The sequence below is a fragment of the Pectobacterium jejuense genome (assembly GCF_026800125.1).
In the GTDB taxonomy this organism is placed as follows: Bacteria; Pseudomonadota; Gammaproteobacteria; order Enterobacterales; family Enterobacteriaceae; genus Pectobacterium; species Pectobacterium jejuense.
Map to the genome: position 1 here is coordinate 288,358 of NZ_JAPQKX010000006.1, position 57,671 is coordinate 346,028.

38 protein-coding genes and 1 pseudogene (2 of these 39 only partly in view) are annotated in these 57,671 nt (G+C 54.3%); 13 read left to right on the top strand and 26 right to left on the bottom strand.

Annotation, left to right across the window (positions count from 1 at the left end; translation table 11 throughout):
- The 3 genes from NXT09_RS13435 to NXT09_RS13445 all read left to right on the top strand — a co-directional run.
- Window positions 1-174, top strand: partial view of a hypothetical protein gene (locus NXT09_RS13435; RefSeq protein WP_268580005.1) — the final stretch only. Its footprint begins 405 nt before the window's first position; 174 of the gene's 579 nt are visible here — the last part of the coding sequence; the start codon falls outside the window, past its left edge; the stop codon is at window positions 172-174.
- Between the two features lie 368 nt (window positions 175-542).
- On the top strand, window positions 543-1,325 hold the full coding sequence (locus NXT09_RS13440; RefSeq protein WP_109410796.1) for a transporter substrate-binding domain-containing protein: 783 nt from the start codon (window positions 543-545) through the stop codon (window positions 1,323-1,325).
- 267 nt (window positions 1,326-1,592) lie between these two features.
- The gene (locus tag NXT09_RS13445; RefSeq protein ID WP_268580006.1) at window positions 1,593-2,219 is read left to right on the top strand and encodes a LysE family translocator; all 627 of its coding nucleotides are present in this window, start codon (window positions 1,593-1,595) and stop codon (window positions 2,217-2,219) included.
- 43 nt (window positions 2,220-2,262) lie between these two features.
- On the opposite strand, the gene NXT09_RS13450 is transcribed toward NXT09_RS13445, so the two are convergent.
- Window positions 2,263-2,745, bottom strand: a complete 483-nt coding sequence (locus tag NXT09_RS13450; RefSeq protein WP_205553377.1) for a GNAT family N-acetyltransferase — start codon at window positions 2,743-2,745, stop codon at window positions 2,263-2,265.
- A 137-nt stretch (window positions 2,746-2,882) separates the two neighbouring features.
- On the opposite strand from NXT09_RS13450, the gene NXT09_RS13455 reads away from it, so the two are divergent.
- A complete protein-coding gene (locus NXT09_RS13455) occupies window positions 2,883-3,821 on the top strand; it encodes a LysR substrate-binding domain-containing protein (protein WP_268580048.1) in 939 nt (312 codons plus the stop codon).
- A gap of 81 nt (window positions 3,822-3,902) precedes the next feature.
- Here NXT09_RS13455 and NXT09_RS13460 read toward each other — a convergent pair whose 3' ends face one another.
- Entirely contained in the window at window positions 3,903-4,328 is a 426-nt protein-coding gene (locus tag NXT09_RS13460) for a hypothetical protein (RefSeq protein ID WP_205553379.1), read from the bottom strand.
- A gap of 387 nt (window positions 4,329-4,715) precedes the next feature.
- Between NXT09_RS13460 and nifJ the strand changes: the two genes are divergently transcribed.
- The 4 genes from nifJ (at window position 4,716) to NXT09_RS13480 (ending at window position 11,098) form a co-directional block, all read left to right on the top strand.
- Window positions 4,716-8,249, top strand: coding sequence for a pyruvate:ferredoxin (flavodoxin) oxidoreductase (gene nifJ / locus NXT09_RS13465; protein ID WP_268580007.1), 3,534 nt, complete (start codon window positions 4,716-4,718; stop codon window positions 8,247-8,249).
- Window positions 8,250-8,490: 241 nt separating this feature from the next.
- Entirely contained in the window at window positions 8,491-9,027 is a 537-nt protein-coding gene (cybB, locus tag NXT09_RS13470) for a cytochrome b561 (RefSeq protein WP_039487812.1), read from the top strand.
- A 21-nt stretch (window positions 9,028-9,048) separates the two neighbouring features.
- Window positions 9,049-9,846, top strand: a complete 798-nt coding sequence (locus NXT09_RS13475) for a deaminated glutathione amidase (protein WP_268580008.1) — start codon at window positions 9,049-9,051, stop codon at window positions 9,844-9,846.
- Between the two features lie 184 nt (window positions 9,847-10,030).
- Window positions 10,031-11,098: a L,D-transpeptidase family protein gene (locus tag NXT09_RS13480; protein WP_240584563.1), complete on the top strand. Its 1,068-nt coding sequence runs from the start codon at window positions 10,031-10,033 to the stop codon at window positions 11,096-11,098.
- 63 nt (window positions 11,099-11,161) lie between these two features.
- Here NXT09_RS13480 and NXT09_RS13485 read toward each other — a convergent pair.
- A pseudogene (locus tag NXT09_RS13485) lies at window positions 11,162-12,430 on the bottom strand (O-acetylhomoserine aminocarboxypropyltransferase/cysteine synthase family protein); the annotation flags it as partial.
- 333 nt (window positions 12,431-12,763) lie between these two features.
- Between NXT09_RS13485 and NXT09_RS13490 the strand changes: the two are divergent.
- Window positions 12,764-14,251, top strand: coding sequence for a mannitol dehydrogenase family protein (locus NXT09_RS13490; RefSeq protein ID WP_268580009.1), 1,488 nt, complete (start codon window positions 12,764-12,766; stop codon window positions 14,249-14,251).
- On the opposite strand, the gene NXT09_RS13495 is transcribed toward NXT09_RS13490, so the two are convergent.
- Window positions 14,244-14,618 carry a hypothetical protein gene (locus tag NXT09_RS13495; RefSeq protein WP_205553396.1) on the bottom strand — a complete coding sequence of 125 codons (375 nt, stop codon included), beginning with the start codon at window positions 14,616-14,618 and terminating at the stop codon, window positions 14,244-14,246. The genes NXT09_RS13490 and NXT09_RS13495 overlap by 8 nt on opposite strands.
- Before the next feature lie 384 nt (window positions 14,619-15,002).
- Between NXT09_RS13495 and NXT09_RS13500 the strand changes: the two genes are divergently transcribed.
- On the top strand, window positions 15,003-16,529 hold the full coding sequence (locus NXT09_RS13500) for an MFS transporter (RefSeq protein WP_039274273.1): 1,527 nt from the start codon (window positions 15,003-15,005) through the stop codon (window positions 16,527-16,529).
- Between the two features lie 198 nt (window positions 16,530-16,727).
- Here NXT09_RS13500 and NXT09_RS13505 read toward each other — a convergent pair whose 3' ends face one another.
- The 5 genes from NXT09_RS13505 to NXT09_RS13525 form a co-directional block, all read right to left on the bottom strand.
- Window positions 16,728-17,738: an AI-2E family transporter gene (locus NXT09_RS13505; protein WP_205553407.1), complete on the bottom strand. Its 1,011-nt coding sequence runs from the start codon at window positions 17,736-17,738 to the stop codon at window positions 16,728-16,730.
- Between the two features lie 170 nt (window positions 17,739-17,908).
- Window positions 17,909-18,856: a FecR domain-containing protein gene (locus tag NXT09_RS13510; protein ID WP_268580010.1), complete on the bottom strand. Its 948-nt coding sequence runs from the start codon at window positions 18,854-18,856 to the stop codon at window positions 17,909-17,911.
- Window positions 18,853-19,377: a sigma-70 family RNA polymerase sigma factor gene (locus NXT09_RS13515; protein ID WP_240584559.1), complete on the bottom strand. Its 525-nt coding sequence runs from the start codon at window positions 19,375-19,377 to the stop codon at window positions 18,853-18,855. The genes NXT09_RS13510 and NXT09_RS13515 overlap by 4 nt, the downstream gene beginning before the upstream one ends.
- Window positions 19,378-19,547: 170 nt before the next feature.
- A complete protein-coding gene (locus NXT09_RS13520) occupies window positions 19,548-21,911 on the bottom strand; it encodes a TonB-dependent siderophore receptor (RefSeq protein WP_205553412.1) in 2,364 nt (787 codons plus the stop codon).
- A gap of 725 nt (window positions 21,912-22,636) precedes the next feature.
- Window positions 22,637-23,029 (bottom strand): hypothetical protein, encoded by a 393-nt coding sequence (locus tag NXT09_RS13525; protein WP_010282300.1) that lies wholly within the window; start codon window positions 23,027-23,029, stop codon window positions 22,637-22,639.
- A 900-nt stretch (window positions 23,030-23,929) separates the two neighbouring features.
- Here NXT09_RS13525 and acs point away from each other — a divergent pair.
- The 3 genes from acs to actP all read left to right on the top strand — a co-directional run bounded on the left by acs (window position 23,930) and on the right by actP (window position 27,983).
- On the top strand, window positions 23,930-25,891 hold the full coding sequence (acs, locus tag NXT09_RS13530; RefSeq protein ID WP_205553414.1) for an acetate--CoA ligase: 1,962 nt from the start codon (window positions 23,930-23,932) through the stop codon (window positions 25,889-25,891).
- A 125-nt stretch (window positions 25,892-26,016) separates the two neighbouring features.
- Entirely contained in the window at window positions 26,017-26,328 is a 312-nt protein-coding gene (locus NXT09_RS13535; protein WP_011092414.1) for a DUF485 domain-containing protein, read from the top strand.
- Window positions 26,325-27,983 carry a cation/acetate symporter ActP gene (gene actP / locus NXT09_RS13540; RefSeq protein WP_010295745.1) on the top strand — a complete coding sequence of 553 codons (1,659 nt, stop codon included), beginning with the start codon at window positions 26,325-26,327 and terminating at the stop codon, window positions 27,981-27,983. Before NXT09_RS13535 ends, actP begins: the two co-directional genes overlap by 4 nt.
- A gap of 76 nt (window positions 27,984-28,059) precedes the next feature.
- On the opposite strand, the gene NXT09_RS13545 is transcribed toward actP, so the two are convergent.
- From NXT09_RS13545 to cpaB, 17 genes are all read right to left on the bottom strand, one after another.
- The gene (locus NXT09_RS13545; protein ID WP_268580011.1) at window positions 28,060-29,790 is read right to left on the bottom strand and encodes a polysaccharide lyase family protein; all 1,731 of its coding nucleotides are present in this window, start codon (window positions 29,788-29,790) and stop codon (window positions 28,060-28,062) included.
- Between the two features lie 310 nt (window positions 29,791-30,100).
- Window positions 30,101-32,230, bottom strand: coding sequence for an HlyD family efflux transporter periplasmic adaptor subunit (locus NXT09_RS13550; RefSeq protein WP_268580012.1), 2,130 nt, complete (start codon window positions 32,228-32,230; stop codon window positions 30,101-30,103).
- 2 nt (window positions 32,231-32,232) lie between these two features.
- Window positions 32,233-33,588, bottom strand: a complete 1,356-nt coding sequence (locus tag NXT09_RS13555) for an efflux RND transporter periplasmic adaptor subunit (RefSeq protein ID WP_268580013.1) — start codon at window positions 33,586-33,588, stop codon at window positions 32,233-32,235.
- The gene (locus NXT09_RS13560) at window positions 33,585-34,340 is read right to left on the bottom strand and encodes an efflux RND transporter periplasmic adaptor subunit (RefSeq protein ID WP_010282272.1); all 756 of its coding nucleotides are present in this window, start codon (window positions 34,338-34,340) and stop codon (window positions 33,585-33,587) included. The genes NXT09_RS13555 and NXT09_RS13560 overlap by 4 nt, the downstream gene beginning before the upstream one ends.
- Window positions 34,340-36,118, bottom strand: a complete 1,779-nt coding sequence (locus NXT09_RS13565; RefSeq protein ID WP_268580014.1) for a TolC family protein — start codon at window positions 36,116-36,118, stop codon at window positions 34,340-34,342. Before NXT09_RS13565 ends, NXT09_RS13560 begins: the two co-directional genes overlap by 1 nt.
- Window positions 36,119-36,372: 254 nt before the next feature.
- Entirely contained in the window at window positions 36,373-46,074 is a 9,702-nt protein-coding gene (locus NXT09_RS13570) for a beta-propeller fold lactonase family protein (RefSeq protein ID WP_268580015.1), read from the bottom strand.
- 57 nt (window positions 46,075-46,131) lie between these two features.
- Window positions 46,132-47,751: a Tad domain-containing protein gene (locus NXT09_RS13575; RefSeq protein ID WP_268580016.1), complete on the bottom strand. Its 1,620-nt coding sequence runs from the start codon at window positions 47,749-47,751 to the stop codon at window positions 46,132-46,134.
- 179 nt (window positions 47,752-47,930) lie between these two features.
- Window positions 47,931-48,545, bottom strand: coding sequence for a TadE/TadG family type IV pilus assembly protein (locus NXT09_RS13580; RefSeq protein WP_268580017.1), 615 nt, complete (start codon window positions 48,543-48,545; stop codon window positions 47,931-47,933).
- Window positions 48,538-49,098, bottom strand: a complete 561-nt coding sequence (locus NXT09_RS13585) for a hypothetical protein (protein WP_174868614.1) — start codon at window positions 49,096-49,098, stop codon at window positions 48,538-48,540. Before NXT09_RS13585 ends, NXT09_RS13580 begins: the two co-directional genes overlap by 8 nt.
- Entirely contained in the window at window positions 49,098-49,949 is an 852-nt protein-coding gene (locus NXT09_RS13590; RefSeq protein ID WP_268580049.1) for a tetratricopeptide repeat protein, read from the bottom strand. Before NXT09_RS13590 ends, NXT09_RS13585 begins: the two co-directional genes overlap by 1 nt.
- Window positions 49,950-50,051: 102 nt before the next feature.
- Entirely contained in the window at window positions 50,052-51,011 is a 960-nt protein-coding gene (locus NXT09_RS13595; protein WP_268580018.1) for a type II secretion system F family protein, read from the bottom strand.
- Between the two features lie 14 nt (window positions 51,012-51,025).
- A complete protein-coding gene (locus NXT09_RS13600; protein ID WP_205553448.1) occupies window positions 51,026-52,006 on the bottom strand; it encodes a type II secretion system F family protein in 981 nt (326 codons plus the stop codon).
- Between the two features lie 18 nt (window positions 52,007-52,024).
- On the bottom strand, window positions 52,025-53,428 hold the full coding sequence (locus NXT09_RS13605) for a TadA family conjugal transfer-associated ATPase (protein WP_039496969.1): 1,404 nt from the start codon (window positions 53,426-53,428) through the stop codon (window positions 52,025-52,027).
- A 58-nt stretch (window positions 53,429-53,486) separates the two neighbouring features.
- The gene (locus NXT09_RS13610; RefSeq protein ID WP_268580019.1) at window positions 53,487-54,686 is read right to left on the bottom strand and encodes a CpaE/TadZ family protein; all 1,200 of its coding nucleotides are present in this window, start codon (window positions 54,684-54,686) and stop codon (window positions 53,487-53,489) included.
- A 14-nt stretch (window positions 54,687-54,700) separates the two neighbouring features.
- Window positions 54,701-55,387, bottom strand: a complete 687-nt coding sequence (locus NXT09_RS13615) for a CpaD family pilus assembly protein (protein ID WP_205553450.1) — start codon at window positions 55,385-55,387, stop codon at window positions 54,701-54,703.
- A 21-nt stretch (window positions 55,388-55,408) separates the two neighbouring features.
- Window positions 55,409-56,848: a type II and III secretion system protein family protein gene (locus tag NXT09_RS13620; RefSeq protein ID WP_268580020.1), complete on the bottom strand. Its 1,440-nt coding sequence runs from the start codon at window positions 56,846-56,848 to the stop codon at window positions 55,409-55,411.
- Between the two features lie 80 nt (window positions 56,849-56,928).
- Window positions 56,929-57,671, bottom strand: the 3' portion of a protein-coding gene (gene cpaB / locus NXT09_RS13625) for a Flp pilus assembly protein CpaB (protein WP_268580021.1). It continues 202 nt past the right edge of the window; only the last 743 of its 945 coding nucleotides appear in the window; its start codon lies off the right edge, out of view; the stop codon is at window positions 56,929-56,931.

Genomic DNA, 57,671 nt, shown 5'->3' on the forward strand with positions numbered 1-57,671 from the left:
TGCGAAGCTGGCATATGGGTTAAAGATGTCCATACTGGGCAATTTAAACAGCTATGTACCAACAGAGAAATGCTGTTTAAAAAAAGAAGGCAAGGAATGGATACGTTATGGATCACCGCGCGAGTCAATGAACTCGGCACGTATATTGTCGATTATCGGTTTACCTACAAGTAGCGCTCACCTTCAAGGTTGCCAACTCCACCGTATTATTGGCACATTTAGTAAGGTTAATAGATTAAAATACCGAAAACTCGCTCAGGTCGGTTTTCGGTATGCAATGAACATCAGCACCCCGCCAAAATGAAATCATCCACTGGGATGTATTTCCTGTTTACACGTTTGGACATCACCGATAGCGCAATTTTACATCACGAAAGCAAATAATAACAATTTGTTATAATTTCAAGTGTAAATTAACGTCAGTTTTTCAAACGTGAACTGGATGACAATGTGCGTTCCAATTTACGTCCAATCACTGGTGATAATACGAATACCGGAATGTTGATATTCATTTTATACGACTAAAAAGAGGTGTTACTGCTATGTTCAGAAAATTATCTCTCCTGAAGATCGTTGTCATTTTTGCTATTTCTCCCTTTGCATTTGCCAAATCAGACATACTGCGTATCGGCGTCGATTTAACGTATCCCCCTTTTCAGAGCATGGATAAAAATGGTAATCCATCGGGGTTTGAAATCGAGGTAACTGATGCTATCTGTAAATCGGTAAATGCAAAGTGTGACTATATCGTGAACACGTTCGATTCCCAGATTCCCGCCCTTCTCGCCAAAAAAATAGACGTCATTGCGCCACTTGGCGTGACACGTAAGCGAAAGGAATCGATAGATTTCAGTGACTACGTTTTCCACGTTCCCACCAAGCTGGTCGCAAGGAAAGACTCCAATCTTCTTCCCCAAGCTGAACTGCTGCGCGGGAAAAATATCGCAGTACAGCAAGGCACCATTCAGGAAGCCTACGCCAATAAATATTGGCTACCCGCCGGGGTGATTGTTAAAAACTATCCCGATCAGGAAGCTATTTATGAGGATTTACAGTCAGGAAGAGTGGAAGGCGCACTGTGTCCGTCGGTTGCCGTCGCGTTTGGATTTTTAAAAACCCCACAGGGTAAAGATTTTGAACTAAAAGGCCCGGAAGTAACCGATGCGGATTTATTTAGCCTCGGTTCTGCATACGGTATACGCAAAGACGATACGGAAACAAAACAGCTCATCAATCAAGGGCTGAAAGATATCGTTCAAAAAGGCATATATGCGAAAATACAGAAACGCTATTTTGGCGATATCGATTTAAGCGTGAAGGAATAATATCAGGCGCAGTTTACTGATTATTTTCATGCTCAACAGTTCTCCCTGACCAATCAGAAGGCGGGGAGATTTCATACAAATGCCCCGTTTATCGTTGTGCTTCGCACCAGCGTCAGCAACAGAATCTTGATAAAGAGGGCGAGCGCTATCGGCCCCTTTTCTGTTACTATCGCGCGTTGGAAAATAGCGATAGGTATGTGAATATATATCGCTTCACATCACCGCTCTCAATGTCGCTTTTACAGTGAACTACACGCAGGAGAAACCATGAGCCTTCACCTCTGGCTGGCTTATACAGGCATCATCATCGCCCTGATTGCCATTCCGGGCCCATCCGCCTTGATAAGCATGTCGCACGGTTTACGCTACGGCGCTTCACGCGCAACCGCAACTGTACTCGGCGGCGTCAGCGCGGCAATGATTTTGATGTCCTGTTCAGCATTGGGGTTAGGTGCCATCCTCGCGGCGTCAACTACCGCCTTCATGGTATTAAAAATTATTGGTGCGGTTTATCTCATCTGGTTGGGCATCGCGTCATGGCGTTCTAAGGATATGAGCACTGCGGAGCAGGACGTGCCGGAAGCCTCGGCTCCGGGCTGGTTTCCACTATTCCGCAAAGGCTTTCTGGTCGGGATCAGTAATCCGAAAGATCTGCTGTTTTTCGCCGCGCTCTTCCCCAATTTTATCGATACCAGCGCTCCGCACGCCTTACAGCTCATTATTCTCGCTGTGACCTGGGCGGTCTTCGATTTCAGCATAATGTTCATCTATGCCTGCACCGGCCGTCGTTTATCGGGCCTTTTCTCCAACCCGCGTCGCATCAAGCTATTTAACCGCTCGACGGGCGGGATCTTTATTCTGGCAGGCACCACGTTGGCGGCGTCAACGCGTTAATTGACGGGCTCCTGCTGCCTTTAGGCTGGCAGGAGCGACACCGTTACGATGCCGTGACAAAATCAGCGATGCCCTTCTCGTCCATCCGATAACGAACCCACTCATCCTGTGGCTTCGCGCCAATGCTCTTATAGAAATCGATCGCGGGTTGGTTCCAGTCCAGCACGCTCCATTCCAGTCGTCCGCACTGCCTTTCCTGAGCAAGACGCGCAACCTGTTTCAGCAGCGCTTTGCCCGCTCCCGCATTACGGTACGCCTGCGCAATGTAGAGATCTTCCAGATAGATGCCATATTTCCCCAACCAGGTTGAATAGCTCATGAAGAAAATCGCATAGCCGACGGGCTTGCCATCAATCTCGCAAATCAGCGTTTCAGCCGTCGCCCCCTCGCCAAATAGCGAGCGCTCAATATCCTCAAGCGAGGCCAGCACTTCGTGGCGCGCTTTCTCATACACGGCAAGCTCGATAATTAAATCCAGAATCACACTCGCATCTGATTTCTGCGCGGGGCGGATGACTATGTTCATAACGGCTGGGTTCATAAGGGCTGGGTTCATAACGTCTCTCTTCTCCGGTGCTAATTTTTCCAATGCTAACCATGACCAAGGCTTGCCATGCTACCGGATTAAAAATACTGTATGAACTGCATTCTCTACAGCGACTGATGAACATTATGCATCTGGATTTACGGCGTATCGATTTAAATTTACTGGTGGTATTTAACAGCGTGTACCAGCATCGATCCGTCGCCGCAGCGGCAAAAGAGCTGGCGATGAGCGCATCGGCGGTCAGCCACGCGCTGACGCGTTTGCGCAATACGTTTTACGACGAGCTATTTTTTCGGGTTGGCAACACCATGCATCCGACCGTAGTGGCGGACGATATTGCAGAGCCGATCGCGGAAAGTCTGGCGCTGTTAACGCAAGGTCTGACGCCGCGCCCACGCTTTAATCCCGCCCGCAGCACGGAAAGTTTCACTTTTTCCATCACCGATTACACCGCGTTCTCGGTGTTTCCAACCCTGATGGCGCACATGGAAAAGCTGGCACCCCATATCAAATTCAATCTGGTTTATTCACCGCAGAAGGTCGCGATTACGGATTTGCTGGCAGGGAAAATCGACTTTGCTTTAGGGTTCACCGATATGACGCAATCGGAGAACAGGGAAATTGAGGAGATAGACTGGATTGAAGACAGCTATGTCATCATCACCGCCGCGGGTTATCCGTCAGGCGAGGCGCTTACGCTGGATGATTACCTCGCCGCCCGGCATCTTGTCGTGACGCCCTGGAATGAGTCACGTGGGGTGATTGACTACGCGCTGGATAAGCTCAACAAGAAACGCCATATCGCACTAAAAACGCCATCCATGATGAGTGCGCCGTTTATCATCGCCGATTCAACGCTGATCATGGCATTACCACGCAACGTCGCGACAATCTTTGCGCAACTCCTACCGCTACGGATTCACGCCTTGCCTTTCACCGTGCCACCCTATCGCGTGAAGATATACAGCCATCGCCGCAATAGCCGTTCGGAAGCCAGCCAGTGGATTAAAAACCTGTTACACAGGCTGGTGACACATCCCATAACGAACGGATAGCGGCGATAGGAAAATCACAAGCTTGGCTGGCTGATTGTCGGTTCTGTTCCGGTAGCAATCCGGTAGCAAAGTGTTCTGATATTAAATGCCGAGAGCGTCAGCAACCTGCTCACTTTCCGCTTTGGAAAAAGTGGCGTAGGTCAGCGCATCAAGCAATGCGGCGCGATCGATCGTCGGATAAATCTCCGGGCTCTGCAAAAGCTGGCCGATTTCATTGGCGGTGAGTTGGGGATAAATGGCGTGTAATGCAGTGGCAATGTCACGGGCGGCGTAACACAGTTTGCGTAGAATAACCGCAATCTGCTGGTGTGTTATCTCATCCTGATACACGGTATACAGCACATCGGCGATTAATGTCGACGTCAAAATCGAAATACGGGACACCTCATTAGCCCGTCCACCCAATGCCTGGAGGATGTGTTCGACGGCCTGTTCTGGCGTTTTTCCCTGCGCCTGTTGTGAAGCCAGTACGGAAACCAATTTATTTTTTATTTCATCATTTGCCATCGTTCGGTTCCTTCATACATTGATTACAGATGTTATTTTAGTATAAGCACGCTACCTGTCATGGCAGTAATGAGCAAACAAAATCATGCGGCGATACCCTTCAATAGGTACAAAAAGACATCAATCCGCTCTGAGGTGTATGATATGCCCAGCTTTAGGAAACGCGGGCTCTCCTTCATACGAACACCGCGCGTAGAAAGATCGCTTGAAGTATGACGGGGATAAAACACAGTTTGATACAACTCCGCATACATCGTTCCACCCTCTTTTTTCCTGAAATGCGATAATCACCCGATAAAAATCGTATTTCGTTTATGCCCAATCATTTTCATCGCCCGAAAAGACCATGTAAAATGAAAGGCTTAGTGAGCAAGAAGGCTATAAGTCATGATCACCACCGACGGTAATAACGCAGTCGCCTCCGTGGCCTGGCGAACCAATGAAGTCATCGCCATTTATCCCATCACCCCCAGCTCCAGCATGGCTGAACACGCAGCCGCCTGGTCGAGCGACGGCGGGCTGAATATATGGGGAGATACGCCCCGCGTTGTTGAAATGCAATCGGAAGGCGGCGCGATCGCTACCGTCCACGGCGCATTGCAGACGGGCACACTCGCCACCACGTTCACCTCATCGCAGGGTCTGCTGCTGATGATCCCCACGCTGTATAAGCTGGCCGGTGAACTAACGCCATTCGTCCTGCACGTCGCTGCCCGTACGGTTGCGACGCATGCGCTTTCTATCTTCTGCGATCACTCGGACGTCATGGCCGTGCGCCAGACGGGTTGTGCCATGCTGTGCGCCAGCAATGTGCAGGAAGCGCAGGATTTTGCGCTGATTTCGCAAATCGCCAGCCTGAACAGCCGCCTGCCGTTTATCCATTTCTTCGACGGTTTCCGTACTTCACACGAAATTAATAAAATTGAGCCGCTGAGCGATGACGTGATCCGCCAGCTTCTGCCACAGGCATCCATTGACGCACACCGTGAGCGAGCGCTCACACCGGAACGTCCTGTGATTCGTGGTACCGCCTCTAACCCGGATACCTTCTTCCAGGCGCGCGAAGCCACTAACCGCTGGTATGACGCGGCTTATGAGCACGTTGAGCAGGCGATGAACGATTTCGCCGCCGCGACAGGTCGCCAGTATCAGCCGTTTGAATACTACGGCCACCCGGAAGCGACCAAAATCGTTGTCCTGATGGGTTCCGGCGTCGGCACCTGCGAAGAAGTGATCGATACGCTGCTAACGCGCGGCGAGAAAGTCGGCGTGGTGAAAATCCGCCTGTATCGTCCGTTCTCCGCCAAACATCTGTTGGCCGTTATTCCGCAAACGGCGAAGAGCATCGCGGTGCTGGACCGTACGAAAGAGCCAGGTGCGCTAGCAGAACCGCTGTATCTCGATGTGATGACCGCGCTGGCAGAGGCGTTCTCCGCAGGTGAGCGTTCACTCATGCCGCGCGTGATTGGTGGCCGTTATGGGTTGTCTTCCAAAGAATTTACCCCGCAGTGCATACAGGCGATCTTTAATGAGTTAGCGCTTGCTAACCCACGACCGCGCTTCACTGTCGGGATTTATGACGACGTCACCAATCTGTCTCTGCCGCTGCCGGAACAGCATTTTCCCAGCGGCGCATCGCTCGAAGCCCTGTTCTACGGTCTGGGCAGTGACGGCACCGTTTCTGCGACCAAGAACGCGATCAAAATCGTCGGTGAAACCACCCCGATGTTTGTACAGGGCTACTTTGTCTATGACTCGAAGAAAGCCGGTAGCCTGACCGTTTCCCACATGCGTGTGGGCCCGCACCCGATCAACTCAGCCTACCTGATCGATCAGGCTGATTTCGTCGCCTGTCATCAGTGGCAGTTTATTGATAAGTACAGTATGGTCGAACGGCTTAAGCCCGGCGGCGTTTTCCTGATCAACTCGCCGTATAGCAGCGACGATCTGTGGCACCGTTTGCCGCAGGAAGTGCAGGCAGGGCTGAATCAGCGCAACGCTCGCGTGTACTGCATCAATGCCGCCAAGATTGCCCGCGAGTGTCATCTGGGCGCGCGCATCAACACCGTCATGCAGATGGCGTTCTTCCACCTGTCACAGATTCTGCCAGCCGATGTCGCGGTGGAAAAACTGCGTACCGCCATCGCCAAGAGCTACGGCAGTAAAGGTCAGGAGCTGGTTGAACGTAACTGGCAGGCGCTGAGCGCCACATTGGAAGCGCTGGCAGAAGTGCCGCGGGAAGCCGTCAATCCAGACAGCCCGCAGCGCCCGCCAGTGGTTTCCGACGCCGCGCCCGATTTCGTCAAGACCGTCACGGCCGCGATGCTGGCTGGCTTGGGTGATACGCTGCCCGTCTCTGCCCTTCCGCCTGATGGCACCTGGCCGACTGGCACCACCAAGTGGGAAAAACGTAATATCGCGGAAGAGATTCCGCTGTGGCAGCCGCAGCTTTGTACGCAGTGTAACCACTGCGTCGCTGCTTGCCCGCATTCGGCTATCCGCGCCAAAGTCGTCCAGCCTGATGCGATGGAAAATGCACCTGCTTCACTGCAATCGCTGGATGTGAAAGCCCGCGACATGCGCGGCCAGAAATACGTGTTGCAGGTCGCCCCGGAAGACTGCACTGGCTGTAACCTGTGTGTGGAAGTGTGTCCGGCCAAAGACCGTCAGAACCCAGAAATCAAAGCCATCAATATGGAATCCCGTCTGGATAATCTGACGGCAGAGAAAGAGAACTACGATTTCTTCCTGCAATTGCCGGAAATCGACAAATCCACGCTGGAACGTATCGATATCCGCACTTCTCAGCTAATTTCGCCGCTGTTCGAGTACTCTGGTGCCTGTTCCGGCTGTGGCGAAACGCCGTACATCAAGCTGCTGACGCAGCTCTATGGCGATCGTCTGCTGGTCGCGAATGCGACGGGCTGTTCCTCTATTTATGGCGGTAACCTGCCCACCACGCCGTGGACGACAGATGCCAACGGCCGCGGCCCGGCCTGGGCTAACTCGCTGTTCGAGGATAACGCCGAATTCGGTCTGGGCTTCCGCCTGAGCGTCGATCAGCACCGCCAACGTGCCGTTCGCCTGCTCAACAAACTGGCACCGCAACTGCCGCCGGATCTGGTTAACGCGTTGCAAGAAGAGTCCATTGTGCCCGATCTGCGCCGTCAGCAGATTGAACAGCTACGTGGGTTGCTGGCAGCTATCAATGATAACGACGCCAAGGTGCTGGCGAGCGAAGCCGACCACTTTGTCGATAAATCTATCTGGCTTATCGGCGGTGACGGCTGGGCGTACGATATCGGCTACGGCGGGCTGGATCACGTCATGAGCCTGAGCGAAAACGTCAACGTGCTAGTGCTGGATACGCAATGCTACTCCAACACCGGCGGACAGCAGTCCAAAGCGACGCCGCTGGGCGCAGTCACCAAGTTTGGCGAGAAAGGCAAACGCAAAGCGCGTAAAGATCTCGGCATCAACGTCATGATGTACGGTCACGTGTATGTCGCGCAGATTTCACTGGGCGCACAGCTGAACCAGACGGTGAAAGCGATTCAGGAAGCCGAAGCCTGGCCGGGCCCATCACTGATTATCGCGTACAGCCCATGCGAAGAACACGGCTACGATCTGGCATTCAGCCACGATCAGATGCGTCAATTGACGGCAACGGGCTTCTGGCCGCTCTACCGCTTCGACCCGCGTCGTGCCGAAGAAGGGAAAGCCGCGCTGGTCACCGATTCTCGTCCGCCATCAAGCAGCCTGAGTGAAACGCTGATGAAAGAGCAACGCTTCCGCCGCCTGAATAACATGATGCCGGAAGAAACCGCACAGCTCTATGAAGAAGCGGAGCTGGATCTGCGTCGTCGCTTTGACTTCCTGACAATGATGGCAGGTAAGGCAGAAAAAAACCCGCAGGAATAATCGTTCCCCCAAACCGGCTTCGGCCGGTTTTTTTATGGCGTGCCATCCTTGGCCGCCACCCTTACGGGCCGTTGCGTTTTCCCCGATCCGAACGAGGTGAATACCGAAGAATCCAGCGCGGATGGCCCAGTTTGTCAGGCATGGTAAAGAGGGGCTGACAAGACGCAAGTTACCTTATACTTTATGAGATTATTCGCTCGTTACGGTGTCAAACCGCTCTCAACGTCGCAGAGGACGAAACATGAAAGGAAAGTTCGCACCATCGCAGATTGCATTGCACTGGCTGGTTTTTCTGTTGCTCGTTGTGACTTATGCCACCATCGAGCTACGCGGATTTGCAGAACGCGGTTCGCTGCTGCGCACCGTGATGATGGTGACGCACTTTAGCTGCGGCGTAGCCATACTGGTTCTCATGCTGGCTCGCCTGTTCTTGCGCCATCGGCACACCTCGCCCGCCATTACGCCACAGCCTCCTCGCTGGCAAAGCGCGCTAGGTTCGCTCACCCACGCGGTTATTTACCTGCTGTTTATCACGCTGCCGATATTGGGCGTTGCCTCACGCTATTACAGCGGCCGGGACTGGATGCTTTTTGGTATCGGCATGCCAACAGCCGCAACGCCGAATTTCGATCTGGCTGAAACGCTGATCGGCTGGCATGAAACGCTGGCGCCATTAGGCTACTGGCTCATTGCCGCGCATACCGCCGCTGCCCTGTTCCACCACTATGTTATGAAAGACAACACGCTGCTGCGCATGATGCCAGCCAAGCGCGATTAATCGGGCCACGAAGGAGCAAGCATGAAAGTCGCACTGGGACAATTCGCCGTTGACCGCGAGTGGCAGCAAAACGCCACGACCATCACTGAGTTTATGTCGGCAGCACAGCAAAACGGTTCCGACCTGCTGGTGCTGCCCGAAGGCGTGCTGGCTCGCGATATCACCAATCCCAACATGGTGCTCACTGCGGCTCAACCGCTTGATGGCCCGTTTATCTCGCATCTGCTGGAAGCCAGTAAGGGCAGCAATCTGACAACCATGCTGTGTGTGCATATCCCGAATGGCGAAGGGAAAGTCTGGAACACGCTGCTGGCACTGCGCAACGGCGAGATCGTTGCTCAATACCGGAAGCTGCATCTGTACGATGCATTTTCCGTACAGGAATCGGAAAACGTACTGGCAGGCGAAGAGGTTCCGCCGCTGTTGAGCATCGCCGGGCTGAACGTCGGACTGATGACCTGCTATGACATTCGCTTCCCCGAGCTTGCACGCCGCTTGGTGCTGGACGGCGCAGACGTACTCGTTCTTCCCTCCGCCTGGATTAAGGGGCCGCTGAAAGAAGCGCATTGGGAATTATTGGTGCGCGCCAGAGCACTGGAAAACACGACCTATCTCGTCGCCGTTGGCGAGTGCGGCGTCAAGAATATCGGCAACAGCATGGTGGTCGATCCTTTAGGCGTTGTCGTGGTTCAGGCTCCGGAAACACCGGCTCTCATCTATGCCGACATTGACCTAGAACGGCTGGCGTATGCCCGTCAGATTCTCCCGGTACTGGCTAATCGCCGCTTTCAAAAACCCACGTTAGACGGGAAAAATTGAGTCGCGGTTCACTCTACGCTGCTTACTTTCTCATTCATGCGCCAAAAAGTGTGATTAGTTACACATGTTGTTTCCCTCGGAGGCCATTCTGCACATATAATGCGCATCCGGTCGTCATGGCGACCCTAGCAGACCAGCCTCCTGATTCGGGGGGTGCATTTACCACTCAAATAAAGAAACGAAAATGAGTATTCGCGCGATCTTTACTTTAGTTCTTGCAGCCGCCGCATTCAGCCAGGCCGCTTTTGCCGTTGTTTATCCTCTGCCTGCGGCTAACAGCCGACTGGTAGGCGAGAATATCGAAATCACCGTACCGGAAGATAGCACACAGCCGTTGGAACATTTCGCAGCACAGTTCCAAATGGGCCTGAGCAACATGATGGAAGCCAACCCAGATGCGGACGTTTACCTGCCGATTCCCGGCAGCAAAATGGTCATTCCTCATCAGTTGATTCTGCCAGATGCACCGCGTGAAGGCATTGTCATCAACAGCGCAGAAATGCGTCTGTACTACTATCCGAAAGGCTCCAAGACTGTGGTCGTGCTGCCAATCGGCATTGGTGAGTTAGGTAAAGATACGCCGATTAACTGGACAACGTCTGTTCAGCGCAAGAAAGCGGGCCCAACCTGGACGCCAACCGCGAAGATGCACGCAGAATATGCGGCACGCGGTGAAACCCTGCAAAAAGTTTTCCCAGCAGGCCCAGATAACCCAATGGGGCTGTATGCGCTGTACATCGGTAACCTGTACGCGATCCACGGTACCAACGCCAACTTCGGTATTGGTCTGCGCGTAAGCCACGGCTGCGTTCGTCTGCGCGACGATGATATCAAATATCTGTTCAACAACGTTCCGGTCGGTACGCGCGTTCAGTTCATCAATGAGCCAGTGAAAGCCACCGTTGAGCCAGATGGTTCACGCTATGTTGAAGTTCACAATCCGCTGTCTCGCACGGTAGAAGAATTCCATTCTGATTCTCCGGCACCGATCAGCATGACGCCAAAAGTGAGCAAAGTTCTGGCCGACGCCAGCGTGAACACCAGCGAAGTTGATCAGGCAATCCAGAGACGTTCTGGTATGCCGACCAAAATCAATGGTCTGATCGAACAAGCCACGCCAGCAATTCCGGTTGAATCTGTTGCGGCACCTGTTGCACCAGAAGCACAGCCGCAAGATAGCCTAAATGCCGTGCAAAATGCCGCACCGGTTGAAGCACAGACGACGACCGCAGCTGACGCTAACCGTTCGTAATCACCGATGACGCGTTGGAAACCCATTCAGGTTTCCAACGCGTTTCTCTAATATCCCTACCGTTTACATTTTCTGTGAGGCTTCCAGCGCCTGCGCCACATCAGCGATGATGTCGTCAATGTGCTCAATGCCGACCGAAATTCTGACCAGATCCTCACTCACGCCCGCTTTTGCCAGCTCTTCCGCATTTAACTGCCGATGCGTGGTACTTGCCGGATGGCACGCAAGCGATTTGGCATCGCCAATATTGACCAGTCGTAAAATCATCTTCAGCGCATCAATAAAATGCCCCCCTGATGCTTTCCCGCCTTTAATGCCAAAGCTAATAATCCCAGACGCCTTACCCGAGGTAATTTTGTCGCAGTTTGCTTTATAAGGGCTATCCGGCAACGCGCCGTAGTTCACCCAGGTCACCAGCGGATGCTGATTCAGGTAGCCAGCCAGCGCTTCGGCATTGCTGCAATGGCGTTCGATGCGCAAGCTGAGAGTTTCCAGGCCCTGCAACAGCAAGAACGTGCTATGAGGAGGAAGCGCCGCGCCGGTATTGCGCAGCGGCACCACGCGGCAGCGCCCAATATAGGCCGCCGGACCGAAAGCGTCGGTATACACCACACCGTGGTAAGACGGATCGGGCTCATTCAATAACGGGAAACGCGCTTTGTTCGCGACCCAGTCAAACTTGCCGGAATCGATAATCGCGCCGCCGATTGTGGTGCCATGACCGCCGATGTATTTGGTCAGTGAATGGACGACGATATCTGCACCGTGCTCAAAAGGTCGGCACAGCACGGGCGTCGCCACCGTGTTATCAACAATCACCGGGACGCCGTGACGATGCGCAATCTCCGCGATTTTCGCAATATCGACGATATTTCCCGCCGGATTCCCGATAGATTCACAAAAAACAGCGCGAGTGCGGTCATCAATCAGCGATTCCAGCGTCGTAAAATCATCAAAAGAGGCCATCCGTACTTCAACCCCCTGACGCGGCAGCGTGTGGGCAAACAGGTTATAGGTGCCGCCATACAGCTGGCTGGTACTGACGATATTGTCCCCAACCTGCGTGAGCGCCTGAAGCGAATACGTAATTGCTGCCATACCGGAGGAAAGCACCAACGCGCCGATGCCGCCCTCAATCGCCGCCAGCCGCTGTTCCAGCACCGCATTCGTCGGGTTCATGATACGGCTATAGATATTGCCCGCCACCTTCAGATCAAACAGATCGGCACCGTGCTGCGTGTCATCAAATGTGTAAGAGGTCGTCTGGTAAATCGGCACGGCTGCGGACTTCGTTGTCGCTTCAGATTCATAACCATGATGTAGCGCGAGGGATTAAAGTTTCATCTTACGGGCCTTTTTGTTGATCGTTGAAGTGGGAAAAATATCCAGACAAAATAGCAGACAGCGATCGGGAAAAGCACTTGATGATGTAGAAGAAATGGAGATAAGTTAGTAAAAACAAGACTAAATTTCAGCGTTACATTATTACGCTGAAGCCCCCTCACAAAACCGTGATCCGCCGCTGAACCCAATCTGAAAAAGCGTTAAAATTTGCGCAGAGAAAAAAACGTGCGCACCGTAACCTATCTGCGCGTCACGTATTGCACCGCCTGCAAATCACAGCTACTTTTAACGTTATAAATCCCCCCACCCGAAGCGCAATAAATGACTGATAAAATAAAAAATATCGCTACCTGCGAATTGCCTGCTAGCGTCCAATTCCCCCACTACGATCGTAAGGCGCTGAAGCCACGCATCGTCCATATCGGTTTTGGTGCTTTTCATCGCGCGCATCAGGCACTGCTCACCGATCGCGTGCTGAATATGGTGGGAGGAGACTGGGGAATTTGTGAAGTCGTGCTGTTCAGCGACGACACCATGATCACTGCGCTGCGCCAGCAGGATCATCTGTTTACCGTGTTAGAAAAAGCGGCGACGGACAACCAGCCAATTGTTGTCGGTGCCGTGTGTGAATCGTTACATGCCAAAATAGAAGGCATTGGCGCAATTATTGAGAAACTCGCCGCGCCAGAAACCGCCATCGTTTCCCTGACGATTACCGAAAAAGGCTATTGCATGGATGGGACGAGCGGCAAGTTGGATCGGACCAATAAGCTGATTCAGCAGGATCTCATCGATCCTCGTCATCCCGCTTCGGTACCGGGATTGCTGGCGGAAGCGCTGCGCTTACGTCACGAGCGTGGGATTGCGCCGTTCACCGTCCTCTCATGCGATAACGTGCCGGAAAATGGCAAAACGGCCAAAGCAGCCGTGCTGGAATCTGCGGGGCTCAACGATCAGAGCCTGATCGATTGGATCGAGGCCAAGGTTTCTTTCCCGAATACGATGGTGGATCGCATTGTCCCTGCCGCGACGCCAGAAGCGTTGCAGGAAATTGCCGATCACCTTGGCGTCGCCGATCCCTGTGCAATAGCCTGTGAACCCTTTATTCAATGGGTGATCGAAGATCATTTCACTGCCGGACGTCCTGAGTGGGAAAAAGCGGGCGTGCAGCTGGTGCATGACGTCCTGCCGTTTGAAGAAATGAAACTGCGCATGCTGAATGGTAGCCACTCGTTTTTAGCCTATCTGGGCTATCTTGCCGGTTATGATCACGTCAGCGACTGTATGAATGACGAGAACTATCGCCGCGCCGTGTCTCATCTCATGCTGCTGGAGCAGGCACCAACGCTCAGCGTAGTGGATATCGACCTGAAAGATTATGCCGTTCAGTTGCTTACTCGTTTTTCCAACCCAGCGCTCAAGCATCGAACCTGGCAAATCGCGATGGATGGTTCACAAAAGCTGCCCCAGCGCATGCTGGAATCGCTACGCTGGCATGTGCGTAATGGAGGAGACTATCGCTGTCTGGCATTAGGGATCGCTGGCTGGATGCGTTATGTCAGCGGAAAAGATGATGCAGGCAACCCTATCGAGATCCGCGATCCGCTGGCTGACAAACTCAGACAGGCCGTTGAAGAAACGTCAGATAGCGCCGAGCGAGTCAGCGCGTTTCTCAATATTCGTTCTATTTTCGGCGAAGATCTGTCAACAAACCACGATGTCTTCAACGCTATCGCACAGGCTTATCTGAAGCTGCGCGATCACGGCGCAAAGAACACCGTGGCTGCACTGGTACAAGACTTTAAATAACGATAAATCCTAGCAGCACAAGGTATAACGCACTTTGGACACCCAGCGCCAGAGTGCGGCCTTTCCCCTTCGTTTCATCCAGCCACGGCAGCGATGACCAACTCATTCCACCACCGATGACCGCGATCAACAACATCGCCACGGCAACCAGCCAAACGAGCTTATCCAACAGCGAATTGGGAAACAAAATTTGCAGTGCGGAAACGACGAGAAACAGCGTAACGCAACGTAATACCCCGACCAAAATACCTGCACGATCTCTCAACCCACGCGGTGCGGAAGACGGTAACCAGGCCTGAAAAGCAAACAACCCAACCACGGCAATAAAAATCACATAAATAATGGCATAGACCAGCAAATGACTCACGTTACGGCTCCTGATGAGGGAATACGATAAAGTAAACTGGGCGGGATGATGACGACATTTCCTCTCTGCGGTCAATGCGTTATTTCATACCATGCTATCGATTTGTGGGGCAGCGCCCACTTATCGCCTCGCCGCCAATCTGCACGTACAATGCTTTCCCGTAATAAATTTACATACTTTGTAAGTTAAGAACACAAAGACACGATCAAAGAATTATAAAAAGCAAATTAAAATATCTTATTTCATGATCTGTCTGACAGATCGCCATTAAAAGCGCGCTAAAGCGTGATCGTCAGTTTACTTTCCTTTCAATAGAGCAAATGATAAAGAAATGATAGTTCAATAGAACTGAAATATTGTTTCATCTTTGTAATTAGGCTGATCATGAATAAACCAATCTCTTTTAAACACACGTTCTGCTACGGCAGCGCGAACCTGCTTGGCAGTGGCGCGCTTGCTATCAGCGGCGCATGGCTGATGTACTTTTACACCACATTCTGTGGGTTAACATTGGTTCAGGCTGCTGCTATCTTCTCCGTTGCCAGCATCATCGATGCGATCAGTAACCCTATCATGGGGTACATCAGCGATAACTTCTATAACACCCGAGTGGGTCGCCGATTTGGCCGCCGCCGCTTCTTTATTTTGCTGGGTGTCCCGCTGGTGCTGGTCTACCCCATGCTATGGGTTGAAGGCTTTGGCTTCTGGTACTATCTGGCGACGTACGTGCTGTTCGAGCTGATTTACACCTCGATCATGGTGCCGTATGAGACGCTGGCTACCGAAATGACCTCTGACTTTAAACTGCGCTCTAAGCTGACAGGTTCTAAAGCCATTTTCGGTAAAATCGCCAATTTCCTGGCAGCATTCATTCCAGGGCAGTTTATTGCCATCTACGGTAAAGATTCAGCAACGCCATTCTTCTACACCGGTCTGGTTTACGGTGCCATTATGTGTGCGGCGATGATCGCGCTGTACATGACATCCTGGGAACGTCCGGTCAACGAAATCGTCCGTGAAAGCACGTCCAGCCTGTGGCAAGCGATGAAAAAGCTGAGCGTGGATATGGTTTCCACCTTCCGTCTGCGTATTTTCCGCAAGCATCTGGGGATGTATCTGTTTGGCTTTGGCGCTGAGTGGCTTTTCGCTTCCGCGTTCACCTACTTCATCGTCTTTGGTCTGAAGCAGAACACGGCGCTGGTATCACACCTCAATAGCTTCAGCTCAATTATGCAGCTCATTTCTACCGCTGCCTTCATCGGTATCTGCGTCAAAATGGGCTTTGCGCGACCATTCCGTCTGGCTCTGATGGTGGTGATTGTCAGCGTGATGGCGTATGCCGCGCTCTATTTCGCTAACTGGTCAGAAGACATGACCATCTTTGTTCTGTTCGCGATTACTGCCGTATTTGGCCTGAGCACGGGCGGTATCTACTACATTCCGTGGACGGTTTATACCTTCCTGGCCGATGTGGATGAAGTTCTGACCGGGCGTCGTCGTGAAGGGATTTACGCCGGTGCCATGACGTTTGCCGGTAAAATGGTTCGCTCTGTGATTGTCTTCGCGATGGGCTGGACGCTGAGCCAATTCGGCTTTGTCTCCGGGCAGTCAGTGCAGCCAGAAACTGCCGTACAGGCAATTGTTGGCGTGTTCTCGCTGGGTGTTATCGGTCTTGCTCTGGTTGCGATTTACTACACCACGCAGATGAAGCTGGATCGTAAGAACCACGCCATTCTGTTGGAAGAGATTGCACGTATCAAAGCGGGTGGCGCGATTGCCGATGTTCCGGCTCATGCTCGCGCTGTCGCAGAAGAGCTGACGGGCTGGGAATATGAGAAGTGCTGGGGTAACAACCCGTTAGGCGTTCAGTCGGAAGAGGCTAAACCGCAGGTTGCTACTGCACAGCATTAATTGAAGACGTTCATTTATTGAAAATGCCGTTTACTGAAACAAGCGTCGATTGAAAACAGACATCAATTAGCGGTCATCAACTAAAAACAATCAGCCCAATCTCGTATTGGGCTGATTCATTTAGCGCGTCGTATTTCGATTAACTGAGCGGGTAGGATATGGCAGGCGCTCGCATCAATCACCTGCCAACATGCAGCATTAAATCAACGAGGCTTCTTTCAATTCGCTTTTCAGATAAGCGTAATAAATCGGGGCTGCAATCACACCGGACAAGCCAAACGCCGCTTCAAACACCAACATCGCCAGCAGGATTTCCCACGCGTGCGCTTTGATCCTCGTCCCAACGATTTGTGCATTCAGGAAGTACTCAAACTTGTGAATCAGCATCAAATACACCAGCGCGACCAGCGCAATCGGCAATGAAAGCGATAAGCCAGACAGGAAAACGATCGAATTGGAGATCAGGTTACCAATCACCGGCAGCAAACCGAAAACGAAGGTAAGCACCACCAGCGTTTTGGCAAACGGCAGATGGATACCACACAGCGGCAGAGCGCCAAGAATGAAAATGGCAGACAGCACCGTGTTAACCGCAGAGATTTTCACCTGCGCGAAAACGATGTTGCGGAACGAGGCCGACAGCAGCGAAACCCGGCGCAGTAACTCCGCTTTGAGTAACGGTTTTTCCGTGTCTTTATCAACGTTATAAAGCGAGACAATCGCGCCAAGCACCATACCAATCAGCATCGTCACAAAGCCATGTAGAAAACTTTTCCCCATGTTCTGCAACATCACAATATGTGCCTGAACCCATTGCAGCAGCTCGTGCTGGAGCTCTTCAATACTGACTGGCAGATACCCCGGTAAGTAGTGGACGATCTGCTGCTGAATATCATTGAGGATATAGCCAATGCGCACATTGAAGGCCGCCGTATCCTTCATTTCCTGCATCAACAGCCCGACCAGACTGCCAAACAATAGACTCAACAGACTGACGACCAACGTGCTGATCACGGCGACCACGATCCAGCGGGCGCGCTTACCGCTGATGACCCGTTGAAAATAGGGCGTCAGTAAATTCACAATTTCATACACCAAAAAACCGGCGATAAAGCAGGCCAGCAGGCGTAAAGGCAGCAATAGAAGCAGGCCGCCCATAATAAAGAAAAAGCTCAGCAGGCGAGCTTGTTTCAGATTCAGTAACTGCATGATGACATCCCGTATGAAGAGGCAACGCTGAGGGTACTCTTTGTGGAGTATGTTACGCCTTTTTCGGTACCAACAGATTGATATATATGCGCCAGATTTACGTCTATTCTGCGAGTGATAACAAACGAGGGATATTTTTGGTGTTTTATCAGCGAAATACCAGCCGTGTTTTAGCTCGGACGGATATCCACCCACCAGGAAAAACGCCGGGTCACCTTCACTGGCAGCGTCCGCACAACGGCGTCAAGCAGGCGATCGGTTTCATGTAGCGGAAAAACGCCCGAAATCCGTAGCGTCGTCACCGCAGAATCAACATGAAAATAACCGTGGTGATAGCGGGCAATTTCATTAACGAACTGTCCTAACGGCATGTTATCCGCGACCAGTTGCCCTTTGCGCCAGCTCTGGCGGAAATTCTCAACGGGCGCGGGTTCACTGCTCCTGTCTCGGGTAAAGATAACCTGCTGCCCTGCCGTCACGCGCTGCGCAGCGGGTACAGCCGTTTGTAGCAAGACCTCACCGCTAAAAACGGAGAGAACGCTGTGGGCGGACGTATAGCGCAGCGCTAATTGGCAGGAATGCGCAGAAGCCGCGAGGTCGCCATGAGGCGTGGTCAGCCGGGCGGCGTGAGCCGTTCGGTTATCCAACATCAATTCGCCTTTGAGCAATTGAAACGTCAGCGGCTGAGACAACGCGGGGTTGCCCTGCTGATTCAATGCCGAATCCGTATTGAGCCAGACGGTCATCCCCGTTTCGATGTTGAGCTCAAGCGTTTCGCCCGTTCCCGTGTGGTAATCCGCCGCATAGCTTTCCCACGGCAGACTAAAGCCCACACCTCCGGTAAGGCTGGCAATCGCCAACAGTTTGAGCATGCGCCGACGTTCACCACCTCGCTTGCTCAGCACCGAAGAGGCTAATTGGCTGTCTACCGCGTGGAAGCGGGCGTGAATCTGTTCAACCTGCTGCCAGGCAAGCCGGTGGGTATCATCCTGATGTAACCATCGCTGCCATGCCTGACGCTCGTGTTCGGAGCAGTCTTCGTCATACAGCGTGGCATACCACTCAGCGGCGGCATGAAGAACATCTTTCGGAATAGAAGAAGTAATAGAGGAAATCATAAGTCCTGACACAATAGACAATTCAGCATTGCCTGTGCCATATATTTTTTCACCATCCGCTCGGAAACGGCTAATTGTTCAGCAACCTGCCGATAGGTCAGGCCATCAAGATGCACGAGCAAGAATGCCTGACGCACTTTGCCCGGCAACGTCGCCAGCATTTGGTCGATGGCCATCAGCGCATCCACTACCATAGCCTGCTGTTCCAGTGAGGGAGAAAAAGTAAACTCCTGCTCTGCCAGCACCTGAAGATAAGCATTCTCGATGTCTTTACGTCGCCAGTGATTGACCACCAGCCCGTGGGCGACCGTCGTTAGCCAGGCACGCGGTTCACGGATGCGATCGGCCTGATGCTGGCAGATCAAACGTAGAAACGTATCCTGAGCCAGATCCGCTGCCTGCTGAGAACACCCCAAACGTCGACGCAACCACGCCTGTAACCAAGCATGATGGTCATGATAAATCTGCTGAACGTTTAAGGTTTCAGGCTGATGGGGGCAGGCAGCGGCGGGACTCTTCACGGTATTCGCTCAATGTGACAGCAATGAAATGATTTTCATTATCATTAAAAGCAAAGTCAACGACTATTCGCGTTTATCATGCCGATTACACGAAAAAGGAGGGCGTGTAGGGATTGCATGCAAAAAGAAAGAAGCCCGGGGCTTCTTTCAGTGAGAGTCGAGAAGGAGGATTACCAGCGATAGCTGACATTCGCGCTAACGTTACGGCCTTCACCGTAGTAGCACCAGTAGTTACAGGCGCTGACATACTCGCGGTTTGTCAGGTTGGTTGCATTAACCTGCAACCGCCAGTCTTTGCTGAAATCATAGGCGATCATCGCATCCCACAGCGTATAAGCTGGAACCTTCATGTCTGCTGAATTGGCAATGTCACCGTAAGAGCTGCCAACATAACGCACACCGCTGCCGATACTTAATCCTTCCAGCTTGCCGTTAAAGGCATAAGTCGCCCAGCCAGACACGATCTGTTCAGGCAGTCCCGGTAGGCGTTTACCCACTTCACCGACGGTACCTGATTTGGTCGTTTCCACTTCGTTGTATGTGTAGTTTGCCGTCAGCGTTAGACCGGTATACACCTCACCGCTCAATTCTAATTCAAGGCCGCGTGAACGCGCTTCACCCGCCTGAATAGTCAGACTTGGGTTTTTAGGATCCGTCGTTTTAACGTTTTTCTGTTCCAGATTAAACAGAGCAGCAGAAGCATAGCCGTTAAAGCCTTCTGGCGTATATTTCACGCCAACTTCCGTCTGCTGGCCTTCTTCCGGTACATAAGGACGTTCGTAACCATCACGACCCGACACTGGCAAGAACGATTCCGAGTAGCTGACGTAAGGAGAAATACCGTTATCAAACAGGTACATTACCCCAGCAGTCTTGGTAAATTTGGTATCGTCGGTGCGAGTATCAGCGCCTGATGAAAAATTACGGTCGCGAGACTTCGCCACGTCGTAACGTCCACCCAGCAAGAAGATCAGACGCTCGTCATACTTAATCTGGTTCTGAACATAATACCCGGTCTGATGGCGGCCAGAGCGGTGAGCAAACAGTTGGCTGTCCGGCGACGTATAGTTGCCGTAAACCGGATTAAAGATGTCGATAGGGCTACCAAAGGCGTACAGGTTTCCATCGCGACTTTGCGTATTAGCACGGCGGTAGTCGAACCCAAGCAGCAGGGTATTTTCAATGTCTTCCCACTGCCATTCTCCCACTAAACGGTTGTCCGTAGCCCAGTTTTGCGCAAAGCCGTCACGGTAGGTCAGCCCACGATTAGCCTGACGATCGTTCGCCATACTCAGCGCATAAGCATTGCGCAGATCCAAATTCAGATAGGCGTAATTCACATTCTGGTGGAACGTCCAGGTGTCGTTCAGATGATGCGTGAATTCATAGCCCAGAGTGAACTGCCGGGTATCGTGGCGGTTCATACCCGGTTCGCCCAGCGACGTTTTATAGCCGACTTTGCCAAACGGCGTGCCCTGCAGTGTACCGTACGGCAGCTTAAAGCCGTTGGTCGTGTCGGATTTCGTATCCATGTAGCTGGCTAACACGGTCAATTCCGTGTCTTCTCCGAGGAACGTGACGCTCGGTGCCAGATAAAGGCGCTTGCTCTTCGAGAAGTCCATCTCGCCCGAGGTATCACGCGCTAACGCAACCACTCGATACAGCACCGAGCCGTCATCATTTAGCGGACCTGCGCTATCGACAGCCAGATGGCGATAATCGTTAGAGCCGTATTCCAGCTCGACTTTCCCCTGCGGCAAACGCGTTGGTCGTTTGGAGATGACGTTAACCAGACCGCCCGGCGGGTTTTGCCCGTACAGAACGGAGGCTGGGCCTTTCAGGACTTCGATACGCTCGACGCCGAACGGCTCAATCTGCTGGCCGTAGAATCCATCTTCATTCAGCGTCGCCAGGCCATTTTGAAACCGAGACTGATCGCTAAATCCACGAATAGTCACCCATTCGGCTTTATTGTCCGGCCCGTATGGCGTCGCGAGAATACCGCTGCTATAGCGCAGCGCCTGATCGATCTTTTGCGCGCCGCGCTCTTCGATCTGCTTCTCCGTCACAACCGCCACCGCACGTGGTGTCTCTGAAATCGGCACATCCAGCTTCATTGCTGTATTCGGTGGAGCAGTAACGACGATCCGATCGTTTTTAGCGGTAGCAGGTGCTGATACAGGCTCACTCGCCGTACGCTGCACCAGCGTCACGCTACCATCGGCACTGTACTGTGCACTTAGGCCGCTGTTGCTGAGGATCTGCTGGAAACCCTGCTCAACGCTGTAGTTCCCCTGCAACCCCGCACCGCGCTTACCCGCCACGACAGCCGGATCGTAAGACAGCAATACGCCAGCCTGCTGGGCAAATTGATTGAGCACCTGATTGAGCGGGCCAGACGACACCGCATATTGCTGGACAGGTGCAGCAGACGCAGCATAGGCCGCCGCCATTGGCAACACTGAGGCAAACGATGCCCCAAGTACCCCGGCACGTAAAGTACGCGCCAATAGGTGGGTACGGAATTTAACCATTATTTATCCCCTATCGCATAAGAAACGCTTGTTTTCAGAAGCTATGCCAATTGAGAACGTAAAAAGGGGAACCAGAAATCGAAAAATAATTAAAGTAATCGTTATCAATCAGAAATATTAGGGAAAATACGTTGCCAATATTGGTAAACCGATACGGTGACTAATAAAAACTGACGTCGATTTTATCAAAACGTGCTATATGGCGATAAGCGCTATATAAGCTAAACCACATCCATAATTAGACGATAGTCTATTTATTTATTCGTCATCCTGGCGGATTCAACACGCTAAAAATAAAGAAAATTTACAGAGCTTATTACCAGTGTTTAATAAACCATGATGTCTACAGGAATAATTCACGCGTAATCAGAAGGGAGAGTGAATAGGCAAGAAGCAGGGCTGGATAAGAGCGAAACGTTTCGCTGATTATTTTAAACAGGCATAATATATGCAATAAAATAGTTAACCATCTATTTTTATTAATTTTTCACATCATTGTGACTAATAAAGAACGCTTTTTATTCTCCATCCACAAAAGCTACGTGTTGCTTTATCGTTCTGCTGGCCGTCAGTGAGTATTAGAGAAATCGATTACTTGAGAGAAAACGGGGCTAAGGTAGCTATAGCAACGTTATTAATAGCAATAATTTTTCTTTTGTCGTTATTTTTCACTGAAAAATACACAACCCTACTCTTCCGGCCAGATAATCTACGATTACTCAAGCTCACGACGCCAGATTTGTCGAAGGCTCAACTGCATCCTGGTTTAGGATCAGCAAAGAAAGCACCCGGTTTTCGACGTTCAGTTTCGAAAAAGACAGCGTACTTAGCTGCTTTTTGGTAAAGCCATCAGACAACAAATCCGAGACCACGCGCGTACTCAACATGTTGGAATTCGTCATAAAATCGTGATAGGCAAACTTCACGTTGATAGGTAGTACATCATCAATTGAGACGGGCGTATTCATTTCAGCACGCAATCCAAAATGGGCGTTGAAGGCAGAATTCGCACAGACGACCTTACATTTCTCGTCAATCACCGCCACTGCACGTCTATCATTCTGAACTGGTTGAGAAAGCATGCCTAAAATCTCATTCCGGCCAAATATCAGACTCATTGTTTCCTCTGCATCATGCTATGTAAAAAGATATCTCACAGCGCGCTATGACGCCACGGCGCACCATTGATAAGCAATCAACCTACCGGAATTTAAAAGGTTTCCGGACTAATAGTGTTCTTCCCCACCCCAGAAAATCACCTAATCAAAATAGTGAATTTCACTAACCGGAACCGTTTACACGTTCTCAGGCTACCGGGGCTCAAACATCTGCCGCCTTACTCAGCGTCAGTGATGTTGGGTATATCTATGTTATTTATTTTTGGAAACCGAATATTTCTGAATCAGATACAAAAAATAACACTTCATTTTTCTTTTTTCAGCGGCTAGCACACGGCATCTTTACGCTTTTAAGAAGGTCGACATCTGTGCTGTGGAACCCACCTAAAGTGTAGATTATTCACACTTATCTGCCCGTTGATAATCAGATAAATCTATTTCATTAATAGTCTACATATAATTAACAACTGGAACAAAATTTCAACACATCAGCCATAGTTGAACGCGCTAAATAGCTGGCCTACGTAGGAATATACTCTGAACAGGATTTTTACTATCGGCTGAATAAGCGGGATCTTTATGCCTTTTGATCGTAAAGGGCGATCAAAAACTTGATAACAATAGATATAATCTATTGAAAACAATGAATTGATCGTTTATGACATTATAACAGCCCTGATAATTCTGCTGGCAGTCATATTGTGACATACATCACTTACTGCATTTTGGCTACCACGAAAAAGTTGCCTATTTTCTGAGCCGAAAGACTATCTTTTAAGTAATCCCCCACTGCTTTTCCTGCATTGCGTGATCAATCGCGCAAAAAAGAAACAAAGATAACTGGTTAACTAGAATTAACCATTATTTGACATAGCATTAACATGTTTAAGGAGAAGCGCTATGACACAACATAATAAACACGCTATTCCCGCTTCAATTGCGGAAAATGCACTGATAAATGCCCAGCAATACAAAAATATGTATCAGCTGTCCGTTGACGACCCCGACGCCTTTTGGGGCGAACAAGGAAAGATCGTCGACTGGATCAAACCTTATAAAACGATCAAGAACACCTCATTCGACCCCGGCCACATCAGTATCCGCTGGTTTGAAGACGGTACACTCAATGTGGCAGCAAACTGCCTGGATCGCCATCTGGCCGAGCGTGGCGATCAAACCGCCATCATCTGGGAAGGTGATGACGCGACAGAAAGTAAAAAAGTCACCTACCGTGAGCTGCATCAGTCCGTGTGCCGCTTCGCCAATGTGCTGAAGTCGCAGGGCGTCAAAAAAGGCGATGTTGTTGCTATTTATATGCCAATGGTGCCGGAAGCAGCGGTGGCAATGCTGGCCTGCGCCAGAGTCGGGGCGATTCATTCGGTGATCTTCGGGGGCTTCTCTCCCGAAGCGATTTCCGGGCGCATCATCGACTCCAATGCCAAATTAGTTATCACTGCCGATGAAGGCGTACGCGCCGGACGAGTGATTCCGCTGAAGAAGAATATTGATGAGGCGTTAAAGAATCCGAACGTCACCACCATTTCCAGCGTTATCGTTTTCCGCCGCACAGGTAAGATCGGTGAATGGCAGGACGGGCGCGATCTGTGGTGGCACGATCTGGTTGAAAAAGCAGACGATCATTGTCCGCCAGAAGAGATGAATGCGGAAGATCCGCTCTTTATTCTTTATACGTCAGGTTCGACCGGCAAACCCAAAGGCGTGTTGCACACCACCGGTGGCTATCTGGTTTATGCTGCGCTGACCTTCAAGTATGTCTTCGACTATCATCCCGGCGACATTTACTGGTGTACGGCGGACGTTGGCTGGGTCACGGGGCACAGTTACCTGCTTTATGGCCCACTGGCATGCGGTGCGATTACGCTGATGTTCGAAGGTGTACCAACGTGGCCAGACGCCAGCCGCATGGCGCAAGTGGTCGATAAGCATAAGGTCAACATCCTCTATACCGCTCCCACCGCGATCCGCGCGCTGATGGCTGAAGGTGATAAAGCGATCGAGGGCACATCGCGTGAATCCCTTCGGATCATGGGTTCCGTCGGTGAACCGATCAACCCAGAAGCCTGGGAATGGTATTTCAACAAAATCGGCAATGGCAAATGCCCTATCGTCGATACCTGGTGGCAGACAGAGACGGGCGGCTTCATGATTACCCCTCTGCCCGGCGCGATTGAAGCGAAAGCCGGCTCCGCGACGCGCCCGTTCTTCGGTGTGCAGCCTGCGCTCGTCGATAACCTCGGTAACCCGCAAGAAGGCACCGCTGAAGGCAATCTGGTCATCGTGGATTCCTGGCCGGGTCAGGCACGAACCCTGTTTGGCGATCACGACCGCTTTGAGCAAACCTATTTCTCCACCTTTAAAGGCATGTACTTCAGCGGTGACGGCGCGCGCCGTGACGAAGATGGCTATTACTGGATCACGGGTCGTGTTGACGACGTGCTGAACGTTTCCGGGCACCGTCTGGGGACGGCGGAAATCGAATCAGCGCTCGTTGCACACCCCAAGATTGCCGAAGCAGCCGTGGTCGGCATTCCGCACCATATGAAAGGGCAGGCTATTTACGCCTACATTACGCTGAACCACGGCGAAGAGCCGTCCAGCGAGCTGTATACAGAAGTCCGCAACTGGGTGCGTAAGGAAATCGGTCCGATTGCTACACCGGACATCCTGCACTGGACTGACTCTTTACCCAAAACGCGGTCCGGTAAAATCATGCGTCGTATTTTGCGTAAAATCGCCGCCGGTGACACCAGCAATCTGGGGGATACCTCAACGCTGGCCGATCCTGGCGTCGTCGAAAAACTGCTCGAAGAAAAGCAGGCTATGAGTACCGCCTCTCAATAACTCTCTGACCCACCACTCTCTCCATTCCCGTAAGCCATGATGTGGCTTGCGGGAATGTGGGTGGCGATAAATCAGAAGGTGACGTCGCGGTCGCACTCAACCCTACAGATTACTGGAGACTTACGATGAATGATGCCATTTATCAACGGATTGAAAGTAACCCCTTATTCAGAGAACTGGTCAACAAGCGACAGCGTTTTGCCGCTTTTCTTTCACTCATCATGCTGGTGCTTTACGTCGGCTTTATTCTGCTGATCGCCTTTGCGCCTGGCTGGCTGGGAACGCCGATCGCTCCAGATTCCAGCATTACCCGCGGCATTCCGATTGGTGTGGGATTGATTGCGATTTCCTTCATTCTGACCGGCGTCTATGTGTATCGCGCTAACGGTGAATTTGATCGTCTGACCAAGCAGTTACTGGATGAGGTAAAGCAATGAAAATACGCTTTATGATGCTGTTCGGGCTTTTGACGCTGCCGGTGCTTGCGTGGGCAGCGGATGCCCTCACAGGAGATGTTCAGCGCCAGCCGCTGAATATTCAGGCCATCGTGATGTTTCTGCTGTTCGTCGGCGGCACGCTGTATATCACTTACTGGGCGTCGAAGAAAACCCGTTCACGTAGCGATTACTATACGGCAGGCGGCAACATTACCGGCTTCCAGAACGGGCTGGCGATTGCGGGCGACTACATGTCTGCCGCATCTTTCCTCGGTATTTCTGCGCTGGTCTATACCTCCGGCTACGACGGCCTGATTTACTCACTTGGCTTTTTGGTCGGCTGGCCAATTATTCTGTTTCTGATCGCAGAGCGGCTACGTAACCTCGGGCGCTATACCTTTGCTGACGTCGCATCCTACCGTTTGCAACAGCGCCCGATTCGCAGCCTCTCCGCCTGTGGTTCGCTGGTGGTTGTGGCGCTGTACCTCATCGCACAGATGGTGGGCGCGGGGAAACTCATCGAACTGCTATTCGGCCTCAATTACCACATTGCCGTGGTGCTGGTCGGTATTTTGATGGTGATGTACGTGATGTTTGGCGGCATGCTCGCCACCACATGGGTACAGATTATTAAAGCCGTCCTGCTGCTGTTCGGTGCCACCTTCATGGCTGTCATGGTCATGAAATCCGTGGGCTTCAGCTTTGACACTCTGTTCAAACAGGCAATGGCGGTTCACCCAAAAGGCGCGTCGATCATGAGCCCCGGCGGACTGGTCTCCGACCCGATATCCGCGTTGTCCCTTGGGTTAGGTCTGATGTTCGGTACGGCTGGTCTTCCGCACATCCTGATGCGTTTCTTCACCGTCAGCGATGCCAAAGAAGCACGAAAAAGCGTGTTCTATGCCACCGGATTCATGGGTTATTTCTACTTCCTGACCTTCATCATCGGTTTTGGTGCCATCCTGCTGGTCAGTGCGAACCCTGCGTTTAAGGACGCGACGGGTGCACTTATCGGTGGGAATAACATGGCGGCCGTGCATCTGGCCGATGCAGTCGGCGGTGACTTCTTCCTCGGCTTTATCTCTGCCGTGGCCTTCGCTACCATCTTGGCCGTGGTCGCCGGTCTGACGCTGGCGGGTGCCTCTGCCGTGTCCCACGATCTCTACTCTAACGTGATCAAGAAAGGGAAAGCGACGGAGCGTGATGAGCTGAAAGTCTCGAAAATCACCGTACTGGTGCTGGGCGTGGTGGCTATTTCGCTCGGTATCCTGTTTGAGAACCAGAACATCGCCTTCATGGTCGGGCTGGCGTTCTCCATCGCCGCGAGCTGTAACTTCCCGATTATTATCATCTCCATGTACTGGTCGAAGCTGACCACGCGCGGCGCGATGATCGGCGGCTGGGCGGGGCTGTTGACGGCCGTCATTTTGATGATATTAGGGCCGACGATCTGGGTGAAAATCCTCGGTCATGCTACGCCTATTTACCCTTACGACTATCCAGCGCTGTTCTCTATGCTGGTTGCGTTTATCGGTATCTGGTTCTTCTCCATCACCGATCGTTCCGAAGCCGGACAGCAGGAACGCGCACGCTTCCACGCACAGTTTGTCCGCTCACAAACCGGCGTCGGCGCATCAAAAGGCAGTTCCCACTAATCTATCTCTCTCTGGCCCGCGAAATGCGGGCCAGTTCTTCTCTGCAATCCAACGCTTCACCTTGTTAAAACGGGATTTATTCCTCGCTTAATGTGACCACGTCATACATCACGCTGCCGCCTTTTAATTGCAGCGTGATCGTGTTGTTGCCGTTTTTCAGAAAGCGGGATGACACTGGGATACGGGCGATGTGATAGCGACCACTCTGTAGCGCACCGCGATAAATGGTTTTGTCGTTTTCGTAAGTCAGCGTTTCCAGCGTGCTGCCGTTTACCGCTACCGCCAGCTGTGGCATGGTCGGCTCACTCATGCCACTGTTGCTCGCTGCTGCCAGTGCGATGTTCAGGAAATAGGTTTTTTTCTCAGGTTGCAGAGCAAAACGGATATCCCATTTTCCCGGTTTGGTCTGCGCGTAATACCAGTCGCGTTGATAGTCGCTGTGGCCAATATCGAACGTCAGGTTTGCCGGAACCTCATGCTGCCAGCGGGTGTTGCGGGCTTCATTACCAAAGCGGAATTCACTCGCCTGCCGATTGGCCTGTCCAATGGCCCAAACAACCGGTTCGGCTTTGGATAGGGTTATCACTGGCAGCGCTTGCTTATCACCGGAAACGGACAGCGTTTGTTCTGCCAATATCCCTGGCTGCGTACCGCTGTTGGCGTATACCGCCAGATGGTAATTACCCGGACGGACATGGGAAATCGCAAAATGCCCCTGAGTATCTGTGGTCGCCTGATACGAATAGCCACGAGTTTGCACATCGAACGGTTCATCCAGCGATGACGAAAGCACAACGGTTACCGGCTGCTGGCTGGCAACGCGTCCACTCACCTGCGTGCGATCGCGCACATAGCGGGAATCGTCCACCCATTTGTACGGCCAACTGACGGTTTCCGTCAGCGCCTGACGCTGAGCATCCGCCAGCATGTGTCCGGTATCGCCCTGATTGATATACAGCAGCCACGGACCGTAGAATTTTTTCCAGCCCGGTGGGGCCACCATATCCGGCGTGCCGAAGTGTGAACCCGTCATGTAGTTCAGGATGATCGCATCCTGATGCACCAGCAGATCCTGCTTGAGCGCATCGCCGGAGAAATACTCCCGATTACCATGAATCAGCCACGCGCCTACGCCATTACCGAAAACGCCCCAGAAAGGCGCGGCACGCATGTAACCGGCGAAATCATACTTGGAATAAATGCTGCCATCCGGCAATCGCCAGGTTTCATCCTGCACCTTCGGCGACGCTTCAAGCTGGCTGTAGAGCAGCGGTTTACCCTGACGATCGCCATTGTAGAGATGATCTAACCGGGCGGGATCGAAGCGATAGACGTTACGCAATTCACTGACTTTAACGTCCTGAGTTCCGCTATTCTCAGCGACGACATAGCTATAAAGTCCGCTAACACCGCGACGCATAATCAGGTGATATTCAAGCCGTAACAACCCGTCCCGGTCGTCGATATAGGCGACATGCGCCATATCACGATCGTTGCGCAGCACCTCTACCCGCTCGGGGACAAAATCTTTGACGCCTTTAGCATGAGCATCATTAATATAGTAATCGAGATAAGCGCTACGCGTTTTGCTTGGGTCGCGCGCTGCACCGGACAGGTTGGTGACGATATTCTTACCTCCCGTCACCATGCTCACCGCGCTGCCATCTTCACCGAATGCGACTTTTAGCAAGCCGTTATCCAGAACGGTATTCAAACCAGAAACGGATAACGACACCGCATTATCCTGCGCGCTATAGCTGTAGGGTGCCAGCATGGCCCCTACCAACAACAAGACAGATCGCTTCACAGTCAGCCCTCTTGTGTTCAGTCGGATCACAGTGGTTCAGGTAACGACCGATGTCAGATATTAGGGGAAACACGGTGATGAGGTTCCCGCAGGGATACCTCGCACCGTGGTAGCCCCGTGTATCTCGATGTCACGTAGCTGCCTTACCACTAGTGTAAAAAGCCAAATATTTTAAACAGATAGAATAGAGATAACAGGAACAACATAGTCGAGGGGATAAGCGCCCTCCTTCACGCTACTGCCAGCACAAACAAGAATCTGGCAATAACGGGAAGAAAGTCAGGATCGACATCGCAGAAATCAAAACTGATCAGAATGACAGTTCGCGGATCAGTACGGCGGACACCACTTTCCAGCCGCGAATCAACAGGCTTTGCGCCTCACCGTCCATCACCACCGTGCCGCGCAGCACCTGCGGCTGAGCACGATAGTCGTCAGGCAGACTGAGCAGCACGCGATAAACGGCCTGTTCAGGATGCAGCTTGCGCTGCGCATCGCTCAGCGTGGCAATATCACCACCATAAATCGACGCCAATTCCGGCGCGGCGTTCAGATCGCGGGTTGCCGTGCTGGCAATCTCCACAATAGTGAGCGGCAGCGACGAGCGGCTCACATCCTGTAAATAAAACGTCCCCTTTGCGCCCGTATGGAGCCGCTGCCAGTCTTTTTCCGATACGAAGGCTTCCACCAGTCCGCCGGTTGGCTTGGTGACGACCGCCAGCCATTCGCCCTGTCCCAGCCACTCGCCGGTTTCCAGTGGCGTAGTCATGTCTGCCACCACGCCGTCTATCGGTGCACGCACCGTCAGCTGTTCAGACTGACGCTGCAAGACCTGTAACTTTTGCAGCGCCGCTTCATGCTCCTGCTTCACCCGCTGGTGATCGCCAGCTGCTTCCTTGTTGAATACCTGAAAGGTGCTTTGCCAGTTCAGCGTAGCGATTTGTCGCTCCAGCTGTTGCCGTTCGTGCGTCAGCGCGTCAGACGACAGCGTAAACAGCGTTTGTCCCGCTTGCACAGGCTGGCCGACCTTCACGTCAATGCGTTGAATCATCGCAGGCACGGGCATATACAGGCTACTTTGCTGTTCCGCCCGCAGCAGCGCCGGGGCGTACACGCCGCGCTGCCAGGGAATCATTAGCAAGAGCAGAACCACGGCACTCACGACCAGCGTTGTCGTCATATTACGATTCATACGGTAATCCTTACGGCGTTTACTCCATTCGCGCACTTCATTCACCACTGGCATCACCACGAAGTAGCCGATTTCAATCGCGAAAAGCAGCATCCCCAGCAGTTTGAACGTCATGTGGTAAACCAGAATCGCGATACCGGTAAACAGGAAGAAACGGTATATCCACACCGCGAAGGCATAGCCCACCAGCGTGCGCTGTAGCCAGCGCGGAAAGTGCTCCGGTGGCGCATCCCCTAAGCCGAACAGCCATTCCCGCATCTGCCAACGGCCGATAGCGAAGCCCCGGTTTTGCAGGTTCGGCATCTGTAACCCATCGGAAAGCAGGAAATAGCCGTCGAAGCGCATCAGCGGGCTGAGGTTAATCGCCAGCGTCATAATCCAGGTCGTCGTCGCCAGCATAAACGCGGCGCTGCGCAGCATGCCGTCCGGCAAGAAGCTCCATGCCAGCGTCGCCCACGCCGCCAGCACCAGTTCAGTCATCATGCCCGCTGCGCCAATCGCCATCCGCTGCCGACGGCGGGTGAGCTTCCACGAGCCGGACGTATCGGTGTACAGCACCGGCATCATCACCAGAAACGCGACGCCCATGGTGGCGACCCGCGCACCAAAGCGCTTGCAGGTGTAAGCGTGGCCGAACTCATGCAGGATCTTGGTAAAGCACAGCGTCAGCCCCGCCAGCGCTGCACCTTCCAGCGTGAAGAAGTGCAGAAACGTATGCTTGAACGTTTCCCACTGGCGTCCGGCGAGGAAGAGCCCCAGCACGGTCACCAGCAGCGTCAGTTTGAGGAAAGTTCGGCTGAAAAACGGTTCGACCCACGGCAGCGTTGCGCCCAGAAAGCGATCGGGGTGCCATAAGGGGATACGAAAAAACAGATAATTCTTCAGCAGCTTGCGCCAGATCGAAACACGTGACTGTTCCACCTGACGAGAAAATTGCGCCAGTGCGTCATCACCGGAAACGCGCGTCAGGCTGTTGGCCTGCAAGAAGCGGTTGAAGTACTGCACGTCACTGTCATCGAGCGTCAGCGCAGAAGTCTGGTTAATCTCGGCCACGATCTGCGCCGCATTCCCCATCGACCAGCGCGATAGCATCGCCATTTCTGCCCAGCCGATACGAAAATAGAGACCGCGCAGCGGATCCTCCAGCGTCCAACTGGGCGATCCGTCGCGGTTAGCCGGCCCGGCGTGCAGGATCAGCTCATCACGCAGCGGGCTAAGCCCAGCGGCTGGGGTCGCGCCTCCGGCCATCGTTAGACACCCAGCCAGACGCGCAGGGAGGCCAGCGGTTTACGCAGCAGGTAAACGAACAGCACCGTGCGTTTTCCGTATAGCTTAGCGGTCCCCTTCAGACCCACGCGCAGTTGCGGGTCATCCTGTGTAAAACTGGCCCGCAGCCGATAGGCCATCACATTATCCGGCGTCGGCGCGGCGCGATAGCCAATCTGCTCAAGCCGCGCTTCCTGTGCCGAATTCGGTGCAACGTTGAGGAACAGGCGCACATCCGCACCGTTTTCCAGCGCAATCGCGTCCGCTGCTGGCAACTGGATCTCCAGCTCAACATCGTGCGGATCGGCGATCATCATGATGCGTTCCCCCACCGCCACCGAGCGTCCAATCCAGTCGCTGCTGTCGTCAAAAATCGCCACGCCGTCACGCGGAGAAGCGAGCTGCATGCGTTCCTGCTGACGTTGCAGAAAATCCACATCGCTCTGCGCCTGCTCGCGGCGGCTTTGCAGCACGGCCAGGCTGGCTTTGCTATTGGCATCGAACAGCGCCTGCTGCTGTGCCTGACGATACTGAGCATCGGCGGTAGCAAAAGCCTGTCGGGCCGACTCCAGCCGATTTTCCAATTCGCGCACGTCCAGTCGCACCAGCGGCTGATTGGCGCTGACAGTCTGATTAGGGCGAACCAGTATGTCATCCACCACGCCCGCCACGGGTGCGCGCACCATCACCGGACGATGCGCGACGATCTCTGCCGGAGCCAGCACCGATTGGCGAACCGGGATCAATAAGATCAGTACCAGTGCCACGATCGCAGCAACGATCAAACGGCGTCTGGCAGGCGGCGTTTTCGACGGGCGGCGACGCACTTTGCACAGGCTCGACCAAGCGTGTGCGTAGGCATCTGCCATTTTTTCCAGCAGCACGATTTCGGCAGGCAGCCACGCGCTGTCCCGCGCTAACACCAGCACCAGCGGCATATCGCCCTGCGGTAAACGCAGCGGCAGCCAGAGTAAAAATTCCGGCAGATGCTCCTGCCACAAAATCTGGTCATCGGCAGGCAACTCGCGACATTGCAGCGCCTGCGTTTGACGCCCCTCTGCCTGCCACTGGCGGCACAGGCGGCTAAATTCGGTACAAAACGGCGCGTTGTGATCGAGTGAAGCCAGCCCGGAAGCCGCCTGCAAGCGCTGTTTATCGCAGTCCCACAGCAACGCCTGCCGATACTTCACTAAATTATGCGTCTCATTGACGATGAAAAACGCCAGCTCATCCAGTGTCTCACGCGCTCTGGCACGGCTTTGCAGCTGTAACAACTCGGCCAGCAGTGCCAGCCGGGTATCCTGTTCAGCTTGTGCTGCCGTCGTGTTCCGTTCGGTCATGGCGACACGCTACCGGCATCAGGCGGTACGATTTGCGCCACGCCGCTCATGCCCGGCAGCAATCCAGCGGTAGACTGGGTAATGCGACCAAAGACTTTTACCGACTGACTAACCGGATCGATCGCCGAAGAAAGGCGGCTGATTTCCGCCGGATAGCTCAGGCCGGTTTCATCCAGCACGACCTGAAAGGCGCTGCCCTGTTTTAACCACACCAGCCAGCGCGACGGCACGATCATTTCCAGCTCAAACGCGCTGTCGTCATAAATCGCCAACAGCTCTTTGCCTTCCGGCACAGATTCCCAACGCTTCACCTTGGTTTCCGTCACGCGACCGGAGAACGGCGCTTTAATGACACAGCGTTGCAGCATGGCGCGATTGACGCCGCTTTCGGCCTGCGCCATCGACACCGACGATCGCGCCTGATCGACATCCGACAGGCTGATCGAATTGAGCTTATCCAGCCGATCGGCAATCGCCAGCTTCTTACGCGCGGCATTCTCTGCCGCGTTTGAGTAATTCAGCTTTTCGCGCAACACGGTACAGTCAAACGTCACCAGCGTATCGCCCTGCTTGAAGTGTTCGCCCTCTTTCACCGCAATATCCGTCACTTTTCCGGCAATTTCGCTGGATAACACGGTATAGCGCTGCGCACTAAGCTGTACGCGAATGTCTCCCGTCGTCGCAGCCTGCCCCAACAGGGGCAGACCTAACGCACTGACCAGCAATAGCGGACGCATCATGCCGAAAGCCATTAACGCGAACCTCCCGCCTGTAGGGATTGCAGGTTATCCCACATATCCGTGTTCACCACGCGATAAGGTTTCCCCGTGCTAGCCGACGATGTAGTCGTCGACGAGGCAATCGGCTTCGCGACTGGCGTAGAGACTGTTTTAGTCGACGCCGTCGTGGTGGCTGGCGTAGCCGGTGTTGCCAGAGACAGGCGTGGTACCGCAACGCCGCCTTTCTCAAGGTTACCCGTGGTGCGGGCAATCGAGTTGCTCAGCGCCGCCAGACTGACATCGCTCACGTTATCCGGCAGCACATCCAGTCCGGCAGCCTGATACACCGCGCCCAGCGCGTTCTGCACATCGGCAAAGCTGCGGTCACGCGCGCGGGTCGTCAGAATGGTTTCCGTGCTGACGCGTACCTGTTCCATCTGCGTTTCGGCACGATGCTGTACGCTGAGCGTGGTCTGGTTGAGAATGCCACGCTGAATTCGCGCCAGTTCCTGATAGCGGCCAAACATCCGCGTGCTCTGCTGATATTCCTGCCAGGCGACGTTCACCTGCGTCAGCACCGCCATGCGCAGCGCCTGACGACGCACTTCAGCCAGATCTTCGTTCGCCTGTCCGGCACGTTTCACCGATGACCACGACAGCACGTTCAGCAGGTTGCCGCTGACCTGAACGCCCGCGTTCGCCCACTGGTGATTGACCAGATAACTGTTGCTGTCGCCGTTGATACCGGCAAACAGCGACACGCCCGGCAGCAGACGCAGCAGCGATTTACGGGTTTCCAGTACGCTATTGCGTGCCAGATAGCTCTCTTCGCGCACTTCTGGACGTTTAACCATCGAGAAGTTTTCCAGATCGTCGAGCGAGTAGGCCATCTTCGGCGCGACCAGACTGCTTTCGCTCGGCACGACGACATCGTATTTGCTCGACGGCGGCAGGTTCATCAGCGCCGCCAGACGGGATTTCGCCACCACCAGATCGCTGTCGACAATTTCTAACTGGCGCACCATCTCCAGCATGTTTTTCTGGAAACGCAGCGCCTCAACCGGTGCCAGCAAGCGCTGCTGTTCGGTCTGACGCGCATACTCCAGCGCCTGACGCGCCTGCGTCAACGCAGTGGTCACTTCTGGCTGCAAACGCTGTGCCGTTGCCGCTTCCCAGTAGGCCGTCCGTACCTGACGGGTGATATCCGCAACTACACGACGACGACGCTCTTCCGCCGCCAGCGATTTGTTCGCCTGTACTTTGGCATTGAAGTAGCTGATACCGAAGTCCAGCACATTCCAGCTCATTGTCAGATCGGCGGTACGCATGGTCTGATCCTGACTGGTCGACGCTTCCAGAGACTGCCGACCGGTGGTCACCGACTGACTGCTGGAACCGGCCACGTTGTCGCGGGTTTGTAGCCCGGCGCGCGCGGTCAGTTTCGGTAACAGCATGTCCAGATTCTGTACGCCCAACAGGTCATCTTCCATCGCCTGTTCCAGCAGTGCGATCCGCTGTTGCAGGTTATATTTCAGCGCACGGGCAATCGCTTCATCCAGCGTGATCGTGCCGCGCACCGGTTCCTGATTGGCGAACATCTGCGTTCTGTCGCTCAGCGCCTGTGCAACCTGCTGTTCGATCGTCACCGGCTCAGGTTTGACGGCACAGCCAGCCAGACCCAGACAGGCCAGGGCTACCGCGATCCGTAACGCCCGGGAACCCGCGGTGCGTGGTGTAGCCTCGTGTTGAACGTTCTGCTGCTGACTGTCGTGTTGCTGGCTATCCCAGAAATGCGCTATGTGCTGATTCACCCGGGTTCTCCCCATCTTCTATTTGTCTGTTCCCTTCATTTTGCAGGCGGTGGTTTGGTTACCGCCTGCAAGCGTCTGGGTTAGTGGTTATACCCGTCATACTTCAAGCTGCTTGTGCGTTGGCTGCCCTTACTCACCCCAGTCACTTACCTGTGTAAGCTCCTGGGGATTCGTGCAGTTGCCGCCTTCACGCAACTCGAATTATTTAGGGTATAAGTAAATAAAATCTCGTCTTAATATTCAGCCTACGTGTGCTATGTACGCAGACTGCTCAGCTCACTGAGCGCCGCCAGCAGAGCATCCTGTTCAGGCTGATGCTGACGCAGCTGTTCGGTAAAGGCGGTTTTCCCCGCTGGCGCTAACCGCTCTGCATCCCGGTTTTCAACCGGATGTACCACAGAGTTAGCAGGCAGCTGCATCGCGCCACGATCAGTCGCCATCTCTGCGCCATCGCCCTGTCCGGTTTGCAACGTAATCGGTACGATCCGGCTGGTGCCGTCTGCGGCTTGCGCTTTCAGCGCCAGTTGGATCTGATTAACCTGCACCGCGCTGGCATCGGTAATACGCACCACGCCGTTGCGGGCATCGAACTGCACCCACGCAGGCAGCGGACGCCCGTTCGCCAGTTGCAGCGTCAGCGTGGCGTTGCCTTCGCGCACGCTGAACATGCGCTGCGGCAGGCTAAAGGCGAGTGCGCCGGAGGCATCCGGCTGTAACGCGCCCTGCACGCTGCTGAAAGCCGATTCCAGCGCTGTTGTCTGACCGCGCACGCTCAGGAATAAGTTGGAATCAGCCGGACGCAGCGCAGTGTTGTCGCGCATAGACGCTTCAGCGCGCGAAGAGAAGTTGACCTGCTCCAGTGTCGGCATCAGCGATGACATGACGGGATCGAGCACCCAAGGGGCATCCGACTGGCGTGTCGTACCGGCATCGCGCTGACGCACAGGTTCGGTAACGATATTGTTCGGTAACGGCTGCGCTTCCGGGCGAGATAAATCGGCAACGATCGTCCCCAGCGGCTGTTCGCGCTCTCTTTCGCCCGAATCAACGGGCAGGCTTGCGCCCTGCTGCACCAGAATTACCGGTGCCGCTGTCGCGGTGTTATCAGGATTGACTGGCTCTGTCGGCGTACCAGGATCGACAGGCGTTGAGGCAGCATTGACCGTCAGCGCCACATTCATTGCCGTTGCGTTGCCTGCGCTGTCCGTGGCGGTAATCGTCAGGTTGAACACACCGGCCGCTGACGGCGTGCCGCTGAACGTCCGTGTTGCACTATCAAAACGCACGCCTTCTGGCAGTTGCGCACCATCAACAGTCAACGTCAGCGCATTGTTTTCAGGATCGGTAAATAGCGTACCCGGTAAGGTATAAGACCAGTTGGCACCAACCTGCGCCGTTGGCGGAGTAAACTGCTCAGCATGACCAACCGGCGGCAGATTCACCTCTCTCGACAGCGTAACGCCGAGCGCCTGCGCGGCAGAATCGGCTGCGCCGTCATTGAGCACCAGCGTTAGCGAGGCCGAATCCCCCGTCAGCGGGGCGCTCGTCGCCCAGCTAATCTGGCGTGCCAGCGCCGTCGCATCCGCACGGGAAATGGCAGTCGTGAAGGTCACGGTGAGCTTGCCGTCTGCCTGCGTGAAGGTGGCTACCGCTTGCCCGTCTTTGCTAATGACGCCATTCGCTAAGGTAAAACCATTACCCGCAGTAAAATCGAAGCGATCGTCGGCTGATGCCGTTTCACCGCGCTGTAGCGTGATTGAGGCACCCTGATAATTCCCCGTCCCGCCGTTCAATGCATCCAGCTCAGCATCACTGAAGACAATGGCCGGTGCGACGATCACCGCCGGGCCATCAACGCGATAAACCGGCAGGCGAGAGGATTCATCCAACACCGACACACCGTTGCCAAGCGCAATCAGCCCACCGTCAACCGGCAGCAGATGAGCAAAGCCCGTGCCGTCATTTTTCAGCGTATCGAGTTTTGTCAGCGTCTGGTCGTTCAGCACATAGCGAACCAGCGCACCGTCGCTTTGCGTGACATACAGCACCCGAGTATCCGCAGAAAGAGCGATATCACTCACCGTGCCTTCGGCCGCGATGCGAGCAAGGTGCGTGAAGGTCCCCGTAGCGGTATCCAGCGAGAAGGCATCGATCTGCCCTGCACTGGCAACAAAGATGCTGCGGCCATCGGCGCTGACCGTTATCTGCTCCAGCCCTGAGAGCTGCACCGTATTGCCTGTTGCATCGGTAAAGCCGCGGACATGTCCCAATAGCGTCGGCTTGCCGTCGTCACCACGCGTATACACAATCAGTGATGAGCCACTGCTGGTGTTCGTCGTCACAAATAGCAGATTACCGCGGCTGACTATCTCACTCGATTGCCACAGGTAAGGCTCACTCCACATCCCGCCCTCGACCAGCCCAACATAATCAAGCTTGCCTGTTGCCGTGTCGCGGGTAAACCAGAGAAGGTTGTAGTTGTTGATGACATACAACGTATTGCCATCATCAGACAGGGTGATCCCTTTGATGTCGTAAAGGTTGCTGTTGTGTATCTCGTAGACATCAACGATGGTTTCTTTATGTTCCAGATTGCCTTCACTATTCCGGCTAAACCAAACAATCGCATTGCCGTCGGCACGCAGCGCATACACGCTGTTGCCATCGGCAGAAACCTGTAGCTGGCTTATTCCTGTCACGCCCTCTGCCGCCGCGAAGGTGCGCACATAGGTCAATTCGCCGCTGTTCGCATCACGCTGGAATAAAGCAATCGCGCCTTTATCATCGCTGACATACAGCGACAGCCCATCGGTCGTACGAGCAGCAGCCGTCAACGTGCCCAGCCCGCTAATCGCGGTGTAGGTATTCACCAAACGCAGTTCATCGGCAGAAAGCACTGGATCGTTCGCCACAACAGGCGTGTCGTTGATCGCGGTAATCGCTACCGACAAGGCCGTGACCTGAGACTCCAGATAGCGGTCGGACAGCGTCACCGTCACTGCAACCTGCGCGGCTGGCGTACGGCTGTCGCTGGCGTAGGTAATCTGGCGCAGCGTATTCTGCACGTCTTCCGTGGTCGGGATTGTGCCTGCATTCGCGTTGAAGCGAATCGTCAGTACGCCATCCTGATTACTGACCTGACCAATGGTGACACCGTCTTTCTGAAGCGTATTGCCCGATAACGTCAGGCCGTTATCAGCACTGAAGCCCAGCTTATCCAGCGCCGTTTTACCGTCACCCAGCGTAATCTTCAGCGTCGCGCCGTCGTAGTTGCCGCTACCACCGTTGAGTTTATCCATCTGTGCATCAGACACCGTCGCGTCCGGTGCCAGCACGATAGGATCGGCACGTTCGGTATACGTCGGCGTCGTCCCCGGAACCGTGATAATCGGCGCGGTATTGGTTTCTGCCGCAGGCACCAGCGTCAGCGTAATCGCCTGTTCCAGCGTGGTTTCCGGTGCGGTGCCGTTATAACTATTTTCCTTGATCATCAAGGTGACATGGCGTTCACCGCTGGGAGAGCTGCCCAGATAGTTGTAGCCGATGCTGTCAATAATCTCGGCGGTTCCACTCCCATCTCTTGCGACATACAGGAGTACCGTCGCTTTCCCATCTTGTACCGTAACAGAATATTGCAACCCACCGGCCGTGTGCGGCGCGCCTCTGGAGGCTTCAAGCACGATCGTCGAACCATCCACGCTGATCGTTTCGTTAGGCCCTGAGACATCAAACGTTAACACGACCTGCCAGATGGTTTGTCCACTCTCGATGGTGTCGACATGGGTATCTTTAAACAGCTTAACGAACTCACCATTGCCCGGAATCTGTGGATTGAGCACCGTCGTCGTCAATTCTGCCGGGTTATTCACGCCAATAAGATTGACGGTGATATCCATGTTAGCGGTGTTATTGTCACCGTCATTAATACTGAAGGTGAAGGTCGGCGACGATCCTGCTTGTTCAGGATCGTCACTGGTGTTTTTATAGGTGATTTGGCGCAACACGTTCTGCGCATCGGCTTGGGTTACCGCGGCAATAAATTTAACCGTCAGCGCCCCATCAACCTGAGTAAAGGTCGCGATTACCGCGCCATCTTTTAGGATATTGTCGCCATCGAGCGTTAAACCATTATCCGCCTGTAGGCCAAAGGTATCTTCCGGTTGCCCACCTTCCTGTCGACCCACCGTGATGGTGGCACCGTTATAATTGCCCACACCGTTATTTAACGCATCTAACTGCGGATCGGACAGGCGGCCTGATGGCAGTAGCACCGTGGCATCATTGCCTTCGGTATAGGTTGCGCCAGCCGTCCCGACATTCAACACATGAACCTTATCGCCGCCAATCAGGTACAGCTGTTTGCCATCTGCACTCAACTCTATGTTTTGTAACGATGAGAAACTGATACCGAGTGAGCTATCCCAGCCACTGCTAACCGTCTGTTTCAGGGTCAGGCTGCCATCCTCAGCGCGGGAGAAAATAGTGATGTTCTTCCCGATCACAAATAGCGCGGTACCATCAGCGGAAACTACCAGGTTGCTTGCCAACGCCTCACCGGAATCGCCACCGTCATCGGCAAACGGCTCCGTCGATACCAGCGTGAGTGCGCCATCCGCACCTACCGTTATCGTATTGAGCGTGTACTGAATTCCATCAGCATTAATCGCATACAGGGTTTTGCCATCAGGTGAGAGGGCAAGTGAATTGATGTAATACAGGTCATCGCCTTCAGCACGAATCTGGGAAACCTGAGTGAGTTTGCCCTCTGCATCAATACTGAACCCAGTGACACCAACTGTATCGCCTAAACCCGATACGAACAGGTAACGCCCGGTTGGATCAAGCACCAGACGGCTCGCCCCAATCAGATTATCGGTCTGAGAAACCGACGTCAGAATACCGTCCGCCCCGCGCTTAAACACCAGCACGCTGCGGCTGTCATTATCACTGCCAGACTGGGCAGCGGTGAGATAGAGGTAATCGCCCTGAGAAACAATCTGGGAACGCACATCCAGCGAATGCCCGCCTAACTCCGCCTGCTCAAGGATGCCCGCTTGCGTCAGCTCACCGTCGCTGCCGACACGGAAGATTGTCACCGCGTTGCCTTCACTGCCGACCACATACAGGTATTGTCCATCAGAGGACAGGGTGACATCTGATGCACCCGCCAGTCCTGCATGGTCCACAACCTCATCGTTTTGTTCCGTCTCAGCGTTATAAACGGATCGATAGTTAAAGAAGGTCTTCGACAGAGTGAAATTGCCTTCCTCATTGCGCACAAAGACGCTCAGTACCGCAGATCCACTCTCCGGTGAACTCACGACATAGAGCGTTTTGCCATCCGCAGAGAGTTCGCTGTCTTTCACCCCGCTCAGCACATCCACATAATTATTGGAGTCGTAACCATCAAGGGTGCCGATACTCTGCAGAGCGCTGGATTCGCCGCCGATAGTTGGAACTTGCGCAGGATCGGATGCAATACTCAACGTTAGCGTCTGCTCTGCCTGTGCGCCCGATTCATCGCTTACGACGACGGTAATAGCAAAGGATCCTGCACCATTGAGTGGCGTACCGGAAATCGTACGCGTTTCAGGATCGAAGGTTAACCCAGCAGGAAGGCCGCTGACCTGCCACGTCAGCGCGCCATTCTTAGGATTGAGGAACAGGTTTTCTGGCAGCTCTTCATTATACGATTGCCCTACCGTCGCAGACGGTGGAGTGTACTCATCGTTATCCACCACAGGTGCTTTGCTCGGTACCATCATCAGTAACAGACTGGTATCTTTGCCACCGTCGCTAAATCCGATCTTCAGAGAAATTGCTGAGCCTGCCGTGTCGCCCTCGTTACGGTAGGTCACCTGATGCAGAACCTGATTGACTACCGTCTTAGTGACGCTCTCGGTAAAGACAATCGTCACCGTACCTTCACTGACGTTAAAGGTGGCAATGGTCGCCCCCTGATACTGAATCTCGCTGCCGGACAGCGTCAGTCCGCTTCCGTTCTGAAAAGCAAAGTGGTCATTTGCCGATACTTCACCGTTACGGCTAATGGCGATCGTCGCACCCTTGTAGTCATCGGCAGCATCCAGTTCTTGGTCTGACAGCGTGACGCTCGTGGCAAATGGGACATCCGTTGTCTGGCTATAAGGTGCATTCGCCGCTGCGGTGGACACGCTTAACCCACCAAAGAAAGTACTCACCCCAGCATAGATATTCTTACCATCCGCACTGACGGCGATATGGTTGACGGTGTTAACCGAAACTTCAACGTTATTGCTATACGTCAAAGCACCAGAATTGGCATCACGCGCGAAGACCAGTAGCGATTTACCGCCAAAAGCCGCTACGTACAGGGCAGATCCATCCTGAGAGATAGCGATTTCACGCAGTGATGTTACCCGCAGCGCAGCAGGAACATGACTTTCACTATTGTATAAATCCATCGTTCCGGCATAGGTCAGCGCGCCCGTATCCATATCACGGCTGAAAATCGAGACGGTGCCCTGCGAATTTGATGACACATAGACAAAACGGTTATCGGGGGAGATAACGATATCCTGCAACCCGTTGAGGTAACGATCGTCTTTCGGAATGTCCGCGCTGTTCGCATCAGCCGCTATCGTGGTTTTATTAATCGTCGTGACGTAGCTCAGGCTCCCCGTCTCCACATCACGCGACAGTACGGTAATACTGTGATTCCCCAGATTAGAGAGATAAGCCGATGTGCCATCGCTGGACAGCACGATGCCGCTTGGGCTTCTCACCGGAATCGTGTCGCTGCCCACCAACGAGCCGACAAACGTCAGCGCACCGGAAGTGGTATCACGCGAGAAGAAGGTCACCGCGTTTTTACCCGTAGAGCCATCGACTGGCGTCACACCATTAATGGTATACAGCGAAGCGCCGTCGTCAGAGAGCACGATCTCGGAAACCGTTGCATCCAGACCGCTAACGCCATCCACGCCCTGCGTAGCGACAATCCCGACATAGCTCAACTGGCCTGTCGTGGTATCGCGGCTAAACTGCACCAGCGAGTAGGCGCTTCCGCTTCCTCCCGCGACATACACGCTGGAGCCATCTTTCGACTGCGCCAGCGTGGTGATGGTGTTCAGACCGTTAACCTCAATCACAGGGGTGGACGGATCGTCCTGTTCGCCCTGCGTGAAGCTTTGTAGCAACGTCAATTCCCCAGTTTCTGCATCCCGGGCGTAGACACGCAGATAAGTCTTACCGCTGTTATTGTTCCCTTCGCTACCAGTGACCAACAGGGTTTTACCATCCTGAGAGACACTGATCGCCGAGACGCGTTCGTTGTAACCGCTTAGCGTACCTGCGTTGTAAAACAGCGTGGCATCAGGAGAGTAGGTGGCCTCGATCGTCGGCGCGTCGTTTAAGGCCAGATTGATGCTGCCAGACACCGCCAGCGTCGCGGTGTCGCTCCCGCCATTGGCAGTGCCGCCATTATCCTGCAATTCGGTTAACGTGATGGTACGCAAGCCGCTGGCGCTGGTGCTCTCTTTGCCAGCCGAATAGCTTAGGCCATCAACCAGCTTCATCACAGCCGTGCTGCTGATGCCCTGAACGCTGCTCAGCACCAGTGAAGACTCACCGCTCAGAGCGTTATAGGTGTAGGTATACTGGTAACCGCTAGCCGTGGTGCCCGCGCTGTCCTTACTCAGATCGATGACTGTGCCATCCACCGTCAGGTACTCCTGATTCGGGTTGTTTAGGCCATCAATACCGATCGACAATTTTGTCAGCGCCTGTCCAGCTTCCCCAGTGTTAATCGCGGTGTCTTTGAACAGCGTGACGGAGGAGCCGCGCGTATCCAGCGTCAGATTGCTTCCACCCTGACTAACCAGCGTTGGCGCACTGTTAGCAGTCAGCAGCAGCGCGACCGTGGTTACCGTGCTGTTCAGCTCGCCATCGTTCGCGATCACCGTCAGCGCGACTGTTTCGGTGGCGCTCTGGTTGCTGACGTTGCGGTAGGTAATTTGTTTCAGGACGGCATTGGCAGTTTCTTTTGTCACATCAGCGGTAAACGTCACGCTGAGTACGCCCTGATTCTGCGTGAATGTCCCAATCTCTGTGCCTGATTGCAGAACTTTTCCATCCTGCAGCGTCAGATTGTTACCTGCACTTAGGCCAAATTGATCGTCTGCGGAAGGCGTTTCACGCCCAATGGTCAACGTGGCACCGTTATAGTTGCCTGCACCGCTGTTTAACACATCCAGATTGCTATCGGAAAGCGCGATATGGTCGGCAAAGGGTAATTCGCTGCCATAGAGATAAGTGCGTAATGCGCTAAAACGCTGAATGGCCTCACCGGCGATCAAGAGCGATTGCCCATCGGGTGACAACACCATGCCACGCGTATCGCCAATATCCTGGATCTGGCCGCTTTCTTTCAGCGCTCCTGTCGTGGCGTTCACGCTATAAATCTGCAATGTGCCTTCGCTACTCAAGGCATAGAGTTGGCTACCATCGGCATTAAGATAGAGCGCGTTAACGCCTTCCAGCGTTTTCGTGTCCGTGTGGACCAGCGTTTTTCCTTCTGTACCGTCACGCAGTTGATAGACGCTGATTTCACCGCTGTCAGGATCGGCAACATAGATGAACTGCTGATCCTTCGAGATCGCTAATTGGTAGTCTACTGCGCCATAACCTTCCCCAGACGTTTCCAGCGTGGCGACAGACATTAATGTCCCGTTCTCGCTCCGCTGGAAAGCCGATAGCGTATGCTTCGCCCCCATCCCAACAGTGACAACATAGTCACCGCTACTTGCCACAATACCGCTACGCTCAATCCCGCTGTCACTCACGCGCTGAAGGAAAGTCAGCCCCCCTGTCGTCGTATCGCGAGTAAAGATGGCCATGCCATTCCACTGCGTAGCGATGTAAACCTGGGTACCATCGCTGGAGACAGCCAGCCCGGTAATATTGCCGTTTTGCGAAGCAATCGTCTGGGTATATACCGGCTGCTCGTCGCTGCCGCTGAGTCGAACCACTTGCCCATTTTCGTCAAGGCTAAGCGCGACAATATCGCTACTGCCGGTAATGGCATATAGCGAACGGTTGTCCGCGCTCAGTACGACCTCTTTCACATCCTTGAGCGCGCTGATGCCGCTCAGCGTTTGGCTCAACGTCAGTTTGCCGTGCTCGCCTACGGTAAAGACCCCCAGCGTGCCATCACTTCCGATGGCGTAGGCATAATCGCCAGTACGGGAATAGCGTACGTCCTGCGGCGACTCCATGCCTGGAACAATAATGAGTTCAGCCAGTTCAGGTGCATCCGATGCGGATACCACGGGCGCCACATTAATCTTGCTGTCGATAGTGACGGTGGAGTGAATATTCAGATCGGCAGTATCGGTATCATTGCCGCCCTCGTCGCTCAGGCTTTTCAGCGTCACCACCACGTCACCACCAGCCACGGTGTTGTCTAATGGTTTATAGGCAATGCCGTCGATCAGCCTAGCGACGTCAGTCGGTTCAAACGCTTCAGATGAAGCAATGCTAACGGTGACGGTTGTCGTCGCGCCACTGACAGCAACGGTATAGCTATATTGACCAGCACCAACAGTCGTTTTTGCCCCATTACCAGACTCTAATGTAATTTCAGTGCCATCAATGACTAATGCCTGATTCGCGCCCGTGCGGTTAACGGTAATCACCAGATCTTTCAGTTCCTGCCCGTCTTTATCTGCCGACACGCTAACATCGCTAAACAGATCGACCGCCGGGAAGCTGTCACTGGTATCGGTAATCGTGACTGTCGCCTTGGTGGGTGTCGCATCAACACCCGGCGCGGTATCCGTTGCCACCACAACCTGCGCGGCTACATCCGCCACCGTTGCCACGGCAGCGGCATCAAACATCATGCGCGGTTCCAATACCCACGCTTGACGCGGCGTGCGCGTTAAGCCTGAACCAGATTTTGAGCGGGAAAAAGTCATCGTGTCATGTCCTGTAATAAAGGGGCAAATCGCGTCATTCCTGGCTACCTTCAGCGGTCATTCGACCAGCCGAACATAGCCGCCCTCGGTTTCGATCTGGCCGGCAATACGATCCAGACGTCGGATCAATTGATCCTCAACGCCCTCAGCACCGAAGCCTGCACCATCGATAAAACTCATGCGTTTCTCACCCTCGGTGCAGACCAGCAGGCCTGGCGTCGCTTCGGCGTCGAACAGGTTGCGGCCAAAATCCTCTGGGTCGCCGGGGCGAATGCCGACAAAATAGAATTTGATGTTGCGCGCGCGGAAGCTGGAACACAGATCGCGGAAGCGCTGCGCGGCAAAGGTACGGGCGGGATCCGTGCCGGTTTGACCACTGAATGCATTTCGATTGAAGTTGTAGCTGTCGGTGTCGAACCAGTTACCAACGGTGTTGGCCATCATCACGATCACCTTTTGGCCGTCACCGTTGCCGTCCAGATTGAAATCCAGCGGCAGCGTGGCATCGCCCCAGCCGTCTGAACCACGCATAGCGGGCGACAGCGCCGCGCCCGCCCATGACATCGCGATGGCGTAATTCGTATTGAAACGGGCAGAAAACTGTTCGATACGCTGATTCAGCCTGTTTTCTTCATTGGTCAGCGGCATCAGTGCGGCATTGGGGCACCCTTTGTCCGCCACGATCCAGCGGGTATCCACCGCATTGTTATCGTCAAAATCAGGATTCGGGCCGCGCCAGGAGATCGGCGGTGCGCCGGGACTACCGTTTTGCGGCAAGTCGTGGCGGTAATAGATCTGGAATTGAGCAACGGGAGGTTCATCCCAGAAGAAGTTTTCTTCCCGCCCCAGCCCGCGGTACATGCACAGCAGGTTAGCGCGACGATCCGGGAAACGGCGGTCGGCCATGCTACTGACCACGCCGCTGGCAAACAGCGAACGCAGCTCTGGCGGGTTCAGCGCACCCGGTGCAGACCAACGCCGAATGCGGTTAGCGTCTTCCGCATCGTACACATTCACCGACTGGCTGTACGGCACCAGCGATAGCCACAGATTGTCACGTTTGCCGTCTGCGCTGCTCAGCATGCGTTCGACGAAACTGCGGCTAACACTTTTCAGCGAACGGATATCCTCTTCGCTCATATCCCCCGTCACTGGCATGACAAAAGCCACTTCGGTCGGGCGGTTGATGACTTCAGCAGTCGAGTACACTTCCTGCTTCCTCGCCCCGAGGTTAAGCAAACTGGGCTTGGTTTCGAAGGCGACAGTGACGGTATAGGTTTTACGCGTCTCGCTGTTCCGCCCTTCCGTGACGGCCACATCGCCCACCACCAGTTTTTCACTCAGGGCATTATTCATCCCCAGATTATTTTTGACGTAGTCATACGCCAGCTTATTGGTCTCTTCCTGGCTGTATTCTTCGCCATTAATGGTGGCCTGATGCCCGACGGCCAACGCGGCGGCATCCGTCGCGCGCTTGATCTGCGTTGCATCACCGGTTGCCGTGGAGGTATCCACGATAAAAGCCGCCGTCACCAATAACGCCATCGCACCCAGTGCATAGAATCCGGTGCCCGCGCCTTTTTCCTGCTGAATAAAGGCAGACAGGCGTTCACGCCAGAACAGAGTAATTCCGGTAGCGTCTTTTTTTACTCTTCTGTTCTGTAAGGTTTTTTTCATTCCTTCCTATCCTGTATTCCTGGATTCAGCGCGTACTCAACCCGCCCATAAAACGGGAAAATAAAAACGACATTGCTCATATGCCTATAGATTTTTAATGGTTTCATTATTCCGGTAACGAGAAGCTCGCTGCCGTTTGCGGTCTATTGCCGCTTCTGTGTTTTGTATAAAACCTGTAGCTATTGATCTTTTTCTTCCAGACCGGCCTCTTTTCTGAGTACCTCATCCAGTTCAACCACGTCGACAGCGACCCGGTTGATCGACGACGCATGCAGCAGACCGCCCAGCGACAAGCCACCCAGCAGGCTCACATCTTTCCCCTGACGGCAGATCTCGACCACGATCATGGAGATATTCTTACTGCCCTCTTCACGGTCCCTTTCCGGCAGTTCAGGAAGGTACTCCTCGCCCGGCAGGGTTTCACTTTCTTCGCACAGCGCCTCTGCCGTGCCTCTGCTCAACTGCCAGTGCAGCTCACCGGTCTGGCGCACGTTGCTGATTAACAGCTGGTAATTTCCTACACCTTCCGTTGGCAACATCGTATCGAGCAGCCCCTGTAGCCCACTCTCATCCAGCTTCTGCTGCATCGCTAATACTGACGCGATGGCGCCCGCACGCTGTTCCATGCGTGTACGCTCAAGCCCGACGGTGTAGATATCCGCGCACAGCGACCCAATCGCCAACACAATCGGGAACGCTAACGCCGTTTCTACCGCAGTAGAAGCACGGCGAGAAAACCAGAAGCGGCGTATCCCGCTCAGTAAACGACTGGCTTTCAATAAACGATCAGTCATTGCGCAATTCCGTCCCAAACACATGCTTGTACTGATAGCGGAAGGTGTCACCCAGCGTTAACACTTCCGGCAGCGGCGTAATAAACGCCTTTTTAATCTGTACCGTCACGGACCACACCGGCAGCGTCGTCGTTTCCTCGCCGTTCGGGTTGTCCTGATTGCCATTTCCGTTCGTCAGCCCGCCAAGCTGGCTCAGATTGTCGAAGTGCAACACGCTGACGGTTAAATCGTCTTCTTTGAGGTAGCCGTATCCCGCTTCAACCATGCGCGCCTTGAGACGGGTTCCCATCTGTTCCGCGCTGTCCGATGCGAGGTTATCAAGGCGGAAAGCCTGCACGGCTTTATCCAGCGCGGCGCTGCCAGCGGCAATGACCAGCCCGATACGTGCCAGTTCAAACAGCATCATCACCCCGACCAGCACCACCGGCACCAGAAACGCCACTTCCGTCGCGATCACGCCGCGCGTGCTGCGCCAGTGGCGTTCATGGCGCGGAACAATACTTTGCACTGCGCTTTCATCACGCCACGGGCCGAGATTACGAAGCCACGCCATTACTCAGGCGTACTCAATTGCAGGCGTTGACGGCTGGATAACAGCAGCGCTTCACCACGGGATTTATCCTGCTGCATCTGCTGTAAACGCTGATTCAGCTCGTCAATCAGGCCATCAATACGCTGCGGCTGTGCAATGGTCGCCAGCGCCGCACGCGCGTCATCGTCTCTGCCGCCAGAGAGGTAGGCCAGTGCCAGATTCAATCTGCCCGTCGCGTTGCTGTCATCCACTGAACGCAGCAGAGAAATCGCTTTGTCCGCGTTGCCGCTTGCCAGCCATGAGAGCGCCAGATTGTTGAGTGCCGCGACATCTGCCGGGTTTATCTGCAACGCTTTTTCAAACAGCTGACGCGCTTCGGCGTGTTTGCCAGAGGCATCCATCACCACGCCCATGCCATTGAGTGCGCCAGCGTCGTTTGGCTGTGCTTTCAACGCACAGGCAAAGTCGGTTTGCGCCATCGCATTCCGTCCCAATGCCAGCTGCGCACGGCCCATTCCCAGACACACCGCCAGCGCTTCTTCCGGCGTCATTTTGTTGGTATCGCCGCCCAGCGCCTGACGTGCTCGCCCGTACAGCTCCAGCGTTTGCTGCGGTGAACGTGCCAGAGCCGCCACGCTGGCATACTCCAGCATCTCTGCCCCTTTCAGCGCATCGCGGCTGTCGAGACGCGCATACACTTCCGTCGCCGCTTCAACACGCCCTTGATCGCGCAGCAGACGCGCCAAACGCAGGCCTTCATCTTTGCTGCCTTTAATCGCCATCGAGCTGCTGCATCCCGCCAGCACGGCACTAACTATCAGCAGTGCCAGCATGGGCGCGCCGCGCTTAAGTTTTGCTACCAGATCGACCATCTTCGATAACTCCATCGGTTGTAACCTTGGTGATTTCCGGCGCATACCGGGAATCGATGCTTTTAAAATAAAAAATTTAAAATCAATACGTTAAATAAAACGTTACTGCGCCAGCAGGCGAACCACTCGCACCAGTGCAGGCGACGCCATAATGGCGATAATCGGTGGCAGGATCAGCGCCATCAGCGGCACGCTCAGCTGCGCAGGCAATTTACCGGCCTTCTCTTCCAGCCCCAGAATCAGCGTCTTGCGGCTTTCATCCGCAATCGTACGCAGCGCCTGAGACAGCGGTGTACCGTAACGCTCCGCCTGAATCAGCGTCGCCACCATGCTTTCGATCTCGCTAACGCGAGTACGCTCCGCCAGATGCTTCATCGCCAGCGTACGATCCGACAGGATCTGTAATTCAGCAGCGGTGTAGTGCAGTTCATCCGCCATTTCCGGTGAAGACAGCCCCAGCTCTTTCGATACCACCTGCAATACGCGTCCGATAGGCAGACCGGCTTCGGCGCAGACCACCATCAGATCCAGCGCATCCGGCACCGCACGCGCCAGCTTTTCACCCCGACTTGCCGCACGCCACTTCAGCCACCACTCCGGCACCATCGAACCGACAAAGAAGCCGATCAGCCCCGCGGCTACGCCCGTCAGACCCGCACGGTCAGCGGGTGGTAACCATCCCCACACCAGCACGATAGCGAACAGCGCCCCGGCGGCAAATTTCCCCATTACCAGCCAGCCCACCGCTTCGTTGCGACGGAGCCCGGCAAGATCCAGCAAGCGGCGCAGATTGCGGCGATCGCGATCCGATCCCGACAGACGCTCGCCCTGCGCGGCAACGGGCTGCAAGACTTTTTCTAACCAGGGAGATAATGCAGTTCCCTGACCTCTCAGGATGTTTTCCTGAGAGGTCGCCTCTATAGAGGCGCTGGGCAGATGCCCGCGCATGCGAATTTCCAGCTGTTTGTATTGCTGGATTCTATGTTGCGTACGGGCCAGATAGATTCCAGCCACCATCAGCACAAGCGCCAGCAGCAGTAAGGGATCGTCAAAAACAGTCATGAGTGGCTCTCCCTTTACCCTATCCGTTTAACCATAACGTGCGTGATCAACATGCCGACCGAGACGCTGCACAAGGCGTAAATCAGTACCGTCGTTCCCACCGGATCGGAGAATAAGAAACTGAAATCCTCCGGTGACTTCATGTACAGATAGGCCAGACAGCCTGGGAACAACGCGGCAACAATCTTGGCGGATGCCCGCGCTTCCGACGTTTTGGATTGCACCTTCAGTTGCAACTCCCGACGTTCACGCAGCGTAGCGGACAGACGCTCCAGCGTTTCCCCCAGTCGCCCACCCGCTTCCTGATTGATGATCAAAATCACCACGAAGAAACGGTATTCGGACATCGGCACCCGCGTAGCAGAGGCCTGAATCACCTGACGCAGTGGAATCCCCAGCCGCAGCCAGTGATCGATCGTCTTGAATTCATTCGCCAGCGGCCCGGTCAGGTGCTCCGCGACAATTGAGAAGGTATTCGCCACCGGCACGCCGGCACGGCAGCTGCGGGTAATGGCATCAATGGCTTCCGGCAGGCTCTCGCGTAGCGCTTTCAGGTGTTTTTGCAGCGTCGACCGGAATATCAGCATGCCGATGCTGATAAACAGCACCAGCGTAAATATCAGCCCCATCGTGAGCGGCAGCAGGGTACGTTGACCCAGAATCATGCCGAGAATCAGGCTCACCGCCGCCAGCGCAAGGGAACGCTGGAGCAGATTCTTTTTCCAGCCGATAAACGTCATCTGCGCCCAGAGGATCGCCAGCCAGCGTCCAATCACCGGGACACCCATCAGCGGCGTTCTGATCTCGTCACGCAGAATGGAATCAGACGCCACGGCGGCAGCCGACGGGCTGACCTCGTTCAAAATCTGCTGCCAGCGTTGTTCGCGCTGCATGCGCTGCTGCCGTGACTTTCTCCAGGCATTGATAGCCAGAAACAGCATCAGCACGCTGCCAAATACCAGCAGCGTGATCAGATTCAGGCGTAAATCACTCATCGGCGTCTCCTCAGTCCGTCATTGCGCATCAAACAAATGCGCTTTATCGCTGTAGAACTGCGGGCGCTGAATGTGCTGAACATATTCACCGGTCAACAGACCCTGTCCATCCATCCCCTGAATATTGAAGCTGAACAGATCCTGAAGCTGGATTACTTCGTTCTCCATGCCACACACTTCGGTGATGGATACCACGCGGCGCATGCCGTCGCGCATACGTTCGATCTGCACGATCAGGTGAACCGCGCTGGCGATCTGACGGCGGATCGCCATCAGCGGCAGCTGCATGTTCGCCATCATCACCATGTTTTCCAGACGCTGTATCGCATCGCGCGAGGTATTGGCGTGCACCGTACACAGCGAACCGTCGTGCCCGGTGTTCATCGCCTGCAACATGTCAAAGCTCTCACCACCGCGCACCTCACCCAGAATGATGCGGTCAGGGCGCATACGCAGGGCGTTACGCATCAGATCGCGCTGATCGACGCGGCCCGTGCCTTCAGCGCTGACAGGACGAGTTTCCAGCCTCACCACGTGCTCCTGCTGCAATTGCAGCTCGGCGGCATCTTCGATGGTGATGATGCGATCGGTACTGCCGATCTTCTGCGACAGCGCATTCAGTAAGGTGGTTTTCCCCGCGCCCGTTCCGCCGGAGACGATCACGTTAACGCGCGCCTGCATCGCTTTGTTCAGGACATCCGCCATCGCGTAGGACATGCAGCGGCGCTCCGCCAGCATTTCCAGTGACAGGTTGCGACGCATAAATTTACGGATCGAGATCGTGGTGCCGTCGATCGCCAGCGGATAGGTGATGACGTTGACGCGGCTACCGTCCGGCAGACGCGCATCCACCATCGGGCTGGCTTCGTCGATACGACGACCCACTGCGGCGGCAATACGCTGCGCGGTGTTAAACACATGTTCTTCATCGATAAAGGTAATCGGCGACAGTTCCAGCTTGCCAAAACGCTCGACAAATACCTGACCGGCACCGTTGACCAGAATATCGTTGACCGTGTCATCCGACAGCAGCGGCTGGATCGGCCCGATCCCGGTCATCTCATCCAGCATTTCGGTGGCGATCGCTTCCTCTTCCTGACGAGAAAGCTGCAAGCGCTGCTCATCACAGATGCGGCGGATCACCGTTTCGATCTGTACCAACAGCTTGTCACGCCCCATCATCGCCGCTTTACCCGCGTCGATCTGATCGTAGAGCTGTGCGCGGATAATCCGACGCTGGCTGTTTCGGTTGTCCGTCTGGCGGGCAGCCGGTGCAGATCCAGAAGACGTGTTCGCCGCAGGCTGTGTGCGGTTCTCCGCAGCCGGGCGCGTTTTCAGTTCTGCCACATTGGCAGCAGGCGCAGGCTGAGGCGTGCTTTTTCCTGCTTCACTTTTTTGCAGGTTGTTCTTACGAATCAACATGTCCGTAACCCTAAAATAGTCCGTTAGCCCTTTGAAAAACGGTAAACGCTGAACATCATCAGGCGCGTTTTAACCAACGCGAGAACCAGCGTTTTTCCGCCGGTCTGGCACGTACACCGCAGGCTAGATCGACCAGTTGGCGTAATCCCTGCTGGAAAGCGGGTGCCGCAGCCAGATTCAGTGCGCCGAGCGTCAGGCTCTGCGATAACGCGTGGCCCGCATTCGGCAGCACGACATCAATCTTCCGGCCGGTAAATTGTTCGAACTGATCGCGGCTTAACGGCGCGGTCATAGCAAAACGGCTCTGGTTATGCACCAGCAACAGACGCTGTCCTTCGCTTTCGTCACCGATCTCATTCAGCACGCGCCGTACATTACGCGCATCCTGAAGCGTCAATTCCGTCACGATGATGCGCAGATCCGCGTAGGTCAGTACGTCGAGCGCACCGGTCGGGTAGCTGCTGGGCAGATCCCAAATCACCTGATTGAACATGCGGCACAGCGCACCGCCGAGATTCAGCACGTTATCGACGTCAACCGGAGCCAATTCGCCCAGCTCCGGCTTCTGTGCCAACAGATGAAGACGGGTATCCACGCGCAGCATGGCGCGTTGCAGCAGTCGGGTATCCAGTTCCTGCGTTCCCAACACTGCCGCCAGACCCGCGTCGTCGGTTTGCCCCTGCAACAGCAGTTGGTCGCCGTTACGACGGTCAAAGTCCACCAGTGCCACAGGCAAATGACGCTCGCCAGACAGCAGGCGGCTCAGCCCCATCGCCACGGTACTGGCACCACTTCCGCCGCTAGCGCCGACGACCGCAATCGTCCTGCCCATGCGGGCATATTCCGGTCCGGCCTGTTGGCCTTCACACTTCGCCAGCGTTGCCGCCAGCAGATCCAGCGTGAACGGTTTCACCAGATAATCCACCACGCCAGCCTGAAGCAGTGCACGGTACAAGCCGACATCCTGTTCTTTGCCCGTCGCGATCACCTGGCTGGTGGGGCCGCAGACGCTCAGCAGCTCTTCGAGTGCCGGAAGCGGCCAGTGCGCCCCTTCAAGATCCACCAGTAAAATGCGCGGCGGGACATTCAGTTCACACCATTGGCGAGCCGCAGCGATACCGCCGGACATGACCGGTACATCCGGCTGTTTCAGGCGGGTAAAGAGATCGCCGATATCGGCCACATCGCGTACGTCATTGGCGAACGCCACCAGCGGCAGCGCCAGTTCTTCACCATCGTTAGGGGTAATTTCACTCATGGAATGTCACGCCCTTAATCTTCTTCAAAGTTAATGTCGATGAGCTCTTTCACTTCATCTTTGTGATAGCGTTCGATGCTATTGACCGCCGTCACGCCATCCGCACGATCCAGCGCTTTCGCCTGAATCAGATCGCGTGGTTCGGCGACCATCATCGCCAGATTGTTTTGCGTGGCGCAGCCGAGAGAACCAATTGCCTCATAGGGCTTCACCATCAGTTGATTGGGGTCATTGATCGTGCAGCGGGTGGTTTTGACCACCAGCGCCTCGGAGATCACTTCCAGATCGCCATTCTGCCCACTCGCCGTAGAGCGGCGCATCTGCTTCACATTCTGTGGATTAGCACCGGCATTTTTCAGCACGGTAGCCAGTCGCCCTGCCATCTGCTCACCGCTTGTGCTGTGCGGGATAAGCGTCAGCGTCTGTGCGGAGAGCCGCCCTTGATCCTTCAGCATGATATTGAGCTGTCTCAGGGATTCAGGCAGGAACCCGCGCCCGTTCGGTGCAACCAGTAACGGCACTGATACCGATGAAGGCTGGACGGCAATCGGTTGAAGCCCTGGCTGGTCAAAGCGCTGCATACGTACGTCGTTAATCGGCTTATTCCATCCGCATCCCGCCAGCAAAACAACGGCGGTCAGCACCGCCACACGCATGTGCAGCGGGCGAAGCAGGGGGTAACTGTTGTTGATCGTTTTCATGTTTTATTGCCCCTCGCGGACTCAGTAGAGATAGCCGATAGATGCAGAGCGCGGCATGGACGAATCCAGCATTTTTACGCCTTGTCCCGGAGTCTGAAGATCGCCCGCGTTAACCGGCTCAACGACATAGGCGGTCGCGATAATCACCAATTCCGTTTCTTCCTGACTGGTGGCTTCACTTTCAAACAGGCGGCCAAACATCGGCACGCTGCTTAATCCCGGCACGCCGTTGATCGTCTGGCTACCGGCGCTACGCAGCATGCCTGCCAGTGCAAAGCTCTGTCCGCTGGCCAGTTCTACCGTGGTATCCGCACGGCGCACGGTTAAGGCTGGAATACGCGAACCGCCTTCTAACTGCACGGAGCCCACTTCAGTAAGTTCGCTGACTTCCGGCGCAATATGCAGGCTGATACGGTTAGCAGACAGCAGCGTTGGCGTCATGCGCAGAATCACACCGTAGGATTTGTAATCGATGCTGACGCTGTTATTGGTGATCAGGACGATTGGCACTTCACCACCCGCAGCAAACGCAGCGGTTTCCCCTGACATTGCCGTCAGGTTAGGTTCAGCCAACACGGTCGCCATGCCCTGCTGGTTCATCGCGGTTAACAATCCGCTCAGTCTGGAACGGCCGAAGTTCAGGAAGCCAGTATCCGTTGGGTTAGCAAATCTCCCGGTCGTGGCGTTGAACAGATTAAGACGCGATCCGCTGCCTGCGGTCATGTTGCCGCTACCGGTGCTCAGTGATGCCGCCCAGTTGAAGCCCAGTTCGCTGGTTAACTTGCGGGACACTTCCACCACGCGCACCTGAATATTGATTTGCGAAGGCGTTTTGATTTTGAGCTGGTTGATCACTTTGCCGGAGGATTCGCTGGAGCCTGGCAGTCTTTCGCCACCGCCACCACCGCCCTGCCCGCCACCGCCGGAGGACGCGCTGATATAAGCCTGTATGCTGTCGATCACACGTTTAGCATCCTGTGGGGTATCAACGCTACCGCGCACAATCACACCGCTGGGAATCGAGGCTTCCAGTTGGATATCCGCGCCGGGGAATTCACGCTTCATGCGTTCACCCAGCGCTTTCAAATCATGCTCGGATACCAGACGAATGGCGTTGATCACATTGCCATTTTCATCCATCGCGTAGAGCGTGGTGGTACCGACACTTTTGGCGTAGACAAACAGGTTACCCGGTGAAGGCAGTTCGAAACTGGCAATATTCGGATCGGCCACCAGCACGCTGTCCGGCAGCGCATCAAGGTGCAGCAACCGTCCCTGATTCACGGTCAGTCGCACCTCATCGGTGACTGGCGCTACCGATACCCCAGCAGCCAGCGTAGTCGCAGGCAACATCATCGTCGTCAGCGTGACAGGCAATACCGCATTAAACAGGCCAGCGGCCAGCAATCGTTTGCACGTACCCCGAAAGTCCGATTTCAAAAACAGCGAAAACATCGTCATTTACTTAATTTCCGTAATGGGCTTCATTTTTCCATGAGCAACTCGCGGCTCCCCGCAGGCTGTCAGATTGCGTACTCGTCTTATCGGGAGGGGAACGTCACCACGTCTTTTTGCTCAGCGCGATAGATTTTCACTTTGCGTTCACCGGATCCTGCTGATAGCACCCCGTAGATATCGGTCGCACGCGGAACCGTGGTCACATGAGGTCGCCCTGTTGCAGGATCGACTACATCATCAAGATCGGCACTGCGCAGCGCCAAATGCAGAATGCCCAGCTCTTTGGCAACCGCCAGCGCTTCAGCCTGCTGCGGCGTCACTTCCAGCGTAACGGTTTGATAGGTGGCAGGACGAGAACGCACGGCTGACTCACGACTCTTGGCTGCGGCATCAAGCGTCGTGCCATCTTCCATCGCATCCAAACGTGGATATACCGGCGTACCGGTTCTGTCATTCAGCGCCAATACGCGTAAATCACGAACAATGGTTTGTGACGCCAGCAGCGGCATCACGACAGGTTGGTTACGGCTTGCGGGTAACTCTGACTGATCGTCTCGCCTCATACTGAGGATCACATCGACACGATCGCCTGCTGAGACTAGCCCAGCATTGCTCGCAATCGCGCTAGTGGGAACGGAGATAGCACGCATCCCTTTATGCAGCACGGCGGCAACAAAGCCCGGTTCATTCGGCTTAACCAATACATTACTGGTCAGCAGCGCACCTTCCTTCACCGTTTCACGCAGGGTCGCGCCCACCAGCAGGGACTGGCTGTCTTTGCCACGAACAAAGTTAAATGATCGGGAAACCGATTGATCTGTCTCCT

Bases quoted from the DNA above. Each gene is read 5' to 3' on its own strand.
- NXT09_RS13440 (WP_109410796.1), top strand. From the start codon at position 543: ATGTTCAGAAAATTATCTCTCCTGAAGATCGTTGTCATTTTTGCTATT.
- NXT09_RS13445 (WP_268580006.1), top strand. From the start codon at position 1,593: ATGAGCCTTCACCTCTGGCTGGCTTATACAGGCATCATCATCGCCCTG.
- NXT09_RS13450 (WP_205553377.1), bottom strand. From the start codon at position 2,745: ATGAACATAGTCATCCGCCCCGCGCAGAAATCAGATGCGAGTGTGATT.
- NXT09_RS13455 (WP_268580048.1), top strand. From the start codon at position 2,883: ATGAACATTATGCATCTGGATTTACGGCGTATCGATTTAAATTTACTG.
- NXT09_RS13460 (WP_205553379.1), bottom strand. From the start codon at position 4,328: ATGGCAAATGATGAAATAAAAAATAAATTGGTTTCCGTACTGGCTTCA.
- nifJ (WP_268580007.1), top strand. From the start codon at position 4,716: ATGATCACCACCGACGGTAATAACGCAGTCGCCTCCGTGGCCTGGCGA.
- cybB (WP_039487812.1), top strand. From the start codon at position 8,491: ATGAAAGGAAAGTTCGCACCATCGCAGATTGCATTGCACTGGCTGGTT.
- NXT09_RS13475 (WP_268580008.1), top strand. From the start codon at position 9,049: ATGAAAGTCGCACTGGGACAATTCGCCGTTGACCGCGAGTGGCAGCAA.
- NXT09_RS13480 (WP_240584563.1), top strand. From the start codon at position 10,031: ATGAGTATTCGCGCGATCTTTACTTTAGTTCTTGCAGCCGCCGCATTC.
- NXT09_RS13490 (WP_268580009.1), top strand. From the start codon at position 12,764: ATGACTGATAAAATAAAAAATATCGCTACCTGCGAATTGCCTGCTAGC.
- NXT09_RS13500 (WP_039274273.1), top strand. From the start codon at position 15,003: ATGAATAAACCAATCTCTTTTAAACACACGTTCTGCTACGGCAGCGCG.
- NXT09_RS13505 (WP_205553407.1), bottom strand. From the start codon at position 17,738: ATGCAGTTACTGAATCTGAAACAAGCTCGCCTGCTGAGCTTTTTCTTT.
- NXT09_RS13510 (WP_268580010.1), bottom strand. From the start codon at position 18,856: ATGATTTCCTCTATTACTTCTTCTATTCCGAAAGATGTTCTTCATGCC.
- NXT09_RS13520 (WP_205553412.1), bottom strand. From the start codon at position 21,911: ATGGTTAAATTCCGTACCCACCTATTGGCGCGTACTTTACGTGCCGGG.
- NXT09_RS13525 (WP_010282300.1), bottom strand. From the start codon at position 23,029: ATGAGTCTGATATTTGGCCGGAATGAGATTTTAGGCATGCTTTCTCAA.
- acs (WP_205553414.1), top strand. From the start codon at position 23,930: ATGACACAACATAATAAACACGCTATTCCCGCTTCAATTGCGGAAAAT.
- NXT09_RS13535 (WP_011092414.1), top strand. From the start codon at position 26,017: ATGAATGATGCCATTTATCAACGGATTGAAAGTAACCCCTTATTCAGA.
- actP (WP_010295745.1), top strand. From the start codon at position 26,325: ATGAAAATACGCTTTATGATGCTGTTCGGGCTTTTGACGCTGCCGGTG.
- NXT09_RS13550 (WP_268580012.1), bottom strand. From the start codon at position 32,230: ATGGCCGGAGGCGCGACCCCAGCCGCTGGGCTTAGCCCGCTGCGTGAT.
- NXT09_RS13555 (WP_268580013.1), bottom strand. From the start codon at position 33,588: ATGACCGAACGGAACACGACGGCAGCACAAGCTGAACAGGATACCCGG.
- NXT09_RS13560 (WP_010282272.1), bottom strand. From the start codon at position 34,340: ATGGCTTTCGGCATGATGCGTCCGCTATTGCTGGTCAGTGCGTTAGGT.
- NXT09_RS13570 (WP_268580015.1), bottom strand. From the start codon at position 46,074: ATGACTTTTTCCCGCTCAAAATCTGGTTCAGGCTTAACGCGCACGCCG.
- NXT09_RS13575 (WP_268580016.1), bottom strand. From the start codon at position 47,751: ATGAAAAAAACCTTACAGAACAGAAGAGTAAAAAAAGACGCTACCGGA.
- NXT09_RS13580 (WP_268580017.1), bottom strand. From the start codon at position 48,545: ATGACTGATCGTTTATTGAAAGCCAGTCGTTTACTGAGCGGGATACGC.
- NXT09_RS13585 (WP_174868614.1), bottom strand. From the start codon at position 49,098: ATGGCGTGGCTTCGTAATCTCGGCCCGTGGCGTGATGAAAGCGCAGTG.
- NXT09_RS13590 (WP_268580049.1), bottom strand. From the start codon at position 49,949: ATGGTCGATCTGGTAGCAAAACTTAAGCGCGGCGCGCCCATGCTGGCA.
- NXT09_RS13595 (WP_268580018.1), bottom strand. From the start codon at position 51,011: ATGACTGTTTTTGACGATCCCTTACTGCTGCTGGCGCTTGTGCTGATG.
- NXT09_RS13600 (WP_205553448.1), bottom strand. From the start codon at position 52,006: ATGAGTGATTTACGCCTGAATCTGATCACGCTGCTGGTATTTGGCAGC.
- NXT09_RS13605 (WP_039496969.1), bottom strand. From the start codon at position 53,428: ATGTTGATTCGTAAGAACAACCTGCAAAAAAGTGAAGCAGGAAAAAGC.
- NXT09_RS13610 (WP_268580019.1), bottom strand. From the start codon at position 54,686: ATGAGTGAAATTACCCCTAACGATGGTGAAGAACTGGCGCTGCCGCTG.
- NXT09_RS13615 (WP_205553450.1), bottom strand. From the start codon at position 55,387: ATGAAAACGATCAACAACAGTTACCCCCTGCTTCGCCCGCTGCACATG.
- NXT09_RS13620 (WP_268580020.1), bottom strand. From the start codon at position 56,848: ATGACGATGTTTTCGCTGTTTTTGAAATCGGACTTTCGGGGTACGTGC.